The 49,311-nt window shown below is 69.9% G+C and carries 40 protein-coding genes and 1 pseudogene (1 of these 41 only partly in view); 26 read left to right on the top strand and 15 right to left on the bottom strand.

The genetic code is table 11. The annotated features are described in order from the left end of the window. Positions 1 to 502, top strand: partial view of a thioredoxin family protein gene (locus HUW62_RS01380; protein ID WP_176433326.1) — the 3' end only. 866 nt of this gene lie to the left of the window's left edge; 502 of the gene's 1,368 nt are visible here — the last part of the coding sequence; the start codon falls outside the window, past its left edge; the stop codon is at positions 500 to 502. Positions 503 to 511: 9 nt separating this feature from the next. Here the strand turns inward: HUW62_RS01380 and HUW62_RS01385 are convergent, their stop codons facing one another. Beyond that, entirely contained in the window at positions 512 to 1,678 is a 1,167-nt protein-coding gene (locus HUW62_RS01385; RefSeq protein ID WP_176433327.1) for a metallophosphoesterase, read from the bottom strand. Between the two features lie 15 nt (positions 1,679 to 1,693). Next, positions 1,694 to 2,818, bottom strand: a complete 1,125-nt coding sequence (locus HUW62_RS01390) for a helix-turn-helix transcriptional regulator (protein WP_176433328.1) — start codon at positions 2,816 to 2,818, stop codon at positions 1,694 to 1,696. Positions 2,819 to 3,314: 496 nt separating this feature from the next. Between HUW62_RS01390 and HUW62_RS49600 the strand changes: the two genes are divergently transcribed. The 3 genes from HUW62_RS49600 (at position 3,315) to HUW62_RS01405 (ending at position 8,546) form a co-directional block, all read left to right on the top strand. Then, positions 3,315 to 4,136 carry a hypothetical protein gene (locus tag HUW62_RS49600; RefSeq protein WP_303626811.1) on the top strand — a complete coding sequence of 274 codons (822 nt, stop codon included), beginning with the start codon at positions 3,315 to 3,317 and terminating at the stop codon, positions 4,134 to 4,136. A 479-nt stretch (positions 4,137 to 4,615) separates the two neighbouring features. Further along, the gene (locus HUW62_RS01400; RefSeq protein ID WP_255203159.1) at positions 4,616 to 7,342 is read left to right on the top strand and encodes a DUF4105 domain-containing protein; all 2,727 of its coding nucleotides are present in this window, start codon (positions 4,616 to 4,618) and stop codon (positions 7,340 to 7,342) included. A 706-nt stretch (positions 7,343 to 8,048) separates the two neighbouring features. Continuing rightward, positions 8,049 to 8,546 carry a hypothetical protein gene (locus tag HUW62_RS01405; protein ID WP_163864288.1) on the top strand — a complete coding sequence of 166 codons (498 nt, stop codon included), beginning with the start codon at positions 8,049 to 8,051 and terminating at the stop codon, positions 8,544 to 8,546. 21 nt (positions 8,547 to 8,567) lie between these two features. Here the strand turns inward: HUW62_RS01405 and HUW62_RS01410 are convergent, their stop codons facing one another. After that, on the bottom strand, positions 8,568 to 9,242 hold the full coding sequence (locus HUW62_RS01410; protein ID WP_163864287.1) for a dienelactone hydrolase family protein: 675 nt from the start codon (positions 9,240 to 9,242) through the stop codon (positions 8,568 to 8,570). An 80-nt stretch (positions 9,243 to 9,322) separates the two neighbouring features. Here HUW62_RS01410 and HUW62_RS01415 point away from each other — a divergent pair, with 80 nt between their 5' ends. Next, the gene (locus tag HUW62_RS01415; protein WP_176433330.1) at positions 9,323 to 9,853 is read left to right on the top strand and encodes a GreA/GreB family elongation factor; all 531 of its coding nucleotides are present in this window, start codon (positions 9,323 to 9,325) and stop codon (positions 9,851 to 9,853) included. A gap of 9 nt (positions 9,854 to 9,862) precedes the next feature. Further along, on the top strand, positions 9,863 to 10,768 hold the full coding sequence (locus HUW62_RS01420; protein WP_163864285.1) for an MBL fold metallo-hydrolase: 906 nt from the start codon (positions 9,863 to 9,865) through the stop codon (positions 10,766 to 10,768). Here the strand turns inward: HUW62_RS01420 and HUW62_RS01425 are convergent, their stop codons facing one another. After that, the gene (locus HUW62_RS01425) at positions 10,769 to 11,485 is read right to left on the bottom strand and encodes a class I SAM-dependent methyltransferase (RefSeq protein ID WP_163864284.1); all 717 of its coding nucleotides are present in this window, start codon (positions 11,483 to 11,485) and stop codon (positions 10,769 to 10,771) included. A 127-nt stretch (positions 11,486 to 11,612) separates the two neighbouring features. On the opposite strand from HUW62_RS01425, the gene HUW62_RS01430 reads away from it, so the two are divergent. The 9 genes from HUW62_RS01430 to HUW62_RS01470 all read left to right on the top strand — a co-directional run bounded on the left by HUW62_RS01430 (position 11,613) and on the right by HUW62_RS01470 (position 23,056). After that, positions 11,613 to 12,722, top strand: coding sequence for a vWA domain-containing protein (locus tag HUW62_RS01430; protein WP_176433299.1), 1,110 nt, complete (start codon positions 11,613 to 11,615; stop codon positions 12,720 to 12,722). Then, positions 12,719 to 14,164 (top strand): choice-of-anchor D domain-containing protein, encoded by a 1,446-nt coding sequence (locus HUW62_RS01435; RefSeq protein WP_176433331.1) that lies wholly within the window; start codon positions 12,719 to 12,721, stop codon positions 14,162 to 14,164. The genes HUW62_RS01430 and HUW62_RS01435 overlap by 4 nt, the downstream gene beginning before the upstream one ends. Before the next feature lie 2 nt (positions 14,165 to 14,166). Next, complete coding sequence (locus tag HUW62_RS01440) at positions 14,167 to 15,624, top strand: hypothetical protein (RefSeq protein ID WP_176433332.1); 1,458 nt, start codon at positions 14,167 to 14,169, stop codon at positions 15,622 to 15,624. Then, positions 15,621 to 18,758: an IPT/TIG domain-containing protein gene (locus HUW62_RS01445; protein WP_176433333.1), complete on the top strand. Its 3,138-nt coding sequence runs from the start codon at positions 15,621 to 15,623 to the stop codon at positions 18,756 to 18,758. Before HUW62_RS01440 ends, HUW62_RS01445 begins: the two co-directional genes overlap by 4 nt. Next, entirely contained in the window at positions 18,755 to 19,903 is a 1,149-nt protein-coding gene (locus tag HUW62_RS01450; protein ID WP_176433334.1) for a hypothetical protein, read from the top strand. The genes HUW62_RS01445 and HUW62_RS01450 overlap by 4 nt, the downstream gene beginning before the upstream one ends. Before the next feature lie 135 nt (positions 19,904 to 20,038). After that, entirely contained in the window at positions 20,039 to 20,527 is a 489-nt protein-coding gene (locus tag HUW62_RS01455) for a hypothetical protein (protein WP_176433335.1), read from the top strand. Positions 20,528 to 20,649: 122 nt separating this feature from the next. Continuing rightward, entirely contained in the window at positions 20,650 to 21,375 is a 726-nt protein-coding gene (locus tag HUW62_RS01460) for an SDR family NAD(P)-dependent oxidoreductase (protein WP_176433336.1), read from the top strand. Then, a complete protein-coding gene (locus HUW62_RS01465; RefSeq protein ID WP_176433337.1) occupies positions 21,372 to 22,217 on the top strand; it encodes a dihydroneopterin aldolase in 846 nt (281 codons plus the stop codon). The genes HUW62_RS01460 and HUW62_RS01465 overlap by 4 nt, the downstream gene beginning before the upstream one ends. Positions 22,218 to 22,306: 89 nt before the next feature. Further along, positions 22,307 to 23,056, top strand: coding sequence for a queuosine precursor transporter (locus HUW62_RS01470; protein WP_163864275.1), 750 nt, complete (start codon positions 22,307 to 22,309; stop codon positions 23,054 to 23,056). A gap of 6 nt (positions 23,057 to 23,062) precedes the next feature. Here the strand turns inward: HUW62_RS01470 and HUW62_RS01475 are convergent, their stop codons facing one another. The 6 genes from HUW62_RS01475 to HUW62_RS01500 all read right to left on the bottom strand — a co-directional run bounded on the left by HUW62_RS01475 (position 23,063) and on the right by HUW62_RS01500 (position 28,593). Further along, on the bottom strand, positions 23,063 to 24,376 hold the full coding sequence (locus HUW62_RS01475) for a hypothetical protein (protein ID WP_176433338.1): 1,314 nt from the start codon (positions 24,374 to 24,376) through the stop codon (positions 23,063 to 23,065). Positions 24,377 to 24,471: 95 nt separating this feature from the next. Next, positions 24,472 to 25,260 (bottom strand): ATP-grasp domain-containing protein, encoded by a 789-nt coding sequence (locus tag HUW62_RS01480; protein WP_176433339.1) that lies wholly within the window; start codon positions 25,258 to 25,260, stop codon positions 24,472 to 24,474. Beyond that, entirely contained in the window at positions 25,257 to 26,168 is a 912-nt protein-coding gene (locus tag HUW62_RS01485; RefSeq protein ID WP_176433340.1) for an alpha/beta fold hydrolase, read from the bottom strand. The genes HUW62_RS01480 and HUW62_RS01485 overlap by 4 nt, the downstream gene beginning before the upstream one ends. Beyond that, the gene (locus HUW62_RS01490; protein WP_163864271.1) at positions 26,168 to 27,292 is read right to left on the bottom strand and encodes an alpha/beta fold hydrolase; all 1,125 of its coding nucleotides are present in this window, start codon (positions 27,290 to 27,292) and stop codon (positions 26,168 to 26,170) included. Before HUW62_RS01490 ends, HUW62_RS01485 begins: the two co-directional genes overlap by 1 nt. Before the next feature lie 2 nt (positions 27,293 to 27,294). Beyond that, positions 27,295 to 27,723 (bottom strand): hypothetical protein, encoded by a 429-nt coding sequence (locus HUW62_RS01495; protein WP_176433341.1) that lies wholly within the window; start codon positions 27,721 to 27,723, stop codon positions 27,295 to 27,297. 120 nt (positions 27,724 to 27,843) lie between these two features. Then, the gene (locus HUW62_RS01500) at positions 27,844 to 28,593 is read right to left on the bottom strand and encodes an SDR family NAD(P)-dependent oxidoreductase (RefSeq protein WP_176433342.1); all 750 of its coding nucleotides are present in this window, start codon (positions 28,591 to 28,593) and stop codon (positions 27,844 to 27,846) included. 451 nt (positions 28,594 to 29,044) lie between these two features. Here HUW62_RS01500 and HUW62_RS01505 point away from each other — a divergent pair, with 451 nt between their 5' ends. Genes HUW62_RS01505 through HUW62_RS01515 form a run of 3 tightly spaced genes read left to right on the top strand, consistent with a single transcriptional unit; the run spans position 29,045 to position 34,674 of the window. Then, a complete protein-coding gene (locus HUW62_RS01505; RefSeq protein ID WP_176433343.1) occupies positions 29,045 to 30,730 on the top strand; it encodes a right-handed parallel beta-helix repeat-containing protein in 1,686 nt (561 codons plus the stop codon). Positions 30,731 to 30,785: 55 nt separating this feature from the next. Then, the gene (locus HUW62_RS01510; protein WP_163864267.1) at positions 30,786 to 32,765 is read left to right on the top strand and encodes a PAS domain S-box protein; all 1,980 of its coding nucleotides are present in this window, start codon (positions 30,786 to 30,788) and stop codon (positions 32,763 to 32,765) included. Further along, a complete protein-coding gene (locus HUW62_RS01515) occupies positions 32,755 to 34,674 on the top strand; it encodes an ATP-binding protein (protein ID WP_176433344.1) in 1,920 nt (639 codons plus the stop codon). Before HUW62_RS01510 ends, HUW62_RS01515 begins: the two co-directional genes overlap by 11 nt. A gap of 18 nt (positions 34,675 to 34,692) precedes the next feature. Here HUW62_RS01515 and HUW62_RS01520 read toward each other — a convergent pair whose 3' ends face one another. The 3 genes and pseudogenes from HUW62_RS01520 to HUW62_RS01530 all read right to left on the bottom strand — a co-directional run bounded on the left by HUW62_RS01520 (position 34,693) and on the right by HUW62_RS01530 (position 42,093). Continuing rightward, positions 34,693 to 39,708 (bottom strand): hypothetical protein, encoded by a 5,016-nt coding sequence (locus HUW62_RS01520; RefSeq protein ID WP_176433345.1) that lies wholly within the window; start codon positions 39,706 to 39,708, stop codon positions 34,693 to 34,695. 159 nt (positions 39,709 to 39,867) lie between these two features. After that, positions 39,868 to 40,857 (bottom strand): annotated as a pseudogene (locus tag HUW62_RS01525) (bifunctional methionine sulfoxide reductase B/A protein); the annotation flags it as partial. Between the two features lie 339 nt (positions 40,858 to 41,196). Next, positions 41,197 to 42,093, bottom strand: a complete 897-nt coding sequence (locus HUW62_RS01530; protein ID WP_176433347.1) for a general secretion pathway protein GspE — start codon at positions 42,091 to 42,093, stop codon at positions 41,197 to 41,199. Between the two features lie 320 nt (positions 42,094 to 42,413). Here HUW62_RS01530 and HUW62_RS01535 point away from each other — a divergent pair, with 320 nt between their 5' ends. From HUW62_RS01535 to HUW62_RS01550, 4 genes are all read left to right on the top strand, one after another. Next, a complete protein-coding gene (locus tag HUW62_RS01535; protein ID WP_163864262.1) occupies positions 42,414 to 43,154 on the top strand; it encodes a MotA/TolQ/ExbB proton channel family protein in 741 nt (246 codons plus the stop codon). A 128-nt stretch (positions 43,155 to 43,282) separates the two neighbouring features. Continuing rightward, a complete protein-coding gene (locus HUW62_RS01540) occupies positions 43,283 to 43,771 on the top strand; it encodes a biopolymer transporter ExbD (RefSeq protein WP_163864261.1) in 489 nt (162 codons plus the stop codon). Positions 43,772 to 43,795: 24 nt separating this feature from the next. Beyond that, a complete protein-coding gene (locus HUW62_RS01545) occupies positions 43,796 to 44,377 on the top strand; it encodes a biopolymer transporter ExbD (protein WP_163864260.1) in 582 nt (193 codons plus the stop codon). Positions 44,378 to 44,460: 83 nt separating this feature from the next. Continuing rightward, positions 44,461 to 45,120, top strand: coding sequence for an HAD family hydrolase (locus HUW62_RS01550; RefSeq protein WP_176433348.1), 660 nt, complete (start codon positions 44,461 to 44,463; stop codon positions 45,118 to 45,120). A gap of 19 nt (positions 45,121 to 45,139) precedes the next feature. Here HUW62_RS01550 and HUW62_RS01555 read toward each other — a convergent pair whose 3' ends face one another. Next, positions 45,140 to 45,931 (bottom strand): helix-turn-helix transcriptional regulator, encoded by a 792-nt coding sequence (locus tag HUW62_RS01555; protein ID WP_176433349.1) that lies wholly within the window; start codon positions 45,929 to 45,931, stop codon positions 45,140 to 45,142. A 162-nt stretch (positions 45,932 to 46,093) separates the two neighbouring features. On the opposite strand from HUW62_RS01555, the gene HUW62_RS01560 reads away from it, so the two are divergent. From HUW62_RS01560 to HUW62_RS01570, 3 genes are all read left to right on the top strand, one after another. After that, complete coding sequence (locus HUW62_RS01560; RefSeq protein ID WP_163864257.1) at positions 46,094 to 46,708, top strand: putative glycolipid-binding domain-containing protein; 615 nt, start codon at positions 46,094 to 46,096, stop codon at positions 46,706 to 46,708. An 89-nt stretch (positions 46,709 to 46,797) separates the two neighbouring features. Then, on the top strand, positions 46,798 to 47,349 hold the full coding sequence (locus HUW62_RS01565; protein WP_163864256.1) for a hypothetical protein: 552 nt from the start codon (positions 46,798 to 46,800) through the stop codon (positions 47,347 to 47,349). Positions 47,350 to 47,514: 165 nt separating this feature from the next. Next, on the top strand, positions 47,515 to 48,336 hold the full coding sequence (locus tag HUW62_RS01570; RefSeq protein WP_255203160.1) for a hypothetical protein: 822 nt from the start codon (positions 47,515 to 47,517) through the stop codon (positions 48,334 to 48,336). Between the two features lie 69 nt (positions 48,337 to 48,405). Here the strand turns inward: HUW62_RS01570 and HUW62_RS01575 are convergent, their stop codons facing one another. Continuing rightward, positions 48,406 to 48,627: a hypothetical protein gene (locus HUW62_RS01575; protein WP_176433350.1), complete on the bottom strand. Its 222-nt coding sequence runs from the start codon at positions 48,625 to 48,627 to the stop codon at positions 48,406 to 48,408. A gap of 261 nt (positions 48,628 to 48,888) precedes the next feature. Here HUW62_RS01575 and HUW62_RS01580 point away from each other — a divergent pair. Then, positions 48,889 to 49,311: MASE1 domain-containing protein (locus tag HUW62_RS01580; protein WP_255203166.1), on the top strand; the 423-nt coding region annotated here is incomplete at its 3' end.

Raw genomic sequence — 49,311 nt, forward strand, 5'->3', positions numbered from 1 at the left:
CGAGGCGGAGAAGGACGAGGCCGGCGTGAAGGCCCTCGCGGGCGAGTGGCTGGCGTTCCTGGAGGCCGAGGCCGCCAAGGCGCCCAACCCCGAGGCGCGCGCCGTCTTCGACTCGCACCGCATGTCGGCGGCGATGAAGCTGGGCACGCCCGAGCGTGCCGTGGCCGCGCTGGAGCAGAGCGAGAAGGACCTGCCCCAGGACTACAACCCGCCCGCGAGGCTGGCCACGCTGTACCGGCTGCAGGGACGCCTGGATGACGCGCTCGCGGCGAGTGACCGTGCGCTGGAGCGCGTGAAGGGCGCCCGCCGCATCAACGTGCTGTCCAACCGCGTCGACATCCACGTCGCGCGCAAGGATGTCGCCAGCGCCACGAAGACGGTGGAGGACGCCGTCGCGTATGCCAAGACGCTGCCGGCCTCGCAGGTGTCGCCGCGCATGATGAAGGGCCTGGAGAAGAAGCTCGCCGGGCTCCAGGCGGAAGCGCAGCCCGCGCCGAGGTAGCCGTCGGGTTCAGCGCGCTGTCGCTCGCACGGCGGCGCGCTGGTCCAAGTCGAACAGCTCGTACGCGTCGACGGGACAGTGGCTCATCCCGCCGTCGACGAAGACGAGCACCGCCTCCGCCGCGCCCGTAGCCGGCGGGGCACCGTGCGCGCAGTCCGCCCGCGCGCCGTCCGTCACCAGGTGGCGCACCACGCCGTCGAGCGCCGCGCCCGAGGTGACGCCCATCAACTCGCGGATACGCTTGTCGCGGGTGTGCCCCACCACCTGCGTGAGCCCTGGGGGAAGTCTCCGGGGGTCGAAGCGTCGGCGCGGCGTCTGGCGCGTGCGCTCGGCATCCTCCGGCTTCGTGCTGGGGCGCTGGTAGAAGATGCCCGTGCCCTCGCCTCGCGCGGCGTCGCCCGGCTGGTGCAGTCCGGGCACCTCGAGGCGCCCCCGCGTCCATGCCTCCACCGCCGCGTCCATCGTCGCGTTGAGCGCGTGGGCGACAGCGTCCGCATCCGCGCGGCGCTCGCGAGGCAGGCCCGTCACGTCCAGGTCCTCGTGCGTGACGCCCGCGTGCAGCACCAGCAGCCCGGGGCCCGCGGCGTGCGCGGTGCGAAAGCGACGGACGCGCAGGAGGTGCTCCACCCAGGCTCGCTGGGCCTGCTGGAAGTTGCCGAAGTCGCGGGCCACCAGCTCCGCCGTGGGGACATTGGGCCAGCGCTCCAGGAAGGCGCGCTCCCCGGCCTCGTCCGTCTGCCCCTTCTGGTAGACGCGGTCCGCTTCCGCCTGGGCGGTGGCGAAGCGGGCGTTGTCGAAGTCGGCCAGCTCTCCCACCCGGCCCAGGTCATGGTTGCCCAGAATCAGGACGACCTGGTCTGCGGGATGCGCGGCCAGCCACGCCACCAGCGCCAGCGCGCTGTTCGCCGCGTGCATGCGCTCCTCGGGGCGGCCCCAGTCGAAGTGGTCTCCCACCGAGACGAGCTGCACGTCGGGCTTCAGCCAGCCGTCGGCGCCCAGGAGCCCGTGGTGGTCGAGGATGGCGAGGACCTTGTCGAAGTCCGCCTGCGGGTCACCCAGCGCGAGCCGTCGCCCGCGGGGAACTCCGTCCGCGGGCGCGGAGCGGGGGCCTGCCTCCACCGCCTGTCGGGCGCGAGCGTGGGCGGCCTGGAGGCGGGCGTCTGGGGAGTCGTTCACCCGCCCATTCTAGGGTCAGGACGTCTGGAAGAAGCGGGCGATGAGCGCCGAGCGGCTCTCCACGTGCGCCTTGGCCAGCAGGTGCGTGACGTGGACCTCCACGGTGCGCTCAGCGCAGCCCAGTCGGCCAGCGATGGACTTGTTCGTCTCGCCCTGGACGATGTGCGTGAGGACCTCGGACTCGCGCGCGGTGAGCGACCAGCGCGCGGCCAGGGCCTGCACGCGCGCGGCGGCGCTGGAGGCGGTGCCCGTGTCGATGGCCAGGTAGTGCGCGGGAAGGCCCGTGGTGCGCAGCGGCGTGAGCGTCAGCGGGCCCGAACAGGGAATGCCCTGCGCGCCCCGGCGAAGTTGCTCCATCAGCTCCGGCTCGCCGCGCTCCAGCCACACGCGGCCGGCGCTGTTGGCGTGCACCACCCGGCCACTGCCGCTGACCACCCAGGCGGCGCGCCCGAGCGCCTCCATCGCCACTTCCAGCGCGGTGGACATCAGCCCGGACTCGCGCAGCCGCGTCTCCATGTTCAGCCGCCGCTGCAACGCGGGCGTCAGGGCCTGGAGCACCCGCTGCTCTCGCTCGGTGAAGGGCTCCTCGCGCGCCAACCCCAGCCAGCCCAGGAGCGACGGCCCCTCGCAGACCAGGGTGCGCAGGAACGCCATGCGCTCCATGCCCAGCTGCCGGTACACCGCGCCGGAGCGGGTGTTGACCCTGTCGCGCTGGGCGTCCAGCTCCGCCTCATTCAATCCCAGACGCCGCGCCACCTCGTATGCGGGCTGGTCATGCAAGGGCATCTGCCGCGCCTCCGACTCCTGCAACGAGCGGAAGTGCAGCGCCCGGTTGCGCTGGGCCGGTGCGGGGCGAGCTGGATCATACCAACCCCAAAGACTCTCCCGGTCCGACAGGAAGGTCTCCAGCGCGTCGAAGACCACCTCGGGCTGTTGTGGAAAGCCCGAGCTGAAGGAATAACTGACATGGAAGCGGTCAGGCCCCACATCCACGCCATAGGCCACCGCGCGCTCCGCCTTGAGCGTGTCGCGCAGTGCGCCCAGGACCGTGGGGAGGGACTCCGAGCTCGGCTCCGCTTCTGCGAGCAGGGCTTCCAGGTCCGCCAGGATACGCTGTTCCTCGGAATTCAAACGAATCACGATATCCTGAGTATAGGCTGGCAATGAGTGGCTTCCACTATCCTACCAGGACGTCGAAGTTGTGAGTTGTTTAGCATTTATCGGCGACATGCCCTGAAGTCTGAGGCGTCCGGGTGGAAGCCGACATCAGGGCTTCCCCGCATGGATTTCGCGATGCGCACAGCGCGACAATGAGGTGCAGGCCCACCGGGGGGGAGGGCCTTTCGCGGTAGGTTTCATGTGAGCGCGCGCCGGGGATCGACAGTCGATGCCCGGCGCGTCGCCCTTGAACCCCGCGATTTCCCTCACATTGGCGCGAAGCCCGCGACGCACCCCTGGCGCGTCCGCTTCGCGCTTTGACGCACGGCGTTGGTCGCAAGGCCGCGAAACAACACCCGTCCGCGCCCGGCACGTCGCTGGCTATAAGATTCATGACAAATGAATTCCTACCGTGTGATTGCGCGGTGTCTGTCCATGCGCTCGTGACGAACGAGTGCTCATTCAGGGGGTGTCTGAGATGACGTTGAAGCACACCGGGAAGATTGCGTTGGGAATGGCCGTGCTGCTGGGTGTGACGGGCTGTCGGACACCGGGGGCGATGGGGAGTGGAGGGATGAGCGCGTCGGATGGGTCTTCCGACGGTTCGGGCTCGGGCTCGGATGGATCCGGGTCGGATGGCTCGTCGGATGGATCCGGGGACTCGTCGAACGGGTCGGGGGACTCCAGCAAGTCGGAGGCGGGCTCCAGTGGGGATTCGAACCACAGCTCCGAAGAGGGGGGCTCCAGCGAGTCGCGCTCCAGCAAGCAGAGCGACACGGGGAGCAGCGAGTCGGAGAGTGGTGGGGAGGGGAAGGACTCGCGCTCGGAGACGAGCAACAGCGAGAACAACGACGGGCGCGTGGTGTCGGCGACGACGGTGGCGGCCACGGTGATTGGGTTGGGGGTGGTCATCTGGCGCGTCGTGGCGGCGGCCGAGCGGCGGCGTCGGGCTCCGCCACCCCCGGAGGAGGTGGGGCGCGCGGCGCAGGTGTACTTGCGCTCTCGGACGCATCAGCTTCGGGAGGACCTGGCGCTGGGGGCGGGGCCCACGGTGGAGGACCTGGCGTCGGCGGCGAGCATCCGTCGGGAGAACCTGGGGACCTTCGGGCGGCTCCTGCGAGCGAACCGGCAGGAGCTGCTGGCGATGGCGGACACGCGCACCCTGACGCCCGAGCGGGCGCTGGCCTGGTTGGCGAGGGTGGGTGAATTGGCGCGCGCGGATCCGCGGCTCGACGAGGACCGACGTGCCTTCCTCGCGGCGCATGGTGACGAGGAGGCGACGGCGGGGGTGATGGAGTGAGCCGCCGGGCGGCGTGGCTGCTGAGTCTCGCGTTCACGCTGCCCGCGTGGGCGGCACCCGTCGATGTCGGAGCGCCGCCAGACAGGGCGCATGAAGTTCCTCCGCGAGGTACGACGCTCCAGGTCGCGGCGGTGCCGAGATACAACGCGCATGCGCTGATGCGCGCGGAGGCCGCACCGCAAGGCGCCGCGACAGAGGCTGATGAGGGGCCGCGAGATGACGCGCAGGCCCCTTCGCCTCAAGGGCCGGTGCCAGAGGTCGCACCTTCGCCACGTGAAGGCGCGCACGCCCCGATGCGCGTCGAGGCCTCATCTCGGGCGCCAGAGGTCGCCCCTTCGCCACGTGAAGGCGCGCAGGCCCCGATGCGAGTCGAGGCTTCATCTCGAGCGCCAGAGGTCGACCCAGCGCCAGGTGAAGACGAGCAAGCGACGACGCAGGTCGAGGCTCCCACGCGCGGTGAGACGGAGCGCTCTCGCTCCTTGAAGGAACGCGTGCACGCCCTGGAGCGGGCCGGAGTCCTGCTGCGAGGCGCCGCCTCGGACGACGCGTTTCTGGTGCGTGAGGTGGAGGCGGGCCTGGGCGCCTTGCCTCCGGCGATGCGCCGCTTTCCGGGAGGCCCGCTGGAGTTCGTCCTCCACCCGGAGCCCGCGCCCCTGGGACTGGGTGACGGAACCGCCGCGCGTCCAGACTGGTCCGAGGAGCGAGCCCGCTTCCACCTCTACCGGTACGCACCGTCCACGGAGCGTCGCGCGACGTTGCGCCTGTCGCGCCTGACGGATGACGAGTCGGAGCAACTGTGGCGCCGCCGCGCCGTGGTGCACGCGGTGGTGCAGCGCTGGGACGACGCCTGGCAGTGGAGCCAGTCCGCGAACTGGCGTCGCCTGTCGGGATGGATGAAGCCCTTCGAGCGGCCGTTGGTCTGGAAGGAGAAGGCACGCCTGCACTACGCCGGGGCCTTCAGTCGCGAGCGGGGCCAGAGGAGCGCATCTCTCGACCTGGTGACCTTCGCCGAGGAGTTCTTCCTCCCCGTGGAGTCCCTGCGTGACGACGCGCTCTCCGTGGATGAGCAGGTGCGCTGTCAGGAGTTCTCCAAGTCGCGTGCCCTGACGGAGGCGGTGGAGGCCACGGGCCTCGGCGCGCCGAGCTCGCGCGGAGCCTGTCCCGCCTTCGATGCCTGGGCGGAGCTCGACCTCCTGTCCCACGTGGAGGTCCTCCTGGTCGCGGCCACGGGACGCCAGCCCGAGTCCCTCTTCGGTCACCTGCTCTTGCGCCCGGTCTGGAGCGAGGGCGCTCAAGTGCGAGGCCCCTCCTTCGAGCGCGTCGTGCAACTCGTGGCGCTCACGGGAATGGAGCCCAGGGGCCTGGGCTACGTGGTGAAGGGGATGACGGGCAGCTACGACACCGTCTTCCTCACCGGGACGATGGGCGACCTCACGCACGAGTCGCTGGAGCTGGAGCAACGCACCATCCGCCGCTTCCGGCTGCGCCTCACTCGCGGCGAGGAGGAGCGGATGCTGGAGCGCATCTGGGAGCTCGAGCGACGCGGGTACATGGGCTACTACTTCTTCACCGACAACTGCGCGAGCGCGCTCCTCTTCCTCCTCAATGGAGTCCTGGAGCACGGTCGACAGGTGCGTCCCCCCGGCGTGATGTGGGTCCTGCCCACCGCGACGCTCGACGTGCTGGCGAAGCTGGAGGTGCTGGGCAAGGAAGGCGCCGCGGGCCCCCTGCTGGAGCTCATCCCCGATGCCTTCGAGTCCACCGGAGACCGCGCCGTCCGCGCGGACGCCCTGCGCAGAGAGACCCTCGAATCCCTCACGGGCCAGGTCGATGCCTCCCCATTGTCGCGGCTGCTCCACCTGCACGCGCGCCTCCAGTCACCCGAACCCGACACGAGACACGAGGCCTACGGAGCGTTGCCGGAGACGGTGCGCGCGGTGCTCGACTCCGCGTCGCCCCAGGTCCGGGCCTCCGTGCGCGAGACGCTGCACGCCTACGTCGCCCATGCGGTGCGAGTGGAGCGCGCGGCGTTGGACCGGTTGGAGGGAGAGCGATTGCGCATCGAACGCCAGCGGTTGCTCGCGGTGAAGACGCCCCTGAAGGGCTCCGCGGAGGCGGGAATCCGCGAGCGTCAGCGGGTCTTCGAGCGAGAAGAAGCGCTCCAGCGGAAGCTGGCGGTGCTGGACCGCACGGCGCTGTTCCAGGAGGCGCTGGCCACGGCGCCCCGCCGTCCGCCGACGCCGAGGGAGCTGAAGGTCCTGGTCCGCGCCGAGCGCACCGAGGCCGCCTTCATCCGGGCCACCGAGGCCCAGGGTGAGCTGAATGACGGCGTGTTCGCGGACGTCGACGCGGTGGCCTTCCTGGGCGCGGACCGTCGTCGCAAGGTGGAGGCCGAGACCCGGTGGGCGGACACCGCGCTGCGCGAGTCGGGCGCGGCGCGCACGGTGGTGAGCGTGGGCATGGACTTCCCCGACGTGGGCGCGGCGCGGCCCGTGGTGAGCGTGCGCACCGCGGGAATGGCGGAGGCGTTGGGTGACTCGCGCCTGCATGGCTTCCAGTCGAGCAGCGAGCTGCGCGTCCTGGACGGTGAGCTCTCACTGGAGCCGCGCTGGGGCCCTCCGCGCGTGGTGTCCACGGACATGACGCTGGTGGGCTACCGCACCTTGCAGCGGGACTTGCCCCAGTTCCGCCAGTCCGCGTGGGACTCGCTCGGGTGGGGCGCGGAGGCCCGCGTGGCCTCGGACACGGCGCGGGCCATGCCCTACCGGGCCACCGTGCAGGCGGAGGCGCTGGTGGTGCTGGATGCGGGGGCGCGCTTCTCGCGCTTCACGGCGGTGGGCGTGGGAGGGCTCGCGCGGATGCACTGGAGCGAGCAGGCCCTGACACCGGCGGCGGGGCCTCGGCTGTCGCTGACGCACCGCACGGGCCTTCCGGGCTCCGGCGCCAACGCGGTGAGACTGGAAGCGGCCTATGCCCCCACGTGGCGGATGGGCGATGCCCGCCTCACGCACGAGGCGGGCGCCTGGCTCCAGGTGGAGTGGTTCCTGGGCCGCGCGGGGCCCTTCGGCGTGCTGCTCACTCCTCGCGCACAGGCTCGCTGGGAGGGCTCACTCGCTCCACGCGCACTTCGCGAGTCACGGTCTCCGTCGTCGTGGTTGTCCGGTACGTTGGACCGTCGGCTGGCACTGGGTCTGGAGTTGCGCTGAAGTCCTCCGTCAACAACTCGCTGGAGTAGGGGCCCGTGGCGGCGCCGATGAACGTGCCGATGACGAAGAGGGCCGTCCACCCCCAGAACCCCAGCCCGCCGAAGATGCGCAGCTGATGGGGGCCGGCGAGGAAGGAGAAGAGCGCGATGAACGCCGGCAGCGCGATGGAGGTGACGAGGGCCGCGCCAAGCGCACGCCTCATCGTCCGTGCGTGGAACCCGCCGAACGCACCGGCAATCAGGCCGTTGAAGAACGGCACGAAGAAGACGACGAAGCCGGTGACGAGCATCGTCGCCACGCTGACGATGAAGCGGTTGTTCTTGAAGTAGAACTCCTCGTTTCTCATGCCGATGCCCGCGGGCAGCTCGGAGTAGCGGAGTTCGCGATGCACATCCCGCACATAGGGGGGCGGGTTGGTGGTTCTGTCGGAGCGAGTCAATTCGACCATGGCTTTCGAGCCTCCCAGGGGCGGGCGCGGCACCTCCGCCGCCGTCCTTCAGGTGTGGGGTCGGCGACAGACATGTGGAAGGGCCGCTCCCTCCAAGGGAGAGCGGGCCGCCCTGCGGACCCCTGGTGCTTGCCTGGGACAAGCCAGGGAAAACAGGCGGAGCCACCCGAGAGGGCGGACGCCGTGGGGCTTGGCGGCTCGCCGTCTGCGGCTATGCTGCCGCGCCCGTTAGTCCCCTCACGTCCGTACGGAATTCCCATGAGCCTCCGCCGAGCCCTGCTGACCATCGTCCTGACCTCCACCTCGCTGCTGACGGCCTGTGCCCTGCGGCCGACCTACAAGGAGCTGGTGGCGCCGCCGAACGCCGCCAACATAACTCCCGGGCAGATGGTGGCGCTGCGCGTGGTGGACGGCTCCGGCAAGCCCGTGGAAGGGGCCCGGGTCCGCGCGGGCGAGGGCCGCACGCGCCTGAACGTCCTCAGCGACGCGGATGGTCTGGTGAAGCTGGAGGCGAACGAGGCGCTGCTGAAGGAGAACCCGTTGGTGGAGGTCGTGCTGCCCAAGGGCGTGACGTCGTACCGCCTGCAGCTTGCGCCCTCGGGTGAGGCGCCCGCCACTCTGGAGACCGCGCCCCAGGCGCCCGCCGCTCCGGAGCCGGCTCCCGCGACGGAGACCCCGGCCACCGACGCGCCCGCCACCACCCCGGAGGCCGCGCCGAGCCCCGTGCAGCAGCCGTCCGCGACGCCCGGCACCTGAGTCGAGCCCTCCGCGCGAGGCTCAGCCGAGCTTCGCGTGGAGGAAGTCCACGGTGCGCTTCCACGCCAGGCGCGCATCCTCGGGCGAGTGGACCTCCGGCCGCGTGTCGTTGAAGAACGCGTGGCTGGCGTCGTAGCGGTGAATCTCGGCGGGCACGCGGGCGGCCTTCAGCTTCTGCTCCAGCGCGTCCACGCGGTCCGGGGTGCACCAGTCGTCGTTCTTCGCGAAGTGGCCCAGCACCGGCGCGCGGATGCGCGTGACGTCCACGGCCTCCGGAGGAATCCCGTAGAAGGGGACCACGGCGTCGAGCCCCGGGTCATTGACTCCGGCCAGCAGCGTCAGCGCGCCGCCCATGCAGAAGCCGAGGACGGCGACCTTGGTGCCCGCTCCCCCGCGTTCGCGCAGCGCATCCGTGGCGGCGCGCAGCTCCGCGCTGGCCTGCCCCCAATCCATTTGCGTCAGCAGCCTGTCCGCCTCCGCCGCGTCCTTCGTCGTGCGGCCGTGGTAGAGGTCCACCGCGAACACGGTGAAGCCCTCCTTCGCGAGCCGGTCGGAGACGCCCTGGATGTGGGCGTTGAGGCCCCACCACTCGTGGACGAGGACCACCGCGCCCTGGGTTCCCGGGGCAGGGGCCTCGCTCAGATGGCCCGCCAGTGCCTGGCCCTGCTTGCCTGTCAGCCTTGCCTGCCCTGCCATGCGTGCACCCCTTGAGTGATGGAGAAAGCGGCGTAGCTTAATCTCGGGGCTTCGCGGTGCCTCGCGTCGTGGAGGCGGGAATGTCGAAGGCGTTCACGAAGGAAGACTCGGGTGGGGACGAGGCGCTGGTACCGCCGCGCCCGCGGTCCGCTTCGGGAGACAAGCGCTACATCACTCCAGAGGGCTACCGCGCGCTGCAGGAGGAGCTGGCGTCCACGCAGGGGCCCGACTCCGGCGCACGAGAGCTGACGCCGCTGGAGGCCGGAGTGCGGCGACAGGAGCGCGAGCGACGTGCGCGGCACCTCGCGGCGACGCTGGAGGAGGTGCGCGTGGTGGAGCCGGACCCGGCGCAGGCGGGCCGTGTCTTCTTCGGCGCGTGGGTGGAGCTGGAGGACGAGGAGGGCGAGCGGGTGCGCTACCGCATCGTCGGCCTGGATGAAGCGGACGTGAAGGCGAGGCGGCTCAGCGTGGAGTCTCCGCTGGCGCGGGCGCTGCTGGGAAAGGAAGTGGGGGAGTCCGTGCAGGTGGAGCGGCCCCGGGGCGCGGTGGAATACACGGTGGTCGCCGTGGACTATGGTGCACCGCCGTTTCCGACACCCCTGTCCGTGTGAGTTCCCGACATGCGAAGCCTCCTGGCGGTCCTGGCCGTGGTTCCCTCGCTGGCCCTGGCGCAGTCCAAGGATTTTGAGAAGGTGCCGGTGACGAGCAGTCCCGTCGCGGGCAACGTGCACATGCTGGTGGGCGCGGGCGGCAACATCGGCGTCTCGGTGGGGCCGGATGGATTGCTCATCGTCGATGACCAGTTCGAGCCCCTGGCGCCCAAGATTCACAAGGCCTTGGACAAGCTGAGCAAGGCGAAGATTGCCTATGTGCTGAACACGCACTGGCACGGCGACCACACGGGCGGCAACGCCATCTTCGGCCGCGAGGGTCGCATCGTGGCGCATCGCGAAGTGCGCACGCGCCTGGTCGTCGGACAGGACAGGGGGGAGCGCGGAGTCGTCCCTCCGGCGAAGAAGGAAGCGCTGCCGGTCATCACCTACGACACGGGCATGTCGCTGTACTTCAACGGCGAGGAGATTCGCCTGACGCACCTGCCGGCGGGCCATACGGATGGCGACACGCTGGTGCACTTCACGGGCTCCAACGTGGTGCACACCGGCGACCAGTTCTTCGTGGACGCCTTCCCGTACATCGATGTGAGCAGTGGCGGCTCGGTGGATGGGTACGTGCGCAACGTGGAGAAGCTGCTCCAGACGCTCCCGGCGGACGTGAAAATCATTCCGGGCCACGGGCCGCTGACGGACAAGGCGGGCCTGGAGCGCTTCGTGGCGGCGCTGCGCGAGTCGGTGGCCCTGGTGCGCACGAAGAAGGACGCCGGCAAGACGCTGGAGCAGGTGAAGACGGAGAGCCTGCCCGAGCACCTCAAGTCCTTCGGTATGGGCTACATCAAGACGGACGTGTGGCTGGAGACGGTGTTCCAGGGCCTGGAGAAGGGCGCGGCGAAGGCGGCGGACACCCAGTAGTCAGCGCTTCGTCGCGATGACGGTGGCCAGTGGTGTGAAGGGCTCGGGGAGGATGCCGTCGCGAACCTCGACGGTGAACCCCTGGGCCTCCAGCAGGGCCCGCGCGCGAGGCACCAGGAACGTCAGGTAGTACATGACGAAGGGTGGCTTCCAGAGCGCGTTGCGCACGCGCATGGCGGCGTTGAAGCCCTTGGCCACCCAGTAGCCGGGACGCAGCCGCGACGGTGGATGGCCGGTGACGAAGAGGAACCTGCCTCCGGGGCGCAGGGCGCGATGGATGCCTTGCACCAGCCGGGACTCGTCCTCTTCGAGGATGTGGCCGAACGCGCCGAAGCAGGTGACGACGTCGAACTCCGCCTCGAAGGTCATCGCCAGCGCGTCACCCCGGACGAACTGGAAGGCGGAGGTGCCGGGGGCGCCGGAGAGGCGACGGTCGGCCTCCTCGAGCATGCCCTGGCTCACGTCGATGCCGACGACGCGCTCCCGGGCGAGGGGCCGCAACAGGCGCATGGCGGCGCCGGTGCCGCAGCACACGTCCAGGGCGGAGTCGACGGAGCCGGCCGGGCCCAGGGCGTCGATGGCGGCCTGGACGACCGGGTCGGGCGTGCGGAAGGGCGTGTAGTCGAACTTGGGGGCCAGCAGGTCGTAGCCGTGTTCGACGGAGGTCATGGCCTGCTCGGCCAGCTCGAGGAGGGTGGGCCCTTGGCGGTGGAACATGGTGCCACCGGGTGTACCGCACCCGGAGGCTCGCCAGGACTGCTTCTCGCTGCCCATGTGTGCCATCAACGCTCTCGGGCAGGGCCTGCTCGATTCCCGAGGAGCGGTGGTAATAGGCTGCCCGCTCATGCGCCGTGCAGCCGTCGTCGCCTTCCTGGCGCTCTCCTCAGTGGCCTGTCGTGACGAGCGGCTCGCGCCGTCGCTTCCCGCGGGCTTTCACGTCGACACGTATGCGCAGCGCTCGGCCCCGGCGGTGGATGTGCTGTGGGTGGTGGATGATTCGGCGTCGATGGCGCCACGTCAGGAGTCGCTCGCGCGCAACTTCCAGGCGTTCATCTCGCTGTTTCGGGAAGGGCGCGTCGACTACCGGATGGGCGTGGCGACGACGGATGTCTTCACGCGGCCGGGGGCGCTGGTGGGGACGCCACGCATCCTGAGTCCGGACACGCCGGAGCTGGAGCAGGCCTTCGCGAACAGCGTGCGAGTGGGCACCCAGGGCAGCGCCTACGAGGCGGGCCTGGAGGCGGCGAACCTGGTGTTGGCGCAGGTATCCGAAGAGAACGCGCCGGTGCTGGAGGCTCGCGCGGCTTGTGTGTCGCGTTGCTCCACGCAGACCTGTCGCGAGGGCTGCGCGACGGAGCACTTCGTGGACTTCCTGCGTCCGGAGGCGTGGCTCTACCTGGCGTTCGTGACGGATGAGGATGACCGTTCGCCACATGACGTGCGCATGTACTGGCGCGCATTCGAGCAGGCGAAGGGGTTGGGGAATGACGGGACGGTGGTGGCCTCGGCCATCATCGGGGACGTGCCCTCGAATGGCTGTGGCGCGGAGCCAGGGAGTCGCTACGCGGAGCTGGTGACGCTGATGGGCGGCGAGCTGGGAAGCATCTGTGACCAGGACTTCGCGCGAGCGCTGCGCGCGCTGGCGACGAGCGCGGTGGGCTTGCGGCGAACGTTCGCGCTGGAGCGAGTCCCTCGCGCGGACTCATTGCGAGTCCGTGTGCGGTATCCCTGTGAAGCCACGGAGGATGCGCTGAGCGCCTGTGCCTCGGTGGACCGTGAGGGTTGCGCGAGTCAGTCGGCGGAGGCGCTGGAGGCCGTTTGCACGCCCAGGGCCGGAGCCGTGGACGGCTGGGTGTACCAGCCCGAGCGGAGGGCTGTGTTCTTCGCGGGGGACTCGGTGCCGGGGCTCGGGTCGCGAGTGGAGCTGGAGTATGTGGAGGAGGACGCGTCGTGAGGAAGGGGGCGGCTCGCGGAGGGTGGTGGCTCGTGGTGGGCTGCTTGCTGGCGGGAGGCTGTGGGAAGGACGCGCCCTCGCTGTCGGTGGTGCCTCGCTGGGTGGCGCCCGGGTCCACGCTCGACTTTGGAGCGGTGCCCGCGTTGAACGAGCGCGCGGTGTCCCTGCCCCTGGTGAACGCGGGGCGTGCGCCGCTGCGCGTGGTGGGGGTCTCGGTGCGAGAGGCGGACAGTCCGTTCCGAATCGTCTCCGCGCCGGAGGAGGTTCCCGCGCAGGCGGAGGCTCCCGTGTTGCTGGCCTTCGTCCCACCGCGCGAGTCTCCGTACACGGCGACCCTGGAGCTGCACACGGATGACCCGAGTCGTCCGTCTCTCGAGGTGAGCCTGCTGGGTGAGGGGCGCACAGCGGCGATGTTGGAGTTGGACACGGAGCGGCTCGACTTCGGACGCGTCGCGGAAGGTGATGCCGTGGTGCGCTCCTTCAAGGTGCGCGCGCTGGGAAACGCGCCGCTGGTGCTGGAGTCCCTCACGCTTGCTGGCGCATCTGCCTTCCAGCTCGTGGGCTCCACGAAGACTCCGGCGGTGTTGGACGTGTCGACCGAGGTGGAGCTGTCGGTGCGATACGCGGTGCCTCTGGGAGCGACGGCGGAAGCGGCGAGTGGAGGGCTCTTGCTGCGGACCACGGACCCGGACCGGCGAGAAGCACGCGTGTCACTGCATGGAGGAGTGAACCTGGCTCCGGTGCCGGTGGTGAGCCCGGTGGGGGACAGCGTCCCGGGTGCGGAGGTGGTGTTGGATGGCACGGCCTCGATGGACCCGGATGGGGATGGGCCGCTCGCGTACGAGTGGGTGCTGAAGGAGCGACCAGTCGGCGCGCGAGCCCAGGTGGTGGAGCCGGGTGCGGCGCGCACGGTGCTGCGGTTGGACCCGGTGGTGCCGGGAGCGTACGAGGTGGAGCTGGCGGTGATGGATGCGGCGGGTGCGCGAAGTCCGCGTCCCGCGAGCGCGCGTGTCGTCGCGGTGCCCGCGCAGCGGTTGTTGGTGGATGTGTCGTGGAACCACGCGGAGACGGACCTGGACCTGCATGTGTCACGGGGCGTGGACGCGGTGCCAGGCTCCGTGGACGACTGTCACTACGCGAATCCGCGTCCGGACTGGGGTGCGCCCGGCCTCGCGGAGGACCCGGAGTTGTTGAGGGACCGGCTGACGGGCTACGGCCCGGAGGTGTTCGGCTACGAGCTCCCGGCGTCCGGGACGTACCGTGTGGCGGTGGTGCTCGCGCGCGCGAATGGAGTGGTGGACCCGCGCAGCGAGGCGACGGTGCGCGTGTATGACCGAGGCGTGCTGAAGGGCGAGTTCCGTCACACCCTGTCGAGCCAGGGTGAGGTGTGGACGGTGGCGGACGTGCAGTGGCCCTCGGGCGTGGTCACGGAGGTCCCGTGACGATGCGGTGGTGGCTCCTCGCGATGGTGTGCTGTGTGCTGGCCTGCTCCAAGGAGCCAGTGCCGACTGTCCCGGATGCCGGACCGAGCCCGATGTTCTGTGAGAGGCGCGAGGACTGCGAGGGAGGACAGGTCTGCGCGCTCGCGGGTGTCTGCGGCGCCTGTGTGTCGAGCGGTCAGTGTCGGCTCAAGGAACGCTGTGACGCCGAGGTGAGCGCCTGTGTCCTCCGCGAAGGCTGGGGCACGGACTGCTCGACGAACGCTGATTGTGCGCTCGGGCAGTGGTGCAAGCAGGGGCTCTGCCTCGCGAGGACAGGAGTGGCGCTCTGTCCCTCGGGAGAGGGAGATGCGTGTCCCTCCGGGGAGCGATGCAATGGGGCCACGCTCGTCTGCGAGGAGGACCTGGGGTGTGTCGAGGACGCGGACTGTGGTGCCGAAGAGCGCTGCAATTCGGGGCTGCACGCGTGCGTGGCTCGCTGCATCGAGACGGCTTCATGCGGAGTAGGTGAGCACTGCGCGGACGGCCTCTGCGTCCAGTGTGACGAGGACACGGACTGCGCGGTGGGCTTCGTGTGCGACGCGGCGGGACGGTGCTCGTCGACACCGCGTTGCTACTCGGACCGGGACTGCGAGGTGCCTCGGGTGTGCCATCTGGCGAGCGGAGCGTGCCTGCCCAGGCCGCCGCCGTGTGGCTCGGATGATGACTGCTCGGTGGACCAGCGCTGTGACCTGGGGACTGGAACCTGTGGCCCCAGGGCGTGTCAGCCGGATGCGCTGGAGCCCAACGACGCGGTGACCACGGCGTTTCCCGTGAGCGCGAGTCGCTATGTGAAGCTGACGCTGTGCCCGGACGATGTGGACCACTACTCGCTCACCCTGGAGCGAGGAGACCAGCTCGGTGTGAATGTGGAAGCGGAGGTGTTCGCGGAGCCGGTGTTCTCCACGGCCCTCCAGGACGCGAGGGGCCGGGTGCTCGCGACGGGACGTTTCCGCATGTCGCACGTCGTGGCGGAGCGAGGCGTCTACACCGTGCGCATCGCCTCGCGCGACGCGCTGCCACGCGCCTACGACGTGGGCTTCTTCCTCGCGAGAGGCACCCCCTGTGATGACGATATCCACGAACCCAATGACACCGTCGAAACGGCCACGACGTTGCCGGAGGCGCTGTCGTTGGACGGGATGCTCTGCCCGGGAGAGCAGGACCACGTTCGCTTCACGGTGCCTTCGTCCCAGGGTGTGAAGGTGTCGCTGTCCGGCTACGCAGCGGACCGTGGCTTGCTGCGCCTGTGCGTATTGGGAGAAAGCGGGGGCGCGGAGCTGGGCTGCTCGGACGATGTGGAGGGAGCCACGGTGTCGCTGCCAGCGTCGGCGGTGGCGGGCCAGCGGCTCATCGCGAGAGTCGTGGGCGACGACGCGCGCACGACGAATGGTTACACGCTCCAGGTGGAGTGGCTCCCATGAGTGGTTCCTCCCGGCCCGAAGGCGCGAATCACCTGGAGAAACCTCGGCGTGGGTTCGTGCTGTGTCTGTTGGTCCTTGGCCTCGCGGCCTGCGAAGGCTCGTCGCGACCACCCGGTGACCCGCCGGATGCGGGTGCACGTGATGCGGGTGTGGAGGACGCAGGCAGCACGGATGCGGGGGCGCGGACCGACGCCGGCACCTCGGCCGCGCCCCTCATTCACTCGTCACTGCCCACGCGAGGCGAGAGTGGCGGCGGTACCTGGATGACGTTGAAGGGCCGTGGCTTCGTGGATGGCGTGGCCACGACGCCCTCGGAAGCAGCGCTTCTCACGGAGGTGTGGGTCGGCTCGCGCGTGGTTCGCGACTTTCAGCTCATCGACGACACCACACTCGACCTGCGCACGCCTCCGGGGGTCGAAGGCACGGCGGACCTCTCGGTGAAGAACCCGAACGGGACGACGCTCTGCACGGCGTGTTTCACGTACTTCGACATCTTCGACTTCCGCGCCGTCTCACCTGCGGAAGGCACACAGTCGGGCGGCGACACCGCGACGCTGATGGGCGCGGGCTTCCCCTCTGGCCCGGGGCTCCAGGTTCTCTTCGGCGATACGCAGAGTCCCTCCGTCACGTGGGTCTCCTCCTCGGAACTGAGAGTCGTCGTTCCTCGGAACTCCACGGTCGGCCTTGTCGACGTGCGGGTGCAGGGACATGGCGTGGGAGACGTGCTGCGACGCGCGTACCGCTACGTCGAGGACACCCGTGTCACCAATATCGAACCGCTCACGGGGACGATGTTTGGAGGCACACCCGTCGTCTTCACGGGGCAGGGCTTCGAGGGAACGAGGGAGGTCTTCTTCGGAGAGACGCCCGTTCCCTCCTTCGAGGTGGAATCACCGACGCGCCTCGTGGTGACCTCGCCATGGCACATGGACATAGAGGCAGTCCCCGTGCGCATCGTCACCCCGCGCGGCTCCTGGACGGTGCGCCAGGGATTCACGTACGCGGACAGTCCACATGGCACCCTGTTCGGCGTGCTGGGAGTCTTTCCTCGTGTGGGGACGCGAGAGGACGGCACGGTGACGCTGACGGGGCTGGCATTCGATCTTCCAGACATCTCGGTCACCTTCGATGAAACCCCCGTCCAGATTGTCGCGGCGACCCCGACCACGCTCACGGTCCGCGTTCCCCCGCGAGGTGCACTTCCGCGCACAGTCCCCGTGACGGTCAGCCTGTCTTCGCTGCGCAGTCACCTCCCAGGGGGCTACACCTATCGCCTCGCACTCACGCGAGTGACACCTGGAGCGGGGACCTCGGGAGGTGGAACCCAGGCCCTCCTTGAAGGAGACGCACTGCCTCCGGATGCCGTGGTGCGAGTCGGCGCGCTCCAAGCTCCAGGGGTGACAGTGCAGGGCACGACAGAGCTCCGCTTCACCATGCCCCCAGGTGGCGCGGGTGCACACGCGCTTCATGTCTCCTCAGCGAGCGACCCGGAGAATGAAGCATTGCTGCCGAACGCCTTCACCTACGAACCCTCGCTCGTTCTCGCCCAGGTGGAGCCCGCGCGCGGCGCCATCGCGGGAGGCTCCCGAGTGACGGTGCGAGGGACCGGCTTCGTCGATGGCGTCCAAGTCACCTTCGGCGGCGAGCCCGCGAGCGACGTGCACGTGGAGGACACCCACACCCTTACGTGTCGAACCCCCGCGTCGCGAAGCCAGGGGCCCGTGGAGGTGGCCGTCATCCACGGCTCCGCGCGCTCGGCGCTCCCCGAGTCCTTCACGTACTTCGACCCGCGAGGCCCGGGAGGTCTCTCGGGAGCGCTGCTCACGGGCACGCTGAACGTCACGGTGCTCGACACGTCCTCGGGCGCCTATGGTCAGCCTGTCGTGGGCGCGAAGGTCCTGCTCGGCACGGACTCGACACCGCTCCTCCAGGGCGAGACGGACGCTCGCGGTCAGCTCACGCTGTCGGACTCTCGGATGGTGGGGGCGCAGGTGGCCACGGTCTTCAAGCCGGGACACGACGCGGTGACGGTGGCGGGCATCCGCTCGGAGAACCTGACGGTGTACCTGCGCCGTCTCGACAGCGAAGGCAACCCGGGCAATCCACCCGTGCCCGCGAGCGCTCGAATCACGGGCCGGGTGCGGGGCTTCAAGCCACCCAGGCCGCTCCAGCCCGGTGAGGTGCTGGAAGCCCGAGTCTTCGTGGCGCAGTCGAGTCCCGCGTCGGGTCCTCCGTTCGTGGGGCCAGCAGACCGGCGCGCGGAGACGTGGCGCATTCGTGAAGAAGGCGGAGCCTTTCTCGTGCAGGCGCAGCCCGGTCTGCGTGCGGTGTACGCGGTGCTCGGCGTGCTGAAGGACGAGGTTGACTTCGAGCCGTATCTGCTCGGTGTGCGTCGCGGCGTCGCGGTGTCGGTCACACGGGTGTCCGAGGGACAGGACGTGGTGTTCGACGTGCACCTCGACGTCGCCGCGCCGCTCTCCGTGGCGGGCCCCATCATCATCGGGGGCGAAGAAACCCTGCATCAGGTCTACGCATGGCTGGACCTGGGCGCGGAGGGACTGGTGCCTCATCCCCACAACTGGGGCACGGGCTCGCGTCTCTTCTCCTCCGTCGAAGGGCCGGGCCCGCTGCTCACGTTCCCACAGCTCCCTCGCGTGGACGGGGCGAGCCTGCTCTTCCTCGACCTGCTTCGGGGCACCACGGCCTATCCTCAGAGCCTGCTGTATCACCGTCAGCCTGGAGCCCTGGATGCGGGCGTGACGCTCCCGCCGATGCTCCCGCTCCCTCTCTTCACCGAGCCCGCGAGGGATGCCCGATTCACGGGAGCGGTGGCCTGGACTCCGTCATTCTCCGGAGTCACATCGGACGTGCAACTCCTGACCCTCTCCGCACCCGGCACGACAGGCGGCATCCGCTGGACCGCAGTGCTTCCGGGAGGCCAGGCACGGGTGACTCTCCCGGAGGCCGCGCTCCAGACACTGCGCGCCGACCTTCCCGAAGGCGCACGCCTCCGCGCGGACCTCTCCCTCGCGCGAGTCCCTCGCTTCGAGTATTCGCAGTGGACCTACGACACGCTGTCCACCGCGACCTGGACGGCGTACGTCCTGGGGCGCTCGGAGGTCTTCGACCCGTGACGCGCCGCTGGCCCCAACTCGCCGTGACGTTGCTGCTCCTCCTCGTCGCCTGTCGCGGTGATGCTCCCGTGGAGGACGCGAGTTGTCGCGTGGACGCGGACTGCGGCACGCCGTCGGAGGCGTATCGCTGTGACGCGCGGACCAACGCCTGTCGGTGTCGCATGGATGGCGCCTGCGCGCCGGGAGAGCTGTGCAACGAAGCGGGCTTCTGCCAGGACCGCGCGGGCTGCGAGTCGAACGCGGACTGTGGAGAGGACTCGCTCTTCTGCGACACGAGCACGGGCACCTGCCTGACGCGGGGACGCTGCGCCACGGACCTGCATTGCCCGTTGGGCGAAGTCTGCGACACCGCACGGACCACGTGCGTGGAAGGTTGTCGGTCGTCCGGAGACTGCGCGGGCACGGCCTGTCGCTGCGGTGATGCACCGTGCCTCTGCGACGCCACCACGCCGGAAGGGCGCGCCGCCTGTGCCCTGGGAGTCTGCGACGCGACCTTCTGCGCGGACACGCGTGACTGTGCCTTCGGCGAGTCCTGCGGCACGACGGCGGGCGAGGACGCGGGGACGTGCCTCAGCGACTTCGACCCGGTGCGACGTCCCTACTGCGCGAGCTGCACCTACGGTGGTGGCCTCCAGGTCTGCGGGCGCGGCGCGAACTTCTGTCTGCGCGAGACGGCGAGCCCGGGGAGCGCCTTCTGCGGCGCGGATTGCTCGGAGGGACAGCGCTGTCCCCATGGCTACCAGTGCTCGGACGTGGTGGTGGTCGCCAGTCGTGCGCGCTGTCGCTCGGATGCGGAGTGCGCGCCGTCGCCCTCGCTGCCGTGCCGTGAGGACGCGCACTGCGGGCGCGGCGGGCGCTGCGTGAAGCAGGACGGACAGCCCGAGGGCGCGTGCGCGGGACGTTGCTTCATCGCCGAAGGCGACGTGGAGGGCTTCTGCTCGTGCCAGCAGGACACCGACTGCGTGCAGGACGCCTGCAGCCAGGGCACGTGCACGGTGAGTCGTCGCGCGTGCGTCGGTGATGCGGACTGCCGGCCCATCCGCTGCGTGGACCATGAAGGCGCGGGAGGCTGTCTCGTGGGGCGCAACTGCGCGCCCGAGGAGGGCCTCACCTGCGCGGAGGTCGCCCCCCGTTTCGCTCGGTAAGCCCCTGCTTTTCCAGGGGGTTGGCGCCACGCCTACATCAGCACCGAAGGTCCGCGAGAACGGGGCGAGTGCCCGGCGGTGAATGTTCTGGAGGGTGCCCCGTCAGTAGTTGCAACACGACGGAGGACGGACACCATGGCTTTCAAGACTGCTCTCACCACCCTGGCTCTCGGCACCCTGTTTCTTGGTTCCTCGACGGCACTGGCGGCGGACGGCAGCGTTCGCGACTGGGCTTCTCAGCAGGCCCGCCGCGGCGATGACCGGAACCATGACCGGAACGACAACCGCGGCCCCCGCCCGGACCGCTACGAGGCGCACGTGCACAACCACGGCTGCCACCACGCTCCGGCGCCCCGTCCTCCGGCCCGCGCGCAGGGCCGCTACGAGATGCAGACGGTGAGCCGCTGGGTCGAGGGCCGCTACGAGAAGGTGTGGGTGCCCCAGGTGTGCCAGGAGCGTCGTGGTCGTCATCACCACGTCTCCCGCTGCTCGGGCGGCTTCTATGAGAACCGCTGGGTGGAAGGCCGCTACGAGCAGTCCACCGAGTGGGTCTGGGTGTCCTACGAGCGCAACAACGGCGGCTGGAGCTCCAACCGCGTGCACGCGGCCAGCTATCACCCGTAATTTTCGCTGAAGAGGATGGGGGTCGAGGGGCGGTGCCGGATACGGGGGTATCCGGCATCGCCCTTCGTGTTTCAGGTCCCCGGTGCCTTTCCGCGTGCGGCCTGTTAGTCAGTGCGCCGCACATGGGGACCGCCTTCATCACCGGAGCAGGAATCCGCGTCGGACGCGCGGTGGCGAAAGCCCTGGCGCGCGCCGGCTATGACCTGGCGCTGCATGCCCACCGCTCCCTCGACGCGCTGGCCTCGCTGGCGGACGAGCTTCGCGCCGAGGGCCACCGCGTCACCCTCCATGCCGCCGACCTGAGCCAGCCCGACGCCGTCGACGCCCTGGCCGCGAGCGTGCGCGAGGCCTGGCCCGCGCTGGACGTGGTGGTCCACAACGCGGGGCTCTACGAGCGGGTCGACTTCGCGGACATCTCGCGCGAGCAATACCGCACCATGCTCGCCGTCAACCTGGACGCGCCCTTCTTCCTCACCCAGGCGCTGTTGCCCGCGCTGCGCGCCGGCAAGGACCCGCTGGTGGTGCACGTGGGCGACATCGCGGGCGAGCGCCCGGAGAGCCACTTCTCGCACTACTCGGTGAGCAAGGCGGGGCTGTTGATGTTGACGCGCGCGCTGGCGGTGGAGCTGGCGCCGCACGTGCGCGTCAATGCCGTATCGCCCGGGGTGGCCGCGTTCCCGGAGAGCTTCGACGCCGCCGCGCGCGAGCAGGTGCTGCGACACATTCCCATGGGGCGCGAGGGCAGCGTGGAGGACGTGGCGCGCGCCATCGTCTTCCTCGCGCGCGAAGCCCCCTATGTCACCGGACAGGTCATCGCCGTCGATGGCGGCAGGAGCGCGAGACTATGAGCGCGGAGCTGGCTTTCCACCCGCCCGTCGTCAATGACAGCAAGGGCCGTCCGCTGGACGTCATCGAGCTGCGGGGGCTCACCGTGGACTGCATCGTGGGCGTGTACAACCGCGAGCGGGTCTCCGCGCAGCCGCTCCGGCTGGACGTGGCCCTCTTCCTGGACACGCGCAACGCGGCGACGGGCGGCAGGCTGGCGCACACGGTGAACTACGGGCGGCTGGCCGGAGAGCTGCGCTTCCTCTTGGAGGCGTGTCGCTTCGAGCTGCTGGAGTCCGCCGTCGAGGCCGTGAGTCGCTACCTCCTCGCCCCGCCCACCGTGGACGTGCCGCGCGCGCAGGTGCACGCGGCCACCGTGCGCGTCATCAAGCCCCAGGCGCTGGGGGGGCTCGCGGTGCCCTCGCTCCAGGTGCACCGCACGGCGGAGGAGATGGGCTACGCCTCGGAGGAGCGCTCCTTCGGTCGCATGGACATCATCCACGAGGGCGCGGGCTACGGCGTGTATCGGCTGCGCGTGAAGCCGGGAGGCACCGTTCCCGCCAGCTCGAACGCGAGCATGGAGGAGAGCGAGCTGGTGCTGGGGCCCGGTTTGATGGCGCAGGGCCATCCCGTAGAGCGGGGCATGGCGTTCCACTGGCCCCGGGGCTTTCCGCGTCGCTACGACAACCCCACCGAGCAGGAGCAGACGGTGCTGACGGTGTATCGGCCCCGCTTCATGGAGCCGGAGGCGAAGGCGGTGGAGCCGAGCGCCCCCGCGTCCGTGCTCCTGTCCATCACCGGCACGTCCTATTACCCCCATGACGAGCCCGCCGCGCCCGGCTTGTCCGCCGACAAGCAGCCCTGAGCCCCAGGCACACTCCCAGTAGGGGGGACTGTTTCCCGGGCCACGAGGCACGGTATGACGCGACCTCGGAGCCCAGGGGAAACGACGGCATGAACCTCGACAGACGGATGCAGCTCTTCGTGGTGCTGGCGGCGGTGTTCATCACGTCGCTGGTGGTGGGAGACCTCATCGGCGTGAAGCTGTTCGAGGTCAACCTGGGCTTCGTGGTGGCGGTCATGTCCATTGGCATGCTGCCGTTCCCGGTGACGTTCCTGCTCACCGACATCCTCAACGAGTTCTACGGCAAGAAGGCCGCCCGCTTCGTCACGTGGGTGGGCTTCGGCATGGCCATCTTCGCCTTCACGGTGATTGCGATCGCGGTGGAGGTGCCCTTCGCTCCGCTGACGCGCGCGCCGGACTTCACGGGGACGGTCGAGGGCTCGTTCAACAACGTCTTCAGTGGCTCGCAGCGCATCCTGATGGCGTCGATGATCGCCTATCTGGTGGGCCAGTTCTGCGACATCTCCATCTTCAACCTGCTCAAGCGCGTCACGAACAACAAGATGCTGTGGCTGCGCGCGACGGGCTCCACGCTGGTCTCCCAGCTCATCGACACCACGGTGGTGCAGTTCGTCGCGTGGACGGGCGTGCTGCCCACCGCGGTCATCTTCAACATCATCGCCACGTCGTACATCGTGAAGCTGCTCATCGCGGTGGGCCTGACGCCGTTCGTCTACCTGGGCCACACGCTGGTGGAGCGCAAGCTGGGCATCAAGCCCGTGGTGCTGGGCGCGGATGGTGAACCGCTCCCCGAGTCCCCGACGGGTGTCGCTGTTCCGGCCGAGTCGCGCGCCGCCTGAGCAGCGCTACGGCACCAGGCGTTGGAGGAAGACGTCCGCGTCGTCGGAGGTGAAGGGCTCCTCGCCGCCCAGCGCGCGAGTGCCGGAGAACACCCCCGTGCCCAGCAGGTCTCCGCCCGACAGGAAGGTGATGTCCCGCAGGCGGAGGCTCTCGTCGCAGGGTTGGGTGACGTAGGGCGTCTGCCACGACAGCTCACCCAGGGGTGACAGCCGCGCCAGCTCCGAGCCGCAGCCGTGCCTCCAGAGCACCGCCGCGCCGCCGCCCTCATCAGCCGCGAGGCGCGCTCCCTGGGGCTCGCCCGTGGTGGGAGTGGCCAGCGCGTGTCCCCACAGCGGTCGCCCCGCCGCATCGGCCGCGAGCACGAAGGTCGCACGCGAGCAGCTCTCCGTGGCACAGGTCGGCTTCAGTACGGTGCCTCCCCAGTGGAGCGTGCCCTGGAAGTCACCCGCGAGCCTCAGACCGCCATCGGCCGCGAAAATCACCTGGGTGAAGGACGGCGCGGAGGGCCCCACCTCCAGCTCCCAGTACACCTCGCCGACGGGAGACAGCCGGGCGATGAACCCGATGCTCTCCACGGGCGACAGCGGACGTTGTCCCGCCAGCACCGCGCCACCATCCGAGTCCAGCGCGACGGCGGACGCGGAGGCGAGCGCGGGCATCTCCTGGGACCAGCGCGCCGTGCCCCGGGTGTCGTAGCGCGTCACCAGTCGGCCGTGTGCCACCAGGACTTCGCCCTCGATGTCCGGAGTCAGCGCCTTCACCGTGCCCGTCGCGCGCGCCCACCGAGGCGTGCCATCCGAGGCCAGCTTCGCCACGAAGTGGCTGTCGGTGATGAGTGTCTCTCCGAGGCGCAGCCGGCCCTCCAGCTTGCCCGCGATGAACAGCTCGCCCTCGGAAGAGACGGCGAGGAGCTGCGCGTGGGCTTGGGCCGTTCCACTCTCGGAGGGCTCGGGCACGAAGCTCCGCGTCCACAGCACCTGTCCCGCACCATCATGGTGGGTGAGGGTGAGTGCGGTGCCGCTGGTGTCCGTCGAGGACGCATCGGGTGTACTCGTCGGCCGGGTGCTTCCGAGCAGCACGCTGCCGCCCAGGCCGTCCGAGGCCACGGCCACCGCGTCCTGAAGTCCCACGGTGCGCGAGTGAACAGTCCACCGCGCGTCCCCCGGCTCCAGCGTCGGAGGCGTGGGGGGGTGGGGCGTGGAGCCCGGGTCTTCTTCCTCGGGGAGAGGGGCCTCCGTGGACGCGCCGCTCCCGCCACAGCCGAGTGCTGTCCACACGCCCAGCACCAGCCCCGCAGCGCCTGACCGCCACCGTCCCATGTTCATTCTCCGCGAGTCCGCTCACCCTCCGGCCGGAGGCGAAGCTGGGGTGTGGTGCTCCCGGAGGCAAGGCCCGAGTCGAGGACTGAACGTTGTCAGGTGCTGGGTGGCCGTGGCTGGGAGAGCCCCGTCAGCTCACACCAGCGAGCGATGGTCAGCGCGGTGTAGGGCTCCGCCTCCAGTCCATACGCGCCCAGCGAGAAGCCGTCATTCCACTCCACCAGCGCTGTTTCACCGGTGGACAGCACGCCGAAGTCGACGGAGTAGCCGGCGGTCGCCTCACCGGAAGATTCCAGGAGACCGAGCGCTTCGTGTACTCGCGCCTCGTCGAGGGACACCGTCACGTCGCCCGCATAGTGACGCGTGCCCACGGGCCTGCCGTGCACGACGAAGACGCGGTACTCACTCAGCCACCGCACCACCTCCGAGCAGATGAGCGGCGTGCCTTGCGAGGCCCGCTCCAGGTAGAGGAGGTCGCTGGCGTTCTGGAAGACCCGGCCCGTGAAACGTTTTCTGCGCCCCTGGGGCTTGGCGAACACGGGCGGACTCGCGACGTCGAGCAGGTGCGCGTTGAGCTGCCGCACGGTGCTCGTCCAGAGCCGGCGGTGGAGGAAGGGCGTGAGGCTGGGCGGGTAGTCGTTCGTCGGAGGAGGCTCGATGCCGAGCTGCTTCAGCGCGCCCAGCACCGTGGGCACGTAGCCCGCGACCAGCGTGTCCGGCGTCAACGGGAGCTGGCGCCGCTCCATGCGCTTGGCGGTGAAGCACTCGGTGGGGATGCCCTTCGCATGCAGGCCCTGGAGCAACAGCCGCATCTCCGGCTCCATCCGCCCGTGCGCCTCCTCCTCGATGAAGGCCCGTGAGGGCCACCGCGCGTCCTGGCTCATGCGCTTTGCCGTGCGAGCGGGGCGAGGATGTCGCGCCAGTGCGAGTAGATGGAGAAGTGTCCGCCCCCGGGGAGGAAGTGGGGCACGGTGCGCGGGATTCGCGAGGCGAGATAGCGCCCCATCTGCGGCGGGACGATGCTGTCGCCGTCCCAGTACCAGAGGTCCATCTCGCCGCGAATCTCCTCCAGCGGGACGTCCCACGGTGACGCCAGGATGTGGGCCTCGCGGCGCATGCCCGCCACGCCTCGGCGCGTGGCCTCGCGGCGCCAGCCCTGCACCTGCGCGGCGATGAGCGGATCCGACAGCACGTGCCGGTCATCCTTCGATGCATGCGCCAGCACCGCCGCCAGCGCACGCTCCGGATTCGCGCGCACCTGTCGGTCATGCATCGCCAGCAGCGGATGCAGGAGCCACTCGGGCCACGCGGCCATCGCGTAGGCGTTGCGGTAGTCGCGATTGACGCCCTCCATGCCACCGGGCCGCTTCAACGGCGAGGCACCGGAGACGATGGCGGAGCGGAGGATTCGCTCGCCCAGTCGCCACACGGAGGCGGCGACATAGGGGCCGCCCGCGGACACGCCGAAGAGGGAGAAGCGGCCAATCTTGAGCGCGTTGGCGAGCTGCTCCAGGTCCTCCGGGAAGTCCAACAGCGTGCGGTCGGCCTGGTAGTCGGACAGCCCATAGCCGGGCCGGTCCGGGGTGATGAGGCGCACGCCGAGCCCATGCGTGAGCCGGTCATCCGGATGCCGCATGTAGCGCGAGCCCGGGTTGCCGTGGACGAAGAACACCGGGACTCCGTCCAGGTCTCCCGACTCCACATACGCGAGCCGTCGCCCGTCCTTCAACCGGAGCACACCCTCGCGGACCTGCACGCCCGTGCCCGAAGTGGATTCAGAAGCGGAGTGCATCACGGCTCCATCGCTCGCGAGCGCGCGGCAATCCACTCGGAGATGGAGGGCCAGACATGGGTGGGGGCCTTGCTGGAGGCGGACAGGCCGATGTGGCCCACCGGATAGCGCCGCGTCTCGGCGTCCTTCGTGCCCACCAGGTCGACGAGCGGCTCGCTCATGGCGGGGAAGGCGATGGTGTCGTGCTCGGCGATGACGTTGAGCACCGAGGCCTGGATGCGGCCCAGGTCCACGTTCTCTCCGCCGACCTTCATGCGGCCCTGGTGGAAGAGGTTCTGCTGGTAGCAGTCCTTGATGTACTGGCGATACACCTCGCCAGGGAAGGGCACGGGGTCGGAGCCCCAGCGCTCCATGGCGAGGAATGTGCTGACGAAGTCCGGGTCGTCGATGCGCCGGCACACCTCCAGCCAGCGCGTGAGCCGCTGCACCGGGGCCACCATGAGGAAGCCGCTCTCCAGCACGGGCGTGGGCACGTTGCCGTAGGCATCCACGAGCGAGTCCACGTCGAAGTGGTTGGCCGCGGTCCACAGCGTGTAGACACCGCCCTTGCTGAAGTCCACGGGCGTGGCCTGCGCGACGAGGTTGCGCACGCCCTCGGGATACAGCGACGTGTACGCGAGCGCGAGCGTGCCGCCCATGCAGTAGCCGTAGAGCGTGAGGTCCCGGCTCTTGCTGACCCGCAGCGTCCAGCGCACCGCCGTCTGGATGAGCCCGCCGAGCAGGTCCGACCAGGTGAGCCGCTCCTCCTCCTGGCCCGGCACGCCCCAGTCGATGGCGTACACGTCGAAGCCCTCTTGCGTGAGGTGCTCGATGAGGCTGCGGCCCGGCAGGAAGTCGAGGATGTACCAGCGATTGATGAGCGAGTAGACGAACAGGATGGGCGTGCGGTGGCGTCGACGGGGCGCGGCGTAGCGCAACAGCCGCATGCTGCCCCGCGTGTACACCACGGTGTGGGGCGTGGCGCTGATGGGCGGCTCACGCACTCCCGAAGCCCGCTCGATGAAGGGCTTGAGGTACGGGTAGGGATTGAAGGGGCGGGCCTTGAGCGCGTGCGCGACGGCGCGCGTGAGCTCGAACTGCCCGGTGACGAAGGAGCGGAGCCGCTGGGGCGTGGACGCGGTCATGTTCAGGCGCCGGACTTGTCGGTGGGAGGGGGCTCGGAAGCGTCGCGCTCGTCGGCGGCCTCCTGGCGATGGAGCAGGTCCACCACCACCTCGAGCTGGGAGCCGAGCGCCTCCACCTGGTCATTCACACGGCGGAGCTGGTCTCGGAGGTTCTCCACCTCGGACGTCGTGGGCAGGCGCAGCGTGTGGAGCGCGTTCTCCACGAAGCTGTTGCGGCGGATGCGCGCGTTGAGGCCCTGGCGCAGCACGGTGCCGCTGGCGCGCAGGTAGGTGGGGCTCTCGGAGACGCGCGTGAGGACGCGGGTGAGGCGCTGCTCGGCGCGGGTGAACACCTGGCCCGTGCGAGTCTCCGGGTGGGTGAGGTGGCCCAGGAGCTTCAGTCCCCGGGCGAGGAGTCCCCTGGGCGGAGGCGGGCGGTCCGAGTCGCTCATGTCTCCAACGTTAGCCCAGGCCGCCCCAGGGGCGCAGGGCCCCTTGTCCGAAAAGTGAATGGTGATTCATGTTTCGGGCAGACGGGGAAGCACCGCGTCATGGCGGGCCCACCGCGTGGCTCAGCCCTGCCGCTTCACTGGGAGCGGTCCGAAGGCCTGGGCCACCGGCATCAGCGACATGACGTTGATGTTCACGTGCGCCGGTCGCGACGCCACCCAGTGCACCGCGTCCGCGATGTCCTCGGGCGTCAGGGGCTGCGTGTTGGCGTAGGGGGCCGCGGCGCGAGCAGCATCCCCCTTGAACCGGATGCTGGAGAACTCCGTGCCGCCCACGAGTCCGGGCTCGATGTCCGTCACGCGCACCGCCGTGCCCAACAGGTCCGCGCGCAGGTTGAGGCTGAACTGCTGCACGAAGGCCTTCGTCGCGCCGTACACGTTGCCACCCGGATACGGATAGTCCGCCGCCACCGAGCCCATGTTGATGATGTGGCCCCGGTTGCGCGCCACCATGCCGGGCAGCACCGCGTGCGTGCAGTAGAGGACGCCCTTCACGTTCGTGTCGACCATCACCTCCCAGTCGTCGAGGTGCGCCGACTGCGCCGCTTCCAACCCCAGCGCCAGCCCCGCGTTGTTGACCAGCACGTCCACCTCGGCGAAGTCCGCCGGCAGCGCGTCGAGCACCTTCGCCATCGCCTCGCGCTCCGTCACGTCGAGCGTCACCGGCAGCAGCCGCTCACCCAGCTCCGCGCGCAGCTTCTCCAACAGCTCTGTCCTGCGCCCGGTGGCGATGACTCGCGCACCTTCGCGGATGAAGCGACGCGCGATGGCCAGGCCGAATCCAGCCGTGGCTCCCGTAACCAGCACGTTCATGGCGTTCCCTTTGAGTGCGATGCCCGCGCGCTAAATGGCACGGGGCCCGCGCCCGCGCACGGGGAAAGCCCTCCCTGCGAGGCGCCCTCCGCGCGGACCCGACAGTCCACCTCTCGTCGGAGACGCCTTCTCGACGCGCCCCCGACTGCACGCTCCTGCCCGGAGCGACCTTCTCTCCGAGTGAAGTCCGGCCTGTCTGAATCGGGAATGAAACCGCCTTCATCCGCACACCTGTACAGGCAACGGCGCGAATGCGTGGGTCCGCGTGCATCAGGCTGACTTCTTCGCGCTCAACGCAACCCCGCGAAATCCCATTTCCTGCTTCCTTGCCCTGCGGCCTGGCGAGTCTGGGTTGCCATTGAGCCGGGGAATGAACAGGCCGCGCGCCCCGATTGGCGGCCGTCCTCGCGAGCGCCCCACACGCCGCGACCCACACATGGAGTCTGACAGGATGCGCCAACGCTCACCGCTGCTGACGGCCTACTGCTCCGCTGCCCTGCTCGCCCTGCTTGCCTGCAACGGCAAGAGCGAGCTGACCCAGAACACGGGCTCGCGTCCGTCCCCCGATGAAGCGCCATCCACGGGCTCACCGTCGTCGCCCTCCCCCACGACACCGTCGACTCCCACGCCGGCGCCCACGGACCCCGACGACACCGAGCAGCCGTCGGAGCCCACGCCGACCCCGGTGCCCGACCCCGACCCCACGCCGACTCCGGAGCCTGAACCGGAGCCCGAACCCGAACCCGAGCCTGTTCCGGTGCCGCCGAAGCCGACCTACACGCGCATCCTCTGGGTGGCGCCGTCGGGCAGTGACGGCGCCTCCGGCACGGAGAGCGCGCCGCTGCGCACGGTGACTCGGGCGCTGACGCTCATCGCGCCGGGCGAGGCCATCTATCTGAAGACGGGCAACTACGCGGAGCGCCTCAAGCTGGAGGAGCGCGGCGGCACGGAGGCGAAGCCGCTCACGGTGAAGGCCGCGCCTGGCAGCTCGCCCGTGGTGAAGCCCAGCGGCGAGTCCGCGCTGGTGGACGTGCGCGGCGCCTACTGGAACGTCGAGGGAATCACGCTGGATGCCGCGGGCTCCGCCGCCTTCGCCGTGCTGTGGCGAGGCACCGGCGCGCACCATGGCGTGCTGCGCGACTGCGTGGCGAAGAACGGCACGGCGGGCGCGGGGCTCAACGTGTCGGAGAAGGCCCACGACATCCTCATCGAGGGCAACACGATTTCGAACTTCAACCGGGGCAGCAGCGACAGCCACGGCATCATCGTGCAGACCACGTCGAAGAACGTGGTGGTGCGCGGCAATGACATCCATCACAACTCCGGAGACGCGGTGCAGTGCATCGGCCCCGAGGCCGGCGCCACCGTGTCCGGTACGCCCTTCGACAACCTGCTCGTGGAGGACAACGAGCTGCATGAGAACCGGGAGAACGGCGTGGACGTGAAGACCTGCACCCACGTCACCCTGCGCGGCAACATCATCTGGGGCCACAAGGCCACGTCCTCCTCGCGGGGCGAGGGGGTCGTCGTGCACCTCTCCGCGGCGGACGTCACCCTGGAGGACAACGTCTTCTATGGGAACGGCCGGGCCATCAACATCGGCGGCAACCGGGTGAACGGTCCGCCCACCCGCATCGTCATCCGTCGCAACCTCATCCGGGATGGTCTGGGGGGTAGCGAGGATGGCGGTGGCATCCGCGTGGACACCTCCACGGACGTGAAGGTGCAGCACAACACGGTGTGGAACATGCCGGGGCCCTGCCTCACCTTCGGGCACGGCGACACGGGGCCGAGCGCGAGCCTGGACGTGCGCAACAACGTCTTCGCCGGCTGCGGCGTGTCGACTCGTGCTGGCACGGCGCGTTCCAGCACGGTGATGGATGGCAACCTCTTCTTCCGCGCCTCCGGCTCCGCCTCCTTCCTGTTGAATGGGGAGAGCGTGAACCTGACGGAGTGGCGCTCGCGCAGCGGGCTGGACAAACGCTCGCTGGAGAAGTCGCCCGGGTTCGTCAACATCGACACCGGGGACTTCCGGCTGGGGTCGGGCTCGGTGGGTCGCAACGCGGGCCTGGGGTTGGGTCTGACCTTCTGCGGCGTGGCCCCGGACCTGGGGGCATTCGAGTCGGACTGCCCCTGAGGCGTCGGGGCGTGTAGAGTGGGCTGGCTCCCCCCCTTTCGCCCCGACCCTCCACGTGCCGTCATCGCTGGAATTCGCTCTCGGCATCACCCTGGTGCCTCCGGCCTCGCCCGCCCGTGAGCTCCTCGCGGCGGCGGCCGCGCGCGCGGGCTTGCGCGTGGTGGATGGCGTGGAGGGCGCCGCGCTGGCGTTGGTGGACCTCACCTCGCCGGACAGCGGCCCCGCGCTTCGCACCCTGCTCGACTCGCCTCGCGCTTCGCACATCACGCTGGTGGCGCTGGTGGAGCCGACCGAGCAGGGCCTCTCCTCCGCGGAGCCGCTGCGCCCCGCGGACGTCCTCACCACCCCGGTGTCGCCGCACGAGCTGGTGTTCCGGCTCCACCGCGCCGCCGGGCGTCACCTGGAGCGCGAGGGCCAGGAGCGCGGTCAGGAAGACCTGGCGCTCCTGCTGGAGCTGACGGCGGACTACGCGGAGACCTCCGACGTGGAGGCGCTGCTCCACGGCGTCACGCGCCGGCTGGCGGAGAAGCTGGACATCGCGCGGGCCACGCTGGTGATGCTCGGTCGCAACGCGGACGAGGGCATCATCGTCGCGGCCAGCGATGACCCGACGCTCAAGGACCTGCGCATCGAGCTGTCGCGCTACCCGGAGATCCGCGAAGTGATGCGCACGGGTCGCCCGGTGGTGATGGAGGAGGCGCCCACGCATCCCCTGTTGGGTGACGTGGAGCGCAGGGCCGTGGCGGCGCGAGGCATCCACGCCATCGCCGCGCTGCCCCTGCCCATCCGAGGTCAGGTGCGCGGCGTGTTGCTGCTGCGCGCGGCGGGGCGGCGGCGCACGTTCACCTCGCGGGAAATCGACTTCCTCACCACGGTGGCGCATGCCACGGCGGTGGCGCTGCGCAACGCCTCGGTGCTCCAGTCGGTGCGGGGCCAGACGGAGGCGGAGAAGACGGCGCGCCTGGCGGCCGAGGAGCAGGCGGCCTCCTTCAAGCCCTACCAGCTCTTCTTCGCGCACGTCAGCGAGGGCGTGGCCATCCTCGACGACAAGGCGAGCGTCCTGTCGCTGAATCCTTCCGGCGCGGCGATGCTGGACCTGCCGGCGCCCGAGGCCCGGGGGCGGCATCTGCATCAGGTGACGCAGCCGGTGGATGACGGCGTGCTGATGGAGCTGGTGACGGCGGCCTCGCGGGGCGAGGCGCGCTCGGGCGTGGACGTGGAGGTCCGCACGGCGAAGGGCCGTCGGCTGACGTTGTCCATGTCCGCCGCGCCGCTGCGTGACGAGGACGCGGCCACCATCCTGTCCTTCCGGGACGTCACCGACGCGCGGCGGATGGAGGATGAGCTCCGCCAGACAAAGGACTTCCTGGAGCGGCTCATCGACTCGTCGGTGGACGCCATCATCGCCGCCGACCTGAAGGGGCGCATCATCCTCTTCAACAAGGGCGCGGAGGCACTGGTGGGCTACACCGCGCAGGAGGCGATGGCGGGCGTCACCGTGGAGCAGCTCTATCCCCAAGGCGTCGCGCGGCGAATCATGGCCACGCTCCGGGGGGCGGAGCACGGTGGCAAGGGACGCATGTCGCTCACGCGCGAGGAGTTGGTGAATCGCGCGGGGGAGCGGGTGCCGGTCAACATGACGGCATCGCTCGTGTACGAGGGCGGGCGCGAGGTCTTCAGCGTCGGCATCTTCACGGACATGCGCGACCGGATGAAGCTGGAGCGCAAGCTGTCGGACGCGGAGACTCGGCTGGAGGAGAGCGAGAAGAGCGCCGTCATCGTCGCGCTCGCCGGCACCGCGGCGCATGAGCTCAACCAGCCTCTCACGTCGGTGATGGGCTACGCGGAGCTGCTCAAGCGCAAGCTGAAGGAAGAAGACTTCGCCTGGAAGCCGGTGGACATCATCTACCGGGAGGCGGAGCGCATGGCGGAGATCGTCCGGAAGATTGGGAAGATCACCCGCTACGAGACGAAGTCGTACATGGGGGAGCAGCAGATTCTCGACCTGGACAAGGCGACCTCCCATGAAGACTGACACCCGCGTCGTGCGAATCCCCGGTGGCCCGGGGCCCGAGGCGTTCCAGGCCTTCTTCGAGGCGCTCGACACGCCCGCGGCCCTGTGTGACACGTCGCTGCGATTGGTGGCGGTCAACGAGGCCTTTCACCGCTTCTGCGCGGACCATCAGGCGACGATGGAGGATGTCGCGCACGCGCTGGCCGCCGCGCGGGTGCCCGTGGAGAGCTCCAGCTGCGACCTGGAGCTGCCGCTCGCGGGCAAGCCGGGCGCCGTGCTGACGATGTCGCGCCGGGGTGACGTGATAGCCGTGCGGGCACGGAACGACCCGGAGCTGGCACGCAGCCGGCTGATGATGGCGGAGCGGGCGCTGCTGGAGCAGGCGCGCACCGAGGGCGTGCTGCTCGACCTGGGCCGCAGCGTGGCGGAGGCGGGCGGCGAGGAGGAGCTGGTGGCGGCGGTGGCGCGCGGGGTGAAGGAGCTGTTCCCCGGGCGCTCGTTCTGCATCCGCATCACCGACTCGCGCACCGGCGGGCTGACGTCGCTCTACGCGGAAGGCCGGCTGAAGGAGGGCGCGCACGAGCCGCTGGTGCTGTTGCAGCGCGCGGTGGAGAAGCTGAACCTGGGACGCTCGGCGCTGCCGGCGGGTCGGGTGACGGTGCTGGGCGAGGTGCCGCTGCTGTTCCTGGGCAGCACGCACGGCGTGAGCGCGCCGCTGGTGGCGAGCGGGCAGCTCTTCGGCGCCATCAACATGGAGTATCCGGAGGGGCTGGACGCGGACGTGCAGCACGACGAGCGCGTGTTGCTCCAACTGGCGAGCCAGGTCGCGGTCGCGGTGAAGAACGCGAAGCTCATCGATGAGCTGACGTTCGTGCGCAAGTACCTGGAGGACCTGCTGGAGAAGGCGAACGCGCTCATCCTCGTCGCCAATCGGGACCAGCAGGTGGTGGTGTTCAACCAGGCGCTCAGCGCGCTGACGGGCTTCCGGAAGGAAGACGTGCTGGGCAAGGACCTCTTCTGGCTGGTGCCGGAGAGCGAGCACCTGCGGCTGTCCCAGGTCATCGCCGCCGCGATTCGCGGTGAGGCGGTGAACAGCTTCGAGACCCGACTGTTGTCGCGCGACGGCAACGAGGTGCGGGTGTCGTTCGCCACGTCCTCGATGCTGGCGCCCCATGGCGAGGTGGAGGGCGTCATCGCCATCGGCCAGGACATCACGGTAGTGAAGGAGCTGGAGAAGCGCATCATCCACGCGGAGAAGCTGGCGTCGATTGGCCAGCTCGCGGCCAGCGTGGTGCATGAAATCAACAACCCGATGACGGCGGTGGCCACGTACGCGGATGCGCTGCTCCAGCGCTCGCGGACGACGCCGGGCGCGAATCCCGCGGACCAGGAGAAGCTGCGGAAGATCCTGGAGAGCAGCCACCGAATCCTTCGCTTCACCCGGGATTTGGTGAGCTACGCGCGACCGGCGCAGGACAAGCCGGAGCGGGTGCAGCTCAACGCCGTGGTGGACATGGCGGTGGGCTTCTGTGAGCACGTCGTCTCGCAGGCGCGGGTCAGCGTGCACCGTGAGTATTCCGAGCTGCCGCCGCTGTCGGCCGTGCGCGCCAACCTGGTGCAGGTGTTCGTCAACCTCATCACCAACGCGTGCCACGCGATGCAGCCGGGCGGCTCGGTGTTCCTGGCGACGCGGCGCGAGGGGCAGGAGGCGGTGGTGTCGGTGCGGGACTCGGGGACGGGAATCGACCCCAAGCACCTCCAGCGCATCTTCGAGCCCTTCTTCACCACGAAGCCGGAGGGCAAGGGCACGGGCCTGGGGCTCTCCATCTGCCAGGGAATCGTGGAGAACCACGGCGGCCGGCTCACGGTGACGAGCACCGTGGGCGCGGGCACCACCTTCTCCGTGCGCCTGCCGCTGTCGTTGGACTGACAGCGGCGAGGCGTCAGTTCAGTCCCAGCCCCGGAGCTGCACGCGCACCCTTCGCACGAGCAGGTCCCACTCCTGGCGCTTCAGCGTCGTCAGGACACGGCCGCCGATGACGGTGAGTCCGGTGAGCGTCATCACCAGGAAGCCGATGCGGTGGTCCCTCAGGCCCGCGTCGAGCAGGTTGGCCACCACGTCCAGTGTGAGGAACAGCGTACCCAGCGCGAGGTACGCGCGAATCTGCAGCGCCATCCCCAGCGCGACACCCAGCAGGCAGACGCCGCCGAAGATGAGCGCATACGTGCCGTCTGGTGACTCGCCCACCCGCATCGCCAGCTTCGCCGCGGCGGGCACGTACAGCAGCATGCCTCCGAGGATTCGCACCGTGTTGCGAGCCGCGTGCGGCAGGCTCTCCGTGAAGAGCTGCCCCAGCATCAACAGCAGCAGGCCCAGCGGCGCCAGGTAGATTTCCAGCCCTTCCAATCCGAAGGCCAGCGCGGCGATGAGCAGCGCCAGGTTGCACGCCGCCGCCGCGAAGGCGCCGAACATCCGGCTCCGCTCCACCGCCCCCAGCGCCGCGTACAGGAGTCCGGAGCCACCCGCGAGCAACGCCGCCTCCTGCGTCGCCTCGCCCGGCAACACGAGCGCCATGCCGATGGGCAACAGCGCCGCGAAGCGTCGGGTCGCCGCCTCCACCGGACGCACTCCCGCTCGACGCGCCATCACCGTCACGCCGACGAGCGTGAAGCCCAGCGCCAGCGCGAAGAGGGCGTCATGCTCGGCCCGCAGGCCGGGCGCATACAGGCCGCGCACCAGCGCGTAGACGCCCACCACCGCGAGCTGCACGAAGTACACGTGCCGCCCCGTGTGCTCCACCCAGGCGCAGTGCAGCGCCACCAGCACCGCCAGGCCGATGGCCGCGATGGCCGTCGTCAACGACTCCTGGGGCGCATTGCCGCTCACGGCCAGCGCGGCGAGCATCACTCCCGTCGCCACGAGCCACGCATCCCGCCCCCACGTCATCCCCACCGCGATGTCCGCCCGCCGCGCGCGAGTCCACCGCTGCGCGGTCTGCAGGGCCACCACGGCCCCCGCGGACGCCAGGGCCAGCACCGCGCCATGGACGATGAAGAGGTCCCCATAGCGCAGCCAGGGGCCCGTGAGGCTCGCGCGAATCGTGAACCCGGCCATGAACGAGGCCAGCACCGCGCTGCCCGCCACCCAGGTGCCCGCCGACGCCATGAGCGAGGCGAACGTGCCCTTCCACCGGAACGCCGCCACCAGCAACGAGGCCGCGATGAGCACCAGCGTCACCGGGAAGGCCGGCGACACCATCCAGTTGCCGCCCAGTCCGGTGAGCATCTCCGCGAGCAGGTTGAGCGCCGCGAGCGTCGACGACGTGTTGCCGTTCACCGCCAGCGCGTACACCGTGGCCACGATGAGATAGACGGCCATCGCCTGCTGGATGCGGACGCGCGTCGCGCCCTCGGACAGGCCGCGCTTGTTCGCAATCCACGGGCCCACTGTCACCACCGCGAGTCCCACCATCGCGAGCACGGGGCCCGGCCATGCCTCCAGGATGTCCACCTGGTGCGCCAACGCGTGCACCAACAGGAGGATGCTCGCGCCCAGCACGCCGCGCCCCTGTGCCCGGGCTCCACCGACGAACAGCGCCACGCCCGTCGCGCAGACGAGGCCCGCCGCCGTGAGTCCGGGCTGGAAGAGCGCCGCGAGCCCCACAATCCACACCGCCGTGATGGAGCGACGGTGCAACAGGTGCCGGAACTGCTCGGGCAGACCCCGGACCGAGGCCACGGCATAGACGAGCCCCGCGGCGGCGATGCCCGCGAAGGCCCGCTGCCACAGGAGGAACACGGTGTCGCCGGGCGCGAGCCACGCCGCTTCCGAGAGCCAGTGATAGCCCTCGGCGCCCACGCGCACCCACTGGCCATCCGGCGGCGCCAGCGAGACGAGCGAAGGGCCGAACAGCGACTGCCTCGCGGCCCAGAGCGCCGCGCCGGGCAGCCCCAGGTACAACCCGAGGCTCGCCAGCGGCACCGCGCGGAACGAAGCGGCGAGTAGCAGCACCAGTACCGCAGCGCCCAGCACCAGCAGCGGAGGGGTGATTCCCAGCGCGTGTGACGGAGACGGCAGGCCGACCAGGACCGCGCCCTTCAGGAGCACGAGCGCCAGCGCCGCCACGCCCACGTGAGGCACCGCGTGGTACAGCGGGCCATGACTGGGGCGCTCCAGCCACTTCGCCAGCCACGGGCCGAAGCGCCTCGTCGCCAGCGCGACACCCCAGAGCGCGACGCCGATGAGCGGAAGCCGCATCGCCACGACGTCCGGCGGGAGGGGACGGCCCGCGCGATTGATGACCGCCGTCAGCGCGATGAACCCGCCCATGGCCGCGAGCGTCACCACCGAGCCCCGGAGCTCCCAGTCCACGAAGCCGCGCGTCAGGAACGTCAGGAGCGCGGTCAGGACGAGCAGTCCGCCCGCGAGCAGGCACATGCCTCGCTCGGCATCGGTGGGGAAGGGGAGCCACTGGACCAGCGTGAGTGTCGCGATGAGGGCCTGCACCAGCGCGGCCGTGGCGAAGCCGTCCGTGTAGAGCGACAGCCCACGTGCCCCGAGCGGCAACCGGAAGAGGGCGAACACCCCCCGACCCCAGAGGCCGCGCGGCGGGACAGGGGCCGCGGCCGGGTCGACGACGGGAGGACGCGGGCGCAGTGTCGCGAAGAGCGCGAAGCCGAACGCCACGGCCGCCGAGCCCAGCGCTGAACGCGCCGACGAGAAGTCTGAGACGGTGCCCAGCACCTGGGACACGACGAGCGCCACGCCCGTGGCCGCGATGAGGCTCACGAGGCGAGTGCTGTCCCTGCGCGTCCTCAACAACAACGCCAGCGACACCAGCGCAGTGGGAAGCGCGACAAGGACACCACCCGGCAACGCGACTGCGATGGACGTGAGCAGCTCTGGCGGCACGGGCGCGACGCCGATGGCCAGGAACACGCCCGCCGAGGCCATCACCAGGGACAGGTCATCCAGGGGCAACAGCGCGTCCTGGGGCGAGGCCGGCCTGGCCCACGCGGCCTGCACGAGCCCCGCGACACCGTACAGCCCGCTCACGAGCGCGAAGACCGCGAGGCGACTCCAATCACCCGAGAGCCACGGAGTCCCATCGACGAAGGCCAGGGCGCCGAAGAGCGCGGCGGCTCCGCCCACGTAGTGCAGTCCTCGAAAGCGCCAGCCTCCAGAGACGTGCGCGGCCACCGCGAAGGCCAGACCCGTGAAGACTCGGGGCCACGGAGAAGCGTCGCCCTCCATCCAGGAGACGAGCGGCATCGACACCACCGCGCTGACGATGCTCCACGCCAGCAGCCGGATGCGCAGCATCCCCGAGTCGCTTCCGCGCGCCGCGAGCATCAGCAGAGAGGCCGCCGCCGCGCCTCCGAACACCCACCAGCCCTGCTCGTCTGGCGACAGCGTCCGCGCGAGCAGTGCTCCCGCGAGGAGCGTGGCCATGGCCCCGGGGTGCACCAGGGCGCGGCGTCGCGACTCCAGCAGGAAGAAGACTCCGGCGGCGAGCACCGGCGCGAGCGCCGACGCGCCATCGACCTGGAGGTCTCCATTTGTCCCCACCGAGAACGCGGTGATGGCTCCCGCGAGCGCACCGGCCGCGAGCACCGCGTGCGCCACGGTCTCCAGCACCGCGCTCGTCCGAGGAAGCGTCTCGCGTGCGGAGTGCGTGGTCGCCGCCACCGCGAGGACCGTGGCGATGGCCTGCGCCCAGAGCGTCATCCCCGCGAACAGCGCACCGCCCGGCTCCAAATCATCGAACCCCGAGGGCCCGCTCGACACGGCGAAGACCGCGAGCCACAGCGCTCCATACAGCGCCGCGCTCGCCCCGACGAGCAGCACGTTCGCGGACGTCTCCTTGCGCGAGCGCCACAACGTGGCCCCCAGCGCCACCACACCCGCGAAGGCGCAGAGCACGCGCAGCCACGGCGCCTCATCCAGCCCCATCAGCGGCAGGCCCGCGAGCAGCGACGGGAACAGCGCCAACCCGAGCGCCGTCGCGGGCGTCCCGTGCAGCAGCCTGCCCGCGGACTTCAGCGGCACCATCCCCAACGCGGTGAGCCCCAGCGCGACGGGAAGGCCCCAGAGCGGTGACAGCGCCACCAGTGAGGACAGCGCGACGAACGCGACGGGAAGCAGCGCCAGGCCGATGCCCGACAGGACGCGGCCCACGGGCATCGAGCGGCGGGACAGGAACACGCCGAGCCCGATGAAGCCCGCGTGGTAACCCCACAAGGCTCCCGTTACGAGGAGCTGGCGCGGAACGCCGCCCAACGCGTTCCATGCCTCGCGGACGCCCATGAGCGAGCCGCCGAGCACCAGCACCGCGCCGAGGAACCACCAGATGAAGTCGTTCAGCCGGGCCGTGCTCGCCTCGGGCTGCGCGTCGAGCGCGACGACCGCTTCCAGTCCACCACCGAGCACACCCGAGGCATCCCGGGCGAACAGCGACTGTCCCGAGCCCAGCGCGGAGCCGAGGTCGTCCTCGCCCGCGTCCCGGTCATGTCGGGAGCCACGGGGCGCGTGTGCCGTCTGCTCACGCTCCTCCTTCGCGGCCTCCTCCAGTGAGCGCGCGAGCGCCGCGCCCCAACCGAAGAGACTCCAGCCTCCCCCACGACGCGCCGAAGCGGCGACGCCATCCGCCCAGGCCTCCACGCGCGCGGCGGAGTCCAGCGGCTGCGTGATGACCTCAGGCGAGTCATGGCCCACGGCCCGCGCGCTCTCAACGGACGGAGCCTCGACGGGCACCGCTATCGCATTGAGGGACTGTTCGAGCCGGAGCGCCGTCGCCTCATCGAGGAGCGCGTCGGAGCGCCAATCCTGGATGCGTCGCCAGAGTGTCTTCGTGACGAGTGCATCGAAGTGCGGCTCGGTGACGGGCAGGAGGGTGGCGCCGCACTCCAGACATACGCCCCCCGATGCCGTGTCGCGAAACCGCGCGCAGACTGGGCAGATCATCCGCGCAGCATAGCCGCACACCGCCCACGCCCGCCTTGAGTCCACTTCACCCCTGCGAGACGCGCCCCGGTTTCGAGGCTCGACGTCCCGCGCCAGGGCTTGCTCACCCGCCTTCCCAGGGAGGTGAGACTTGTATCACCCGGATAAAGCCCGGGTTTCTCAGTCCCTCATGTAATGGCAGGTGTAGCCGCCCGGATTCTTCACGAGGTAGTCCTGGTGATAGCCCTCGGCGGGGGTGAACTCGCCTGCCTGGACGACCTGGGTGACGACGGGCTTCTTCCACTTTCCGGAGGCGTTGACGCGCGCCTTCACCTCCTCGGCGACGCGGCGCTGCTCGTCGGACAGCACGAAGATGGCGGAGCGATACTGCGTCCCCACGTCGTTGCCCTGGCGGTTGAGCGTCGTCGGGTCGTGCATGCGGAAGAACCAGTCCTCCAGCAGCGTCGCGAAGCTCAGCACCTTCGGGTCGAACACGACGCGCACCGACTCCGCGTGCCCCGTCCGTCCACCGCTCACGTCTTGATACGTGGGCTTCTCCAGATTGCCGCCCGTGTAGCCGACGTCTGTCTGGAGCACGCCCGGAATCTTGCGGAGCAGGTCCTCCATGCCCCAGAAGCAGCCTCCCGCGAGCAGCGCCGTCTCGGTGACACCCGACGCGGCCAGCGCCTTGCCCACGTCCACCTTCGCGGGCGTCGCGCTCGCGGGCTTGCGGCCGAACAGCGTCAACCACTCGCCGTACCCCTGCTTCTCCATGTCGTTCACCGGGACGAAGCGCAGCGACGCGGAGTTGATGCAGTAGCGCTGCCCCGTGGGCTGGGGCCCGTCGTCGAACAGGTGGCCCAGGTGGGAATCACCCGCCTTCGAGCGGACCTCGACGCGCGTCATGCCCAGGCTTTCGTCCCGCTTCTCCACCACGTGCGAGGACTCCACCGGACGCGTGAAGCTGGGCCAGCCGGTGCCGGAGTCGAACTTGTCCTTGGAGGAGAACAGCGGCTCGCCCGTGACGACGTCGACGTAGAGCCCCTCCTCGTGTTGGTTCCAGTACGCGTTGCGGAACGGGGGCTCGGTCGCCGCCCGCTGCGTCACCTCGTACGCCGTGGGCGAGAGGGTGCGGCGCAGCTCCGCGTCCGAGGGCTTCTCGTAGCGGCGGGAGTCTCCCACCGCGGGCCGCGTCCCGGCTTCGAGCGCGCCTCCGGCCGCGGCGGCGCTGCTCGCCTGGGTGCACGCCGCGAGCACCGCGAAGAGCAGTGATAACAACAGACGTCTGGTTGCGCTCCAGGAACGGGAGCGGGCGGAGCGTGAGCTGACGATGACGGACGACATGGGCTGGAGCCTCTCTCCGGACACGCCCGACGCGCGGGGGTTCTGCTTCCCTTACGCGCGAGGCCCGAAGTCGGTTTCAGCGAAGGCGCCCGAGCGTCCAGGTACCCCGGGAAGCCAGCGGACGACCAGGCCACCGGTTCATGCCGGCGGCCGGGAGTGCACGGCTCACCCCTTGTCCTCGCCCTCGTCGTCCAGCTCGCGGCGGAACTCCTCGCTGGAGAGCAGTCCCTTGCGCGCCATGATGCGCATCAGCGCCCAGAACTTGCGCTCCAGCTCCTCGACGCGGTCCGGGTCCTCGCGGGCCTGCCCGAAGAGATAGTCCAGGTCATCGAGCACTCCGCCGCCCGAGGGGGGCTTCGGCTTCGCCGTGGCCTGCTCGCGCTTCTGCTTGCGCTGCTCCTCGCGCGTGCGGATCAGCTCCGCCAGCGACGTGCGCTGCGTCGTCTCACCCGGGGGCAGCTCCTCGCCGACGATGACCTCGTCCTCCTCATCATCGTCAGCACTCGCATCGCTCGGCGGAGGCTGGGTCGGCGGCGCGGGCTTCGCGGGCACGGCGGCGGGCCTCGCGCGGGCCGTAGGAGCGGCGGGCTTCGCGCTCGCCCCACCCGCCGGCGTGACGGGAACCTTGTGGTAGTAGCGCAGGATGGCGCCCCGCACGGCGGACAGCGCCGCCACGCGCACGCTCACCTTGAGTCCGGTGGTGAACTCAATCTCCTCCACCGCCGGAAGGTTGAGTGGATCACTCATCGCGACGACGAGCTGACGCCGTCCGCCCACGCTCTCCAACGCGATGGGGAACAGGTCATGCTGCTCGCAGAAACGCGGGCGCAGCATGTGCACCGCGGCCCACTCCGGCGTCACCGCCGGGAGATCCACCTGCGGCATCCCGAGCGCCTGACTCAGCGCGCCCGCGAGCGTCGTCTCGGTGATCGCTCCCTGGGCGATGAGTGTCGCCCCCAACCGCTGCCCTGACTTCCGGTGGGCCGCGAGCCCCGTCTCGAGCTGGGCGACGCTGATCGCCCTCTGCTCCAGCAGCAGCTCGCCAATGCGCTTCCTCGCCATGCGCCGGCATTAGCATGCGTTCCCTGGGCTCGGAAGCGCGCGCTGACACAACCAGGCCGGGTTGGGAAGCCCCCGGAAACGCCCGCACTGCTGCCTGGAGTCCATGCTGGCAAGGGGTACTCCAGCGCAAAATTCCTGTGAGATTTCAGCACTTAACGCCAGGACCCCTGCCTTGACACCCCAGACAGCCATTCCTAAAGTCGGCACCACCGTTTTCAACATCCATACCTGCCGCCCATCTCTGGGGCGCACGCCCGGGGGGGCGACAGGTCCTGGAAGGTCCGGAGCGCCGGGCCAAGCTGCCGTGGAGGCAAGACGCGATGAACCTGGGGTTTTTGACGAATCTGGCCGTGCTCGCGAACGCTGGTGGTCCCGAGCGGGGCTTCTTCGAAGAGGTCGCCAGGCGCTGGGAGGCCGGTCAGTGGGGTATGTATCCCATCGCCGCGTGTCTCGTGGTGGCCCTCTCCATCATGGTCGAACGGGCCATCGTTCTGTTCGGCAAGGCGTCCATCAACAAGGAAGCCTTCCTCCGTGGACTCAAGAAGCACATCTACGCCGGTGACCTGGACAAGGCCATCAACTACGTGGCGGGCCAGAAGGCGACGCCGCTGACGAGCGTCATCAAGGCCGGTCTGATGAACGTTCCCAAGGGCCAGGACGAAGTGCAGGCGGCGCTGGACGAGGCCACCCTGCGCGAGACGCCCCGCCTGGAGGCCCGCAGTGGCTACCTGGCGATGCTCGGCAACGCGGCGATGCTCGCCGGTCTGCTCGGCACCGTGTCGGGTCTCATCTCCTGCTTCGAGGCCGTGGCGAACGTGAACCCGGCCGACAAGGCGACCATTCTCGCCAACGGTATTTCCGAAGCCATGAACTGCACGGGCTTCGGGCTGGTGACGGCCATTCCGTGCCTCATCGCCTTCTCCGTGCTGATGGGCCGCACCCAGTCGCTGATCAACGACATCAACGAGACCAGCGTCTCCGTGCTGAACCTCATCGTGGCGAACAAGGACAAGTTCAAGAACCTGAACGTCCCCGCCGCCCGGGACCACCACGACGACTGATTCGGGCTCCCGCAGGGAACCCGGAACCCGGGCGCGCTGTCCTGTCCCCACGTGACGTGGGGACAACGGCGCGCCCCTTTCAGTCTCTTGCCGCGCCTCACCGCGCGGGGCCTTAGGAGGACAACGCCATGGCCGGCGGAATGGACACAGGAGGTGGTGGGAAAGGCGGCAAGAAGTCGCTCGATGCTCCCATCAACCTGACCGCATTCATCGACCTGATGGCAGTGACCATCAGCTTCCTCATCATGACGGCGGTCTGGACCCAGATTGGCCGACTTCAAGTTTCCCAGGCGGGAGGTCCCTCCACGGAGGAGGAGCAGCCGCCGACGGAGACCAAGACGGTGCAGCTGACCCTGCTCATCACCCCGACGGAGCTTCGGCTCTCGGCGGACCAGAGCACGTTCGACCCCATCCCCCTCACCAAAGACGGCAAGGGCAAGACGGACCTGTCCAAGCTGGTGGCGCGCTTCAAGGAGTTGAAGGCGCAGCTTCCGGACCAGACAGCCATCACCCTTCAGCCCGAAGACAAGGTCCGCTACGAGGACCTGGTCCGCATCATCGACGAGTGCATCGGCTCTGGGTTGCCCCAGGTGTCGGTGTCCGCGGCGATGGGCTAGCCGAGCACGGAGCCACACCCAGTCATGGCCATCAAGGTTCCAGGCAAGCGGTACGGCAAGCGACTCGAGCACTCCAAGGTGTTCGGGCACGGCGCCGCCCACGCGAAGCGCAGCGGCTACTCCGACCTGCTCATCACCCCGCTGGTCGACATGTTCGTCATCATCGTGCTCTTCCTCATCGCGAACTTCTCCGCGACGGGCGAGGTGCTGATGATGACCAAGGACATCCAGCTCCCGGAAGCAGTCCACATCCAGGAAGTGGAGATGCACCCGGTCGTCATGGTGTCCGGCGAGCAGGTGAGCGTGTCCGGCACCATCGTCGGTCGCGTGGAGGACTTCTCCAAGGACGAGTACCTCAACATCCCCGCGCTGGAAGAGAAGCTGCGGGACATGAAGAAGCAGTTCGAGGACCTGCACGCGATGGCGAACGACGACGCCAACACGTTCAAGGGCGACATCAACATCCAGGCTCACAAGGATGTGGAGTACGCCATCATCAAGCGGGTGATGTTCAGCTGCGCCACGGCCGGCTACAACAACATCAACTTCGCGGTGCTGACCGTCGCTGGAGCGGACGACGCCACCACGGCGGCCGTCACTCCCTAGGGACGGCTGAGCGGGCCTCGACGCCCTGAACGCCCTGGCCCTGTTGGCCGGGGCGTTTTTGTTTTCACTGGAGAGCTCATCACATGCAGCTTCGTGCCGTCTTCTTCGACCTGGATGGGACATTGGTGGATTCGCTGGGGGACATCGCGGACGCGATGAACCACGCGCTGGCACACCACGGCCTGCCCACGCACCAGGAGCCCGCCTACCGCCGCTTCGTCGGTGAGGGGGTGAGGGAGCTGGCGCGCAGGGCGGTGCCCGCGGGCCGTGAGGACCTGGCCGCGCCGGTGCTGGAGACGTATCGCGCGTACTACGACGAGCACCTCTTCGACCGGACCGCGTCCTACCCCGGCATCCCCACGCTGCTGGCGACGCTGGCGGAGCAACGGGTGGTGATGGGGGTGCTGAGCAACAAGTCGGACAGCTTCGTGAAGCGGCTGGTGGAGCGGCTGTTGCCGGGCGTGGCCTTCGCTCGGGTGTATGGCGAGCGGCCAGGGGTGCCTCGCAAGCCGGACCCGACGGCGGTGCTGGGGATGGCGGCGGAGCTGGAGCTCGTCCCCGGCGTGTGTGGCTTCGTGGGTGACACGGCCGTGGACATGGAGACGGCGCGCGCGGCGGGCATGTACGGCGTGGGCGTGACGTGGGGCTTCCGGGACGCGGAGGAGCTGCATGCGCACGGCGCGCGCGCGGTGGCCACCACGGCCGACGAGCTGCTCGCGGCGCTGCGCTCGGCGCGCTTCTGAGTCGAAGCGGCCTTGAGTCTCAGGCTCCGGGGTGCGTCAGGGTCTTCCTGACGGCGCCCGGTGTCTTGCCGTAGCGACGCTGGAAGGCGTTGCCCAGGTGGCCCTGGTTGGCGAAGCCCGCCTCCAGCGCCACCTCGGCCAGGGGCAGGTGTGTGTCCAGGAGCAGCGCGAGCGCATGGCGCAGCCGCACTTCCTGGAGGTGCTGATGGATGCCGGTGCCCATCACCTTGCGGAAGACGCGGCACGCGTGGAAGGCGGACACGCCGGCGCCCCGGGCCAGGACCTCCACGGAGGCTCGCGCGTCGAAGTGGAGTGCCGCCTCGTGGGCGATGGCCTCGGCGATATCGCGCTCGCGTCGGCTCACCGAGGTGTCAGGCCGCTCAGTGGGGGAGAGGACGAGGGCCAGGGTCTCCTCCAGCTTGACGCGGTCCACGGGCTCGCCCCGTGTCGCGTGGGCCAGCAGGGACTGGAGTCGCACGTACGCTTCGGTGCTGACCGGGAACGTCGTCGCCTCCGCCTGGGGACATTGGCTCAGCCACGAGCCACGCACGGAGAGACATGCGTCGCCTCCTCCGTGCGGATGGCGGATTTCGCAGGGCCGGCGCGGGTGCATGCGCAGGCCGACACCCGGGGCCACCACGGCGCGCGTCCGCGCATCGCGAAACTGGAAGCGACCGTGGAGCGCGAGGATGACGCGCTCGCTCTCCACGCCTTCCTCCTTCGGCCGGGGGCCGTCGTGCCCGTCGCAAGTCACTCGGGCGAGCTGGAGGTCCGGTGCGCTGAACAGGAGCGAGGCATGCAGGCGCGGCATGCCGTCAGGATGGCGCGGCGACGCGGGACTCGGCAAGCAAGACGAGGGTGTGCTCTCGGACAGTGGGAGCAAGGATGTGTAAGACGGCCCCGCTCGTGTTGCCTAGGGTTCGCTCCATTGTGGCGAAGCGCCGACGCGCTTCTTTCTTCCGCGAGCACCCTCATGACCTCTCCCCAGCGTGATGTGAACTCCGACCCGGGCTCGGCGCGGCGGTGTCTGCGCGCGTGGCAATGGACGCGACAGGACCAGCCGGGGAGCGAGTACGCCGAGCTGCGGGAGCTCGATGGCGGTTGGGAGTTCGCGGGCTCCGTGGTGGTGACGGAGGAAGGGGTGCCCTACCTCGCGGAGTACACCATCCAATGTGATTCGCGGTGGATGACGAGGGAGGCGCGCATCCTGATGCGGGGCGGTGGCGCGCCCCGGTCGCTCGTCCTGCGGGTGGACGCGCGGCAGCGGTGGTGGCAGGGCGACGAGGAAGTCCCACGGTTCCGTGGCTGCATGGACGTGGACCTGGGCTTCACACCCTCCACGAACACGCTGCCCATGCGTCGGCTGGCGCTGCCGGTGGGCGCGTCGAGCGAGGTGACGGCGGCGTGGGTGCGCATGCCGGACCTGGCGCTGCTGACCCTGCCGCAGCGCTACACGCGGCTTGCTCCCACGCGCTTTCGTTATGAGAGCCGGGGCGGGAGCTTCGTCGCCGAGCTGGAGACGGATGAGCTGTGCCTGGTGACGCGCTACCCGCCCGCATGGGAGCGCGTCGCCGTCACGTCGCGCTGAGCCGCCGGCTCGGAGTCCCCCTTCAACCACGCAGCGCCAGTCATGACGCGGCTCGAGCTTCCTCGGGCCGCGAATGGGAGACGTGCATCATGTCGCATCATCAATCCCCGCTCTCGCGGCGGGCCCTGGAGTTGCTCCACGCGGATGGGCCGGTGCCCGCGCACGCCGAGTCGCTCGCGTTGTTCGGGCGCTTCGTCGGCGCCTGGGACATGGACGTCGCGTTCTTCGACGCGGCGGGGAAGGAGGTCTTCCGTCAGCCCGGAGAGTGGTCCTTCTCCTGGGTGCTGGACGGACGCGTCATCCAGGACGTGCTCAGCTATCCGAATCCGGAGGGGCTGAGCGCCGCCGTGGGGGAGCGTCGAATCGGCACGTCGTTGCGCCACTTCGACCCGAAGACGGGCACGTGGCGCGTCATCTGGCTGGGGGCCACCGCGGGGTATCTCGTCGTGCTCACCGGCAAGGCCGTGGGCGACGAAATCCACATCGAGGGCCCGGACCCGGACGGCAAGGCGCTGCGCTGGATGTTCACCGCGATTGCCGAGGACTCCTTCACGTGGAGGGGCTTCCTCTCGGCGGATGGTGGCGTCACGTGGCGGCTCACCCAGGAGATGAAGGCCCGTCGCCGTGTCCATCGCCCTTGAGTGCTAGCCCGCGAGGGTGGCCGGATGGGACGGGCCTCTCGGGTGGGGCAGGGGCGTGTCCCTGCTTCGCGTTGGACCCATCGCCCAGGCCTGGCTCCGCGTACACGGGCGGTGGCTTTCACGGGCGGCTCGCGGCTCTTACGATGGGGCCGTGAGGTTCATCACTTGAGCACCCAGGGCCCCGTGCCCGGTGTGGATGTCGTTCGGCCGTTGTCGACGGTGCCCGAGCCGAACGCGCTGGCTGAAGCCCCTCCCACGAGCAATCGCCGCGTCATGAAGGGCGTGGCGCGCGCGAGCCTGCGGATGCTCGTGGGCGTGGTGCCCGCGCTCGTGGGCTCGGGGCTGTGGGGCGCGGTGAAGGGGTTCTTCCTCTTCGGCACCCTCGGGCTCGCCCTGGCGGGGACCTTCCTCCTGGTGCCGCGCCTGCTCGACATGCCACCGACGCCCGGATGGCTGGAGGCCCTCAGCCTGGGGCTCACACCTTTCGCCCTGGCCCTGGGGGGAGGGTATGCGCTGATGCTCAATGGCATCGGCTCCCGGCTCGCCGAGGAGGCTCAGGCGCGCGGCTGGATGGGGAACGCCTACGCCGTGCTCAAGCCCGCGGCACTCCAGGTCGCCCAGCGCCTGAGGGGCACGGGCCCGCTCGGTCGCAAGGAGCTGATCCACGCCATCGAGTCCTCCGTGGCGGAGCGGCTGCGCGAGCCTCCCGAGGAGGACACCGGGCCACCGTCGCGCACGAAGTGGCTGGAGCGCTTCCTCATGGAGCAGTCCTACCGCGTCCTGGGCGCCGTCGCCCTGCGCACGGTGCTCACCGCGCCCGACACCGAGACGGCGGTGCGCGAGCTGGAGACGCTGGCCGTGGACCGGCTGGAGGTCTCCCTGGTGGAGAGGCTGGAGGACCTGTTCTTCGTCCAGCAGGTGCTCGCGCTCGTCGTCGGCTTGCTCGTCGCGGCGATTCCGACCTTCATCCTGCTGTTCTCGCGCTGAGCGGCGCGGTGAAAAAAAGCGCGGGCCGACTACCCCTGAGAGCCGGCCCGCGCCCCGCGAGTGCCGTCGCTATACGACGGTGACGCGGTATTTCTCTTTGTCCTCCGCCCGGTTGTGCGCGGTGGCGGCGGCGATGATGTGGCACACCCAGCCCAGACACCCTCCGGTGCCAATCCAGAAGCCCGGGGTGACGATGAGCCAGAAGACACCGCGCAGAATGTCGCCGTTGTAGATCTGCCCCACACCGGGGATGAGAAAGGACAACAGGGCTGCGATTCCGGGACGCGACATCGTCTGGGTACCTCCTCTTGTCCTTCCCTACGCGGCACCCCCGAAGCCATTGCATGCGCGAGGTGTTTCCGACCTATCGGCTCCTGGACGCTTGCCTGCCCTGCGCGGCGGGGGGAAGGTGCAATACCGAGCCTGGCCCGCTACCATGGACTCCACTTTTGTGAACCCGTCGGGTCGGCGGACGGGTCTTCCGGGGGGATGGTCATCATCGGGCTGCTTCGAGCCAGCGCACGCGCGCTTCGCGGACGGCATCTCTTGGAGATGCTGGTCCTGGCCGGCGTGTATCTCGCCGTGGCTCGGCTGGGCCTCTCCATGTCCACCGTGGGAGGAAATGTCAGCCCCGTCTGGCCGCCCACCGGGGTGGCGCTCGCGGCGCTGGTGCTGCGCGGTCCGCTGCTGTGGCCGGGCATCTACCTGGGGGCCTTCCTGGCGACCGCTTCCACGGGCGTGCCGCTGTCGGTGGCGCTGGGCGTAGCCACGGGCAACACCCTGGCCACGGTGCTGGGCGCGCTGCTGACGCGACGGCTGCGCATGGACGCGGACCTGTCACGCATCCGTGACGTCGTCGTGCTGTGCGTGGGGGCGGGTGCGGTCTGCACCGGGGTCAGTTCGCTGGTGGGGCCGTTGTGCCTGCTGCTGGGTGGCGTGCTGCCCGCGGAGGTCCTGGGCCGCGCGGTCTGGGTG

This window comes from Myxococcus sp. AM011 (genome assembly GCF_013372595.1).
GTDB lineage: Bacteria > Myxococcota > Myxococcia > Myxococcales > Myxococcaceae > Myxococcus > Myxococcus eversor.

Bases quoted from the DNA above. Each gene is read 5' to 3' on its own strand.
- HUW62_RS49600 (WP_303626811.1), top strand. From the start codon at position 3,315: ATGACGTTGAAGCACACCGGGAAGATTGCGTTGGGAATGGCCGTGCTG.
- HUW62_RS01405 (WP_163864288.1), top strand. From the start codon at position 8,049: ATGAGCCTCCGCCGAGCCCTGCTGACCATCGTCCTGACCTCCACCTCG.
- HUW62_RS01410 (WP_163864287.1), bottom strand. From the start codon at position 9,242: ATGGCAGGGCAGGCAAGGCTGACAGGCAAGCAGGGCCAGGCACTGGCG.
- HUW62_RS01415 (WP_176433330.1), top strand. From the start codon at position 9,323: ATGTCGAAGGCGTTCACGAAGGAAGACTCGGGTGGGGACGAGGCGCTG.
- HUW62_RS01420 (WP_163864285.1), top strand. From the start codon at position 9,863: ATGCGAAGCCTCCTGGCGGTCCTGGCCGTGGTTCCCTCGCTGGCCCTG.
- HUW62_RS01425 (WP_163864284.1), bottom strand. From the start codon at position 11,485: ATGTTCCACCGCCAAGGGCCCACCCTCCTCGAGCTGGCCGAGCAGGCC.
- HUW62_RS01430 (WP_176433299.1), top strand. From the start codon at position 11,613: ATGCGCCGTGCAGCCGTCGTCGCCTTCCTGGCGCTCTCCTCAGTGGCC.
- HUW62_RS01440 (WP_176433332.1), top strand. From the start codon at position 14,167: ATGCGGTGGTGGCTCCTCGCGATGGTGTGCTGTGTGCTGGCCTGCTCC.
- HUW62_RS01445 (WP_176433333.1), top strand. From the start codon at position 15,621: ATGAGTGGTTCCTCCCGGCCCGAAGGCGCGAATCACCTGGAGAAACCT.
- HUW62_RS01455 (WP_176433335.1), top strand. From the start codon at position 20,039: ATGGCTTTCAAGACTGCTCTCACCACCCTGGCTCTCGGCACCCTGTTT.
- HUW62_RS01460 (WP_176433336.1), top strand. From the start codon at position 20,650: ATGGGGACCGCCTTCATCACCGGAGCAGGAATCCGCGTCGGACGCGCG.
- HUW62_RS01465 (WP_176433337.1), top strand. From the start codon at position 21,372: ATGAGCGCGGAGCTGGCTTTCCACCCGCCCGTCGTCAATGACAGCAAG.
- HUW62_RS01470 (WP_163864275.1), top strand. From the start codon at position 22,307: ATGAACCTCGACAGACGGATGCAGCTCTTCGTGGTGCTGGCGGCGGTG.
- HUW62_RS01475 (WP_176433338.1), bottom strand. From the start codon at position 24,376: ATGGGACGGTGGCGGTCAGGCGCTGCGGGGCTGGTGCTGGGCGTGTGG.
- HUW62_RS01480 (WP_176433339.1), bottom strand. From the start codon at position 25,260: ATGAGCCAGGACGCGCGGTGGCCCTCACGGGCCTTCATCGAGGAGGAG.
- HUW62_RS01485 (WP_176433340.1), bottom strand. From the start codon at position 26,168: ATGCACTCCGCTTCTGAATCCACTTCGGGCACGGGCGTGCAGGTCCGC.
- HUW62_RS01490 (WP_163864271.1), bottom strand. From the start codon at position 27,292: ATGACCGCGTCCACGCCCCAGCGGCTCCGCTCCTTCGTCACCGGGCAG.
- HUW62_RS01495 (WP_176433341.1), bottom strand. From the start codon at position 27,723: ATGAGCGACTCGGACCGCCCGCCTCCGCCCAGGGGACTCCTCGCCCGG.
- HUW62_RS01500 (WP_176433342.1), bottom strand. From the start codon at position 28,593: ATGAACGTGCTGGTTACGGGAGCCACGGCTGGATTCGGCCTGGCCATC.
- HUW62_RS01505 (WP_176433343.1), top strand. From the start codon at position 29,045: ATGCGCCAACGCTCACCGCTGCTGACGGCCTACTGCTCCGCTGCCCTG.
- HUW62_RS01515 (WP_176433344.1), top strand. From the start codon at position 32,755: ATGAAGACTGACACCCGCGTCGTGCGAATCCCCGGTGGCCCGGGGCCC.
- HUW62_RS01520 (WP_176433345.1), bottom strand. From the start codon at position 39,708: ATGATCTGCCCAGTCTGCGCGCGGTTTCGCGACACGGCATCGGGGGGC.
- HUW62_RS01530 (WP_176433347.1), bottom strand. From the start codon at position 42,093: ATGGCGAGGAAGCGCATTGGCGAGCTGCTGCTGGAGCAGAGGGCGATC.
- HUW62_RS01535 (WP_163864262.1), top strand. From the start codon at position 42,414: ATGAACCTGGGGTTTTTGACGAATCTGGCCGTGCTCGCGAACGCTGGT.
- HUW62_RS01540 (WP_163864261.1), top strand. From the start codon at position 43,283: ATGGCCGGCGGAATGGACACAGGAGGTGGTGGGAAAGGCGGCAAGAAG.
- HUW62_RS01545 (WP_163864260.1), top strand. From the start codon at position 43,796: ATGGCCATCAAGGTTCCAGGCAAGCGGTACGGCAAGCGACTCGAGCAC.
- HUW62_RS01550 (WP_176433348.1), top strand. From the start codon at position 44,461: ATGCAGCTTCGTGCCGTCTTCTTCGACCTGGATGGGACATTGGTGGAT.
- HUW62_RS01555 (WP_176433349.1), bottom strand. From the start codon at position 45,931: ATGCCGCGCCTGCATGCCTCGCTCCTGTTCAGCGCACCGGACCTCCAG.
- HUW62_RS01560 (WP_163864257.1), top strand. From the start codon at position 46,094: ATGACCTCTCCCCAGCGTGATGTGAACTCCGACCCGGGCTCGGCGCGG.
- HUW62_RS01565 (WP_163864256.1), top strand. From the start codon at position 46,798: ATGTCGCATCATCAATCCCCGCTCTCGCGGCGGGCCCTGGAGTTGCTC.
- HUW62_RS01575 (WP_176433350.1), bottom strand. From the start codon at position 48,627: ATGTCGCGTCCCGGAATCGCAGCCCTGTTGTCCTTTCTCATCCCCGGT.